The sequence below is a fragment of the Paenibacillus sp. P2(2022) genome, assembly GCF_029522175.1.
Classification (GTDB): domain Bacteria; phylum Bacillota; class Bacilli; order Paenibacillales; family Paenibacillaceae; genus Paenibacillus; species Paenibacillus polymyxa.
Genome location: NZ_JAKWFI010000008.1, coordinates 1 through 57,671, shown reverse-complemented (window position 1 = coordinate 57,671; position 57,671 = coordinate 1). Strand labels below are relative to the sequence as shown.

Sequence of the window (57,671 nt, the reverse complement as noted above, 5' to 3'; positions counted from 1 at the left end):
AGCAGCAGAATATAGTCATATAAAAACCACCACTCACCATTATATGAACTGGACAGCGCTATAAAATTCCGCAAAAAATCCATTATTGAATTATGTTGAAATCTATCGGAAGTTCCAAAGAAGTATAAACCCACCGGAATAAAAAGCAAAAAAACAACCCAGTAGTTTATCATGATTTTGCTTAATCTTGTAAAGCTTTTCTGCATTAAATGCTGTGGATTCTGAACATTGCTCTTATATAAGCCATAGCCACTTAAAAATAGAAAAATAGATATTGCGATCTGGCCAAAATGCCCTAAATAGAACTCCCCTCTTTCATGAAATAAACTAAATAATGAAACATAGTCGTACTTTAGTCTGTCAGGAAAAGCAAAAAGATGATGAATCAAAAGTAGTACTACAGCAATCCCTTTCGCAATATTTGTTTCTACAAGCTTTAATTCCTTGTCATGGTGCACACAATATCCTCATTTCTAGTTGTAATGGAATAGAGATATATTAGCACAAACAAATAATATAAAATATTTATTTTTTTTAGCACCATATTACGTCCCAATTTTATACAAAAAATGCGATCTTCAAAAAGTTTGGAGCCTCGCTGTTAGCTAGATGGGCTTTCTTCCTTTGTCCGTATTTCGGTAGAGAATTGGATAGAAAAAAAAGCTTTCCATAGCCACCTTTGGGGTGATTATAAAAAGCTAATCTGCTTTGCAGCGTCTATAATGCTCGCTTAAAATTTTTCTGGAAACTGTTTGACAATTCCTTCTGTCAGGATATCCGCTAAATGAATCATATGGATCTCATTTTTATCGGTTGCGGCAATATCTGCTTTCCAGTCTCCTTTGATACAGTTAAGGACTATTTCCGTAATCAACTGAAGGTGCATATACAGCATATCTTGTAGCGTTTTGAACTGCCAGTTCGGATTCGCTTCACTTAAAAATTTAGCAATATCGTCGGCGTTTGTATGCCAATCCGCCTCTAGCTTTTTCACGTCCGCCTGATTGCCCGCTTTGGCAGCCGCTACGATTTTCCCTGCGATCAAAATATGCTCTCTCAGAAGATCAGCCAGCTTATTCCCAGCAGCTTCCCCATAATAAGGCTTAATCACGTTGCCTATATCCTGTTGGTTCCGTAAAAGTCGGTCCAATATATCCTTTTGGTCTGGACGATTAGATATGGCGCTGACAATATAGCTTCTCGTCCATATCGTATGATCGATCCATACCTTCTGCATATCGACTTTCAGTTGCACCATTTTGGGACTTAGGCAAATGTTCCCCTTATCCTCCCCCGCCTTCGCTTGCACGACAACTAGTAGATTCATGCTAAAAACGAGCGCCAAGGTTAACGACAATGCCAGTAACCATTTATTTTTCACATTCTTCTGCTCCTCTTACGTTTGGATTAAACAGGCTGTCTTATTATGGTTGAAATATCTAATTCTATACCACTCCTGCAATCATCTTACAAAAACATAATTTCGTATTTCAACACACAAAAAAGGCCTGCCGGTGCTAAGCCAGCAGAGCCTATGACTCCATGGTCCAAGTAAAAGAAGCAATTCTGATGAATAAAGCTACGTCCTGGAGTACCCGTATAATTGTTTCGAAGCTAAATCCTTTTTGGAAAATAAGCCATGCTGATGGGCATAACCTATTTTGCCCGGTGGACCGTCAGGTTGACCCGATTCGTCTCACACATAAATGTAGAGAGATGAACAGGCTCATCGTTTGCATCAAAAGCAATTTTCAATATCCGGAATAAGTTCGCCCCGATATCACATTCCAGAAATTTCGCATAATCTTTAGTCGCACCGATCACATCAATGATCTTGTCATTGCTCACGATCTCGGTGTTATAATCCTCCGCCAGAATCTTGTAAGTCGATTCTTTCATTGCGATCTTTTTTTCCAAATCTGGAAACCGGGTGAGTGAATAATGGGCTATATCATAGAAAAGCGGGCGGTCATCTACATACATCAAGCGTTCAAGCTCCAACACAGGGCTGCCTTCTTCAATAAGAAGATGTCCAGCCACCTCTTCAGATGCCGGGATTACTTCGCTTCTTAATATCCGTGAGTTTGGAATCATGCCCAGCTGGTGGCTGAACTCTGAGAAACCGCTTACGGATAACAGTTCATTATGAAATTTGTTGGAGGCTACAAAGGTGCCTCTACGAGGAATTCGCGTCAGGGTTCCTTCCCGCACGAGCTCCTCAATTGCTTTCCGTATAGTGATTCGGCTTACACTATAAGTATCACAGAGTTCTGCTTCGGTTGGAATCTGTTCATCCGGTTTGTATCGTCCGTCCTGGATATCGTTCTTCAACATTTGCCTGATCTGCATGTACAGCGGCTGCGGGGTTGAAGGATTCAAATTCATGGTAAATTCATCCTTATCCATCAATGATTATAATAAGTATTATACATTGATGATCATCTCCAGTCACCATGCACCGAAATAACCTATCGTCTTCCCAGCTGTAATTGTCCCAAGCTCCAGGCAGTCCTTCGCTGAAAGCCCTTTCAATCGGCCGTAAAGGAACCCGGCAATGAAGGAATCCCCAGCTCCCATCGTATCCACGACGTTCACCTTACCCACGCCGTGCGGAAAGAATTGTTCCCCATCGTAAGCAAGCGAACCGTTCTCCCCCAAGGTAGCTACAGCAATCTGCGCTCCTCTTTGCTTGACCTCTACCAAAAGTTGGCGGATATAATCATCATCCTGAGTGTACGAAAAGAATGGATAGTCTACGTAGGGCGTTAATGTCTGTACCCGATCATCCTGCAACTGATCCGAGAAATCAAAGGAAGTGATCAGGCCCTTTTCCTTAAAGAGAGGAAAGTACGGATCGGCATGGCCCCATATCCCTGAGTGGACAAGCTGATAATTGCCAGCAAAATCGATCTCTTCTGCTGTAAGGAAAAACTGTGCCATAACTCCCTCGTCGTATTCGCCGAACCTCCGGTCATTCTCCACCATCTCCACGTGGGTTACCGCTGTTTTTCCGTCCTTTTTTAAAATTCGGGAAGTATCCACACCCTTGTCCTGAATAGCCTGGATCATGATCTCCCCATAAATGTCGGTGCCCACCCAGCCCAAATAGGCCGTCTTTGCACCCATTTCAGTTAAATAGACGGCCACATTCACCGGATTGCCTCCAGGATAGGCTTTGCCGCTTGCTTGATAGACATCCATGCAGTTGTCCCCGACTGTAATGATTCTCATCTTGCTCCCGCCTTCCCTGCTATTAAAGAATGAGCACTACGAAGTAGTGCTCAAATCAAATGCATCAATATAGAATGAACTAAAGACTGCGTATCTTAATATTCCATTTGGCGATAGTATCTTCTAAGTGTTAATGGATGATTTCTCTCACGCTCCAGATAGGCGCTGATACGGCTTAGTACAGACCAGTTGATACTTACGGCAAAATGCTTTCTGAACTCCTCGCTAATGCCTTCCATGGCAAAGTCTTTGGTATCAATAATGGTCAGCTTCTTCGTAATCTTCTCAGCGAATCTTTCCACCCGATCCATCAGAGGTCTTGTCTCATCTTCGCCTTTCAGCAGAATAACACTGGTATCTTCAACCACAAGCTCAAGCGTGCCATGGAAGAATTCCGCCGCATGAATCGACTTCGCATGAATCCACTGCATTTCTTCCAGGATACACATCGCGTAGGAGTACGTGTTCCCCCACAGGTTGCCGGAGCCAACCATCATATGATAGTCAGTATCTTTATGTTCTTTTGCAAAAGCTTCCGCTTTTGGGTCAAAGGTTTTGACTGCGTCCAGAATCGCACGCGGCAATAAGGCAACTTCCTTCGTGAACTGTTCATATTGAGGGAACTCATTGTTGTTATACATGAACCGGAACACAACCATGTACAGGAGCATGAAGAATGTATCGAAGGAATGTTTCTCCGAGCCGGTTGTGATGCAGTGATCTACAATTTTGGTTAATGGAGTGTCCCTTTCTGCCACAAGTGCAATCGTAGTCGCTCCCCGTTCCTTACAGAACTCGGCTGCCGCAACAGTCTCCTGCGTGGTTCCCGACACAGATGTAAAAATACATACGGAATCCTTACTGAAATGTCTGTTGTTCATCACCATAAACTCAGCGGCAATCTCAGCATGCACATCAATGGTTGAGTTTGATTTCAGAATATACTCATAAGGATACATCATCGCAATTGTGCCACCCGCACCAATCAGAAAAATATTGCTGTACCCTTTCTTGGCAATCCCGTCTACAATCTCTTCAATTTGTCCTCTAAAGGCCAGGCCCTCTTGTTCCACAAGCTTAAGGAATAACTGTTCGTCAAAATTCAACATTTACGTTCCCTCCCTATACTGGATCGGTTCCTCTCCAATATCATCCATTTTTATTTATTATATATAGTATCATAACCAGACAGTACAATTAAAACAACTATTTTTGTAAAATCTGAAGGAAATCAGCGAGTCAGCATCGGCCCCCTTCAGTTCATCCGGACTAAGTCACTATATTACTACTGTCATGACTGCTTTTAGATCCATACTTCTTCTCCCAGTAGTAATACACAGGCAACCCCGTTGCGATGACTATCGCCGCGGCAATCATGCCCTGCACTGGAGCCCACGTAAAGGTTCCCCAAGCCAGCCATCCTGCCCCAAGGATAGCCAGGATAGTAGTTGCTCTCCACATTGGCATGCGGTAAATCGGGTTATAATCCTCTCTCTTACGGCATTTATAGACCGCGGCAAAGTCCAGAATGTTAATGACCAGCTGAATCAGCGTGAAATAACCCAGCAGTTCGGTTAAATTGCTGAAGAACACAAGAATACAGGCCAACGTAACCTGAGCAATAATCGAAAAGCTTGGTGTTTCGAATTTGGGATGAACTTTCGCAAAACGCTGAAAGAACAGCCCATCCTTCGCCATGGCATACTCCAGGCGAGGCTGAAACATAATGCAAGAACTCAAGGAACCCAGGATAACAATAATCGCGGTAACAGCTACAAAGGATGAGGCCATGCCGGATAATCCGGGAATGTACTTGACGGCGTCGGACACAGCGGAGCTGGAACCCATCAGTTTATCGAACGGCATTAGGCCGGTGACACATACCGCAAGCAGCGTATATAAACCCAATACAATCAGTACCGAACTAATTAAGGCCCGAGGGAGAACTTTCCCTGGATTTTTGAATTCTCCAGCCATAAAACAAATGGCGGCCATTCCCGTGTAAGCCCACGTCGTGGCAGATACGCCACCAATTAAGCTTGAACTTGTCGCTCCTGCGACGGGCGTGTAAGCAAAGTTGTCAAAGTTCATATACATGAGGCCCAGCACAATGACAATCAGGAAAGGGATGATTTTGATAGCCGTAATAATGACCTGAAAACTACCGCCTGCCTTAACACTACGGTAATGGATGGACGTGATGATCAGAATGATCGCTACTCCTAGCAGTTTACCGGTAATTCCAACGAAGAAAGGGAAGAAGCTCGCCAGGTATGCAACAATGGCCAGAGCCATAATTGAAATGGACGGAGGATCGAGGGCCCAGAAGGTTGCCCATCCGTATAGAAAGGCCAAGGGCCTCCATCCTGCTTTATTCAAGTATACGTAACCGCTTCCATTTTGCGGGTAGGCAGTCGCCAATTCGGCCAGCACCATGACCTGCGGAATCGCAATAACTCCACCAATAATCCAGGCTAGAATTGAGATCGAAGGCATACCCGCAGCTTTTGCGACATCACCGGAAGAGACGAAGATTCCGGAACCTACCGTAGTACCAACAGCGATGGCTAGGGCCGACCAAAAGCCCAGTTTTCGTGTAAGAGAGTCATTACTCATAACGAGTTCCTCCAAATCAAGGTGATAAGACTTCCATTCCCCTTATTTTCCTGACTGATTCCCTAAGTGCTTCCTGTGGATTCTGATAATAATTGAACCCCATAATCTCTAGTGTACAAGCTCCCTCGTAATGATGGCTCTGAAGACTGGTTAGATATTCCCGCCAATTCAGCACCCCATCATCCAGAGCGAGATGCGCATCAGACGTGCCGTCACCGTCGATCAGGTGGAAATGGACCATCTCCGGGAGTAGGGAGTAATAATCTTCGGGTGTCTCGCTAGCGAGCTGCATCGCAACGGTGTCGATCATCCCTTTTAATGACGGAGAACGGATCTCCTCCAGCATCCTCTTGATTCCCTTAGCATCGATAATTAGATTCGATTCGAATCGGGTCAGAGGTTCCAACGCTAAAGTCACCCCTTCCTTCTCCGCCAACCTGGATATCTGATAGATGGAGTCGCTTGCATATTTCCATGATTCCAATTGTGATACAGCGAAGTCCCCTATTCCTGAAGTCACAAGCATCATGTTGGTCTCCAGCTCCAGAGCCGCGTACAGATTATCTATGAAGTATACGATACTCTTCTGCCGCAGTTGGGAATCGGAAGCAGCAATATTGAAGGGATAGACACACTGTTCCGGCGTATAACAGACGACCTTCATGTCTCGGGATTTCAGTTGCTGCCTTATGTGCCTCAAGTTGCCAAGAACATTCCGGTAGACGTATAAATGAGGCTCGCCCGCCCACAACTCGATGTGCTCGATCCCGAGTTCAGTCACGTGATCCAGGAAGTGCTCGAAAGGAAAATGCCTATACGTAATATTCATTCCCGCAATCTTCATTTGCTTCACCCCCTCTCATGTAAGCGCTTTAATTTGTTATGTCTTGTATTATAACTAAGGGTTACAAAGATTTCAATGCCTTTTTAAAAATAAATAAAAGCCATTCAGCCGGTTCTTAATGTGGGTTGCTCAGCTCCTATAGGGGCAAAAAAAAGCAAGCCTCGACGAGTACATTTGCTCGTTTGGCTTACTTATCATCCCCCTTATACCTTACAGTTGAGATGTGGGGCGAATTACGATCTCGTTCACATCAACGTCAACCGGCTGCTCGATCGCGTACGCAATGGCACGGGCAATCGCCTCCGGTGGTAATGCGAACTGGTCACGAGACTCTTCGAGCCTGGCCTTCACCTCCAGATTCGTCACTCCTTCAGCGAAATTCGTCCGAACCAAACCGGGTGAAATGATCGTTACCCGCACCTTATCACCGGCTTCCTGTCGCAAACCCTCGGAGATGGCGCGGACAGCGAATTTCGTGGCAGAATACACAGACTGGTTCGGTACAGTTTTATGTCCCGCTGTAGAAGCAATATTGACGAAATGTCCGGAACCCAGCTTGCGAAAGACAGGCAGTGCTGCGGCGATGCCGTACAAAACACCTTTAATGTTGACGTCGATCATGTTCTCCCAATCCTCTACACGCAAGTCATCAAGGGGGGAAATCGGCATCACGCCGGCATTGTTCACGAGAACGTCAATCGTGCCGAATCGCTCACATGCCAAATGGATGAGCTTGTTTACGTCCTCCCGCCGTCTGACGTCTGTGCTAGCATACACGACTTCACCCCCAGCCTCCGCGATACGGGCCGCAAGAGCTTCAAGGCGATCAGGTCGTCGTGCCCCAAGTACGACTTTTGCCCCATGCTTAGCCAGTAAAAGCGTAGTCGCTTCACCAATCCCACTGCTTGCACCCGTAATAACAACAACTTTATCTTTGATTCCGGACAAGGTTGTATTCTGGATTAATCTCATAGCCGAATCCTTCTTTCATCTGGAAATTGTCTTTCGCCTTGAATTATAAGAAATATCAAAATAAAGCAGGTAGACGATTCATACGCGTTCCTTGCCTAATCCTGTCCGGTTTGAGTTACAATATTCATATCAGCTTAAATGAAAAAGGATTGGTGAATAAGTTTGAACCAACTCATTACGGAGTTAGCTAAGCAAATTGCACGGCATACGTCTACGGACGGTTTACACCAAACTGCGATTCCAGAGCTTTGTTTCAGGCGCACATCCGCGGAAACGGAACCGACGCATACCCTCAACATGCCCTCTCTTTACGTAATTGCCCAAGGCTCTAAAACCGTCACATTTGTTGGGGAAAGCTTCATATGCGATTCGTCCAGTTATATGGTCGCATCCGTACATCTACCAGTGATTGGGAAAATTACTCATGCTTCTCCGCAGTTGCCGTACCTAAGTTTACAATTAACACTTAGCCCTGATGTCATTATAGATATAAGCAAGAAATCTAGTTCACAGAAAAAGGGAGACACAGGAAGGGGCATTTTGGTTAATCCGTCCACTTCCTTTCTGTTAGATGCGATTCTACGCCTCGTCAATCTTCTAGATTCACCCACGGATATCGAGATACTAGCCCCACTCTACATCCGGGAGATATTTTATCGTGTGCTGGAGGGAGAGCAAGGAGCGTTACTCAGGCAGTTCGTTGTGATCGGAAGCTATGCACAAGGTATTTCAAATGCAATACATATAATCAATCGTGACTATTCTGAACAGCTAGTCATTGAAGAGTTAGCAAAAAAAGTGAACATGAACCCAACAACCTTTCACAAGCATTTTAAAAGAGTAACGGGTATGAGCCCACTTCAGTATCAAAAGATCATTCGATTGCAGAGCGCACGTCGGCTGATGCTCAAGGAAGGCTACGATGCTGCTACGGCAGGATTTCGCGTCGGTTACGAAAGCCCTTCCCAGTTCAACCGAGAATACGCCCGCTTATTCGGACGCCCACCGATGAGAGATATCAGTCACCTGCGTGACATAGAATTCAATATTGGTTCTGCCTTAAATAATAAATAGCCCATCGCCCTGTAATTTGGAAGTAAAGTACACCGTTAAACTAACCGGCAGTAATCCGTAACGGGTATCCTAGACCTCGGATTATAGGGTCTGTCCCGTAGATAATTCCCTAACTTGTCCTCTCTCAATTCTTACCCCGTTCCCCGTTCTTTGCCATAAACACAGGGACCAACAAACGGCGCCTACGAACCCAGGCGAACTAAAATTCTCCGTAACGTAAGCAATTTCTTTAATTAAAAAGCTCTGCTAACCATAAGGTTAGCAGAGCTCTCTATCTAATTTAATTTCGGGCAAATCTCGAAAGAAACTTGATGAATGCGGGATGTATACAGTCTTTTCAAAAAGTCACACCCAACATGATTTAAGGATGATAACCAAAAGGATATAGAGCACCAAGATTGCTGTTGTAGAAGTCCACGTACCGCAAACAGCTGGACCTGCGCATCCACTCATAACTTTAGCCCTCCTTTATTTGTCGTCAACTTAATATATGTGTGAATACACACTGTGACTGGGCATGCAGGTAATTAGAAAGAAAATATCCCGCCACCAGTTAAGGTTAGCGAGGAGTTACTCTGCTTATGTTTAAGCTCCTCCAATGGTAACTTCGCTCCGTCACTCTCTAGCCACATCTGTTTTGCCTTGTCCCGCTCAGGACTCCGTTCTCTCGCCATGTTACACAATCACCACCCCCACGAATGTAAATGCAAATATTTTAATTTATTTAATAATATGATGTGACCTTTGGGCAAAACAAAGAAAGCCCCGAACCAGAAAAGGTTGGAGCTTTCTTCCTTTGTTTGATAGCTTGGTTTAATTAAAGTTCATCTGGGGCACGGCAATAGCGGAAGTCCGCAAAAATGCCAAGCGAGGCGGGCCGCTATTCAGCCGGAGGATACGCCGATAATCAGGGGGACGTTACAGTATAGCGGCCGCAGCTTCACCATATTTGGGCATTACTTCAACAATTGTTTGCTGGTTCGTACCTGCCTCTACTACAGGAGCTAAATATACACTCATTTCATCAATAGGTCCTTGCAGGTAAAATTCTAGTGCTTTCTAAATTGAAACTCCCATCCAAATTGCTATCTAAGCGTCAGCACCTTGGAACAAGTAAAGACGAGCCTGTTGAAGCTCGTCATTTTTACTATTCATACCGCCTAACGAACTCGGATCAGTCCCACTATTTGTATGGGGTTGAGTTTCAAATTGATTAATGTCGATATTCTTTCTCATCTCCAGTATTTCCACTGTACCTGTGGGCATGAGGAATTCTACCGTTTACTGTTGTATACCCTTCAAAATGATGGTAATGCCCACCACCAGTCAAGGGAATGGCTGGTCCTGTAGTTCCTCTAATTAAATGCGTATGTTGATCGTTAAATGATGTTTCTGCATAATAATTATGAACATGCGGAACACCACTTGGAGCTGGTTCTGTTACCCCAGCGTAATGGTGGTAGTGTCCCACATCAAGTGATGTATTCCCTTTAAAAGGATGTACGTGAACATTAACTGGTCTACCATCCCACGAACTAATAAAAAGCTTATGCGAATGGTTAGAGCCGGAATCACCGGAATGAACAACAAAACCTGTTATTGGTATTTCCATCAGTAGCCTCCTCTCTTTATCAACTGCCATATACTATGAAAGAGGTAGTGTAAATGTTCAAAAGGCTATTGGAGTTGATTTCCACTATTCGAGTGGGTGGCTAATAGGCTGTCAGAGCGTGTGCATGCCCTCTCTCTGTTCTCTTCTGCACTCCTTCCGGCATTCCCATGTAACGGAAAGAGCACTCAAAATGGCTTACATCCTGTCGAATAAATGCAAAAGAAAAAGCACTCCGTTTAGAGTGCTCACTTTATTTTACATACAAATCGAACCGGCCAATCCTATTTGTGAAATGTTAGCTGCATTATTTGATATCATATAGAACTTCCCATTTTGGAAAACTAGATAAGTGAAGTCTCCATAAGTTGAGTTTTGAGGGTTAGTCTCGGGTGATACAGAATGTATAAAGACTCTACAAACTCTTTGCCCACTATTAAGTGTAAAGTCAACAGTTTGATTTATAAACGAGGCCACTTGATTTGGATTTAGTAGATACGTCGGTCCTCCTAACCCACGTTTCCCACTTTGTCTATTTTGATTTGCATTCTTCATTTTACCCACTCCCTCAGGAATTTTTTCGTTACGGTGTATGCTATTCAATTTTCCCTTAGGCGTTAATGCATAGTTAATATTTGTGTTTTAGCCCAGTTTTGGAATCCTTATCTGGCCGCTGCTCAAGCCGATGCTTATCTGCATCCATGTCTTTACTTCATCGCGACACCGTCGTCATGTTGTTGTTCTTCTTGCTGACCGTTTACTGGCTCCCCATCTTTCGGCGGTACCGTATTGACTTTGCTTTTGCGCTATTCATTCCACTTGGCAGCCATTGGGGCAACCCGCTTTCGGTATTCATCCACCATAAGAGAATGTTAGAAAAATGCTCGCTCCAACAAAAAAGCGCGACCTCCAAAAAGCCTGGAAGCCGCGCTGTACTTGAATTTTATAAGATGCTGGTGAAGGGAATTGAACCCCCGGCCTACGCATTACGAGTGCGTTCCGGTACAGTTCCCATTAGTACCCACATACACCCAAAGTCTGTAATTATTGAATTACGTTCGCCCTAATGCTCTCCAAAGTCCCCTTCTCGTCTCCTGCGAGCATGGTGATCTTTTGATTGTAATCCCAGCCCTCCAGATGACGATATCCCGTAGTAAAGTTATCTGCCCCCATAAACCTAACTATTATGTCCTCTGTACGCTTCCGCTTCTTTATCTCCAGCTCCTTAATAGATGGCATCTTACGGCTGTCTGCTGAAAGCTTGTAGTCTGAACGACGACGTTAAGCTAACGGGCCTCTCCACAATATAAACATAGTTGCAATGGATTGGTATGCGACCATCTTTTGACAAGAACAGTACATATAAACTGTGGAATAGCAGCATATTACAGTTGACCGATATCTAGAAGGGAACTATATGGCATGGTTGACAAGTTAAAAAAATGGCTGTTTAAACAGCCTTCACGATCTAAAAATGGCATGAACTCTGAACCAGTTAATGACGAAAAATCGACTAAAATATCCAAAGAGCTGAGTGGCACGCTTAAGGAAAATGTGACCATACTGAACCAGGAAATAGGGCATAGCGGGGATTTCATTCTTCGTTGTTTGAATGATAAGCAGGGCAATCCGGTTCTCGCTATAGGTTTTCTTCAAGGCCTGATTGATCAGCAAATTTTAACGACACTGCTAGAGGAACTCACTGCAGGTATTCGTAATGGAGATGTCTCTGATCATAATGTCGAAAGTTGGTTGATGGATCGTATTCCTATTGGGGGTATAACTTGTCTTGACAATGAGCAATCGCTTATCCATGCCGTTCTTTATGGACAGGTGGCTCTCCTCGTCGAAGGCAGCACCAAGGCCTTTGCTGCTTCTATCAGTGGAGGGGCTAAAAGAGCAGTTGAGGAGCCAACATCACAGACAGTAGTTCGCGGCCCTAAAGAGGGGTTTACGGAGGATATTTCCACAAATATTGCGCTTCTCCGGAGAAGGATCAAATCAACTGAACTCCACTTTGATTCTCGAATTATCGGATCATACACACAGACGAAGGTATCGGTAGCATATGTTCGAGGCATTGCAGATCCAGAGGTGGTTAAGGAAATCTCCAGACGGTTAGACTCCATCAACACTGATAGTATACTCGAAAGTGGATATATCGAGGAATTTATTCAAGATGGGGTATGGACACCTTTTCCAACCATGTATAACACTGAGCGTCCAGATACTGTAGCAGGTAGCCTGCTTGAAGGGCTGGTAGCGATATTAGTTGATGGGACTCCATTTGTGCTGATTGCTCCCGTAACCTTTTTTCGATTTATAGCATCCAGTGAGGACTACTACCAGCGTTATGATCTGGCATCTTTTCTTCGGATCGTTCGGACATCATCCTTTTTCTTGGCATTGCTATTACCTTCGTTCTACATTGCAACAACTACGTTTCACCAGGAAATGCTGCCTACAACACTGCTTATCACTCTGGCTGCACAGAGAGAAAATACACCATTGCCAGCCCTGCTTGAGGCGATGTTAATGGAGCTGACCTTCGAGGTTATCCGCGAAGCAGGTGTACGAATGCCGCGCGCCGTAGGGCCTGCAATCTCTATCGTTGGGGCATTGGTTCTTGGACAAGCTGCTGTACAGGCGGGATTGGTTTCCGCAGCTATGGTCATTGTGGTATCATTCACAGCTATCTGCAACTTTGTGCTACCTGCCATCAATATGGCGGGGTCTGTTCGTTTGCTCAGATTTGGACTCATGCTGGTGGCAGGTTTATTTGGGTTATACGGCGTTTTGGCGGGAATGGTCCCCATCCTCATTCGATTAGTAGCTTTAAATTCGTTCGGTGTTCCTTATATGGTACCGATCGCACCTTTCTATAAGAGCAATATGAAAGACATGTTAGTGCGTGTACCTTGGTGGAAAATGAAGAACCGGCCGGAAATGATTGGGGATGTCAATCCAGTAAGACAGGCAACGGAACAGGAATCATATGCAGAACAAGCGGGGGAACACGGAAGAGATCCCATGGCGTAAGGAGGAACCGATATGTCCCAATTAGGCAGGTTTATTTTGGCCTTGATCATATTATTCATTTTGGCAGGTTGCTGGAACCGAGTCGAACTGAATGAGCTGTGGGTAACTGCGGCTACAGGAGTAGATATGATGGACGACGGAAAGTGGATGATGTCCTATCAGATTATTGTTCCCTCCGCCCTTGCAAGTGGTATCGGAGGAGGAACGGGAGGGTCTTCTCAACCGGCATCCCATGTATTCTCAGTAAAGTCGAAAACCTATAACCAGGCCTTATCTTACAGCAATTTGAAAACATCAAGACAAATTTACTTAGCACATAATCGTGTTGTATTTATCGGTAAAAGAGCGGCTGAGAAAGGAATGGACCGTTTAATCGATTTTTATCTTCGTAATACAGAAGCGAGGGAGATGGTAAATATGATTGTAACGGATGGACTAGCATCCGATCTATTAAAGAAATTGTTGCCGCCTGATAAACTTCAAGGCGCCGCCATGGCTGAATTGGTCGATAAGGAGAGCGATATTTTATCGGTGTTTCCAAAGGTTAGGGTTTATGATTTCGTATTAAGCATGGACTCGGATTCCAAATCTATTGGAGTACCTGTCGCCGAGATGATCGGAGAAAGGGACTATCAGGATGAGAAGGAAGCAGAGAGTCTGGATGTCTTCAAAAAAACCTCGGCCCCGCTCAAGCTGGCATTAACTAAATTGGCGATATTCCAAAACGGAAAGCTCAAAGGGTTTCTCGGCAAGGAAGAGAGTCTGGGTGTATCTTACCTGTCTCAAAAGGTTAACAACACCGAAATTTCGTTCCCATGCAGCGAACAACCAGGTAGGGAAATGTACTCTTCCATACTAGTAAACTCTGCTAATGTAAAGCTTACACCCAGAAAAACGAGTTCTCATTACACTATGCAGGTTAGAGTGAAAATTAACGGGACTTTAAATGAAACTACATGCACTAAGGATATGTCCAAGACGCAGACCATGCATGATCTGGAAGAAGAGATTGCTAAAGAAGTGACCAGTACGATAAATGAGGGTTGGGCTAAACTTCAGGAACTTGGTGTAGACGCAACTGGTTTTGCTGATCGAATTCACCGGAAGTTCCCAGGGGAGTGGGAGACTGTGAAAAGCAACTGGGATCAGGAGTTTAAGAAGATAGAACTGGACATTCGAGTGGAAGCACGGATTCAACGTCCTGGACTCCTACAGAAGCATATCGGAAGTCAATCCTAACCCATTTGTATAAAGGGGCTTAAACAGTATGAATAAAACCGTCACCAAGGTATCCGGGTTAGCTATCGCCTTTTCCTTGTTTCAGGTAGGCAGTACAACGTTATTCCTATTGGGGGGTAAAGCCAAGCAGGATGCATGGCTAGCCATGTTGATCGGTGCACTTGCAGGCTTCGTACTGCTTATGATGTACTTATACATGCATAAGCTTGACCCACACCGGGATTTGTATGAGCTTCTATGCCATTATTGGGGAAAATGGGTTGGTAGTCTGGGTGGGCTTTTGTTCATCAGTTACTTTGCTTATGAAGCTTCCAGGAGTGTCAGGGACATTGGTGAGCTCGGTGCATTGACATTGCTGAACAAAACCCCTACTGAAGTCATTACGCTTATAGCGTTAATTGTCTGTGCTGATGGGGTACGGTTTGGACCGAGAGTCTGGTTCCTTGCAAGTCATATATTTCTGCTTCTGTTGGCTTTGGGTTACGGCATTCTACTATTGCTTACTCCTTTTACAGGACTTATTCACTTTGAATTTTTGTTTCCTGCACTGGAGAACGGTTTAACTCCCGTAGTGAAGGCTGCCATTCCCGAGATCGTGTCCTTTCCCTTCGGGCAGACGGTTCTTTTTCTTGTGCTGTTCAAGCTTGTCACGGATAAACGTAAATTACAGCGGTCGATCGTCATTGCTTACTGGATCACTGCTGTGTTCCTTATTGTAATGAATGAACTAACAATCCTGGTTCTAGGTCCGGAATGGGCAGCCTCAAGCACTTATCCCTTATTTGAGGTTACTCAACTAATTCATCTTCCCAAGATCGTTGAGAGAGCTGATGTCCTGTTTTCGATGGTTCTATTTATTGGAATCGGAGTCAAAACAGCTGGATTTATGTATGGGGCCGTCATTGGACTTCAAACGATAACCCCCTTTAGATATAAGCCTGCGTTACTGTTGCTAAGCATCATCATATATGCTCTTACGTTTCTCTCCCCAAGGTTAACTGAATTTTTGTGGTTCGGTCTCCATGTAGCTTTGATTCAGATCTGGCCTATCTTTCAGATTGCACTGCCTGTCCTCCTTTTCCTGACCATGCTAATCCGGAAGAAGAAGAAAAGGGCTTATAATTAGCAGCTGCTGTAGTCACGAACATGTTGATTTGCCGCAACGGTTGAAGTGGTCAGTAGAAATAGAAACATGCATGCCTATACCAGAGGTCAAGCATATCAGTGCACTAAAGACCAGACTTCGAGAAGTTGCCTATTTTTCCCTTTGGTTAATAAGCGGGGTTAATAACCATCAACTATTGGGCTTGCGGGAAACGATGCTCAATAAGCACAAGGAGACAGCAGCGATAATTGTAGCTGTTTCTGTTCTAAAATAAAACTAAAAGACCTTCATATCATTGAAGTGCACCAGACAGCTTATTTTGTATTATTTGTAAGGCAGCATTGCTTTTAATTACACATAAATTTTTCACTTCTGGGAATCATAAATTTGTACAAGGGGTACTGTACAACATACTGTCCTTAGATTGTTCAACAAAAATCCCCGCCGACCAGTTCAGGTTAGCGGGGATTTGCTTTGCTTACGTTTAAACTCCTCCAACGGTAACTTGAGGCTGGATACGATGGTGGTGGTTAAAGGCCTGATTAGGCACAGTTACAATAAACAACAAAAAGCTAGCCGCGATAATCATAAAGGCTGTTCAGAAAACGAATTAATCTCCGCTTCAAATCGAGGAGTATATCTTCTACATCTATGCTACATTGGTTTACGGCAATTATAACATTGAGCAGATTTGATATCTTCTCGTTTTCGTTAGTCGCTGATGTCGCTACAATATATTCTAGTGTTTTTTCTAAATGGGCATATTTATATAATTAGTACTAAGTACTATTATCAAGTGTTATAATCAAGCCATAAATTTTAAATGGAGTCCACCCAGCACATAATCTCAGCAAAGGAGTACATTTATGAAATTTAATGATTTTTTTGTCGGACAAACATTTAAAACCAAGTCCATAAAGATAACTAAAGAGAATATCAAGAGATTTGCAGCTGAGTTCGACCCGCAATACATGCACTTGGACGAAGATAAAGCAATGCGGGGAAGATTTAATGGAATCATCGCCTCAGGAATCCAAACGCTAGCAGTTTCTTTTAAGCTTTGGGTTGAAACAGGTATTTATGGTGACGATGTCATTGCGGGAACTGCTTTTAACAATATCAGATTTATAAAACCCGTGTACCCGGAAGATGAATTACATACAATTGTGGAGGTGACTGAGCTTAGGGAAAAACGAAGTGAAACAGGAATAGTTACTGTTTTGCTGACCACTTTTAATGACAAAGAAGAGAAAGTCTTTGAAGGTGAATTGTCTGCTTTAGTTAATAAATAAAATGAAAGGCTGTTCTATCCTTTGTTGAGGAGACACTTGATAAAGGAATCACTGCTGAACCTTCCGGATTAGATAAAAACGGTTTGGAAGAGCCACAAATTCAAAAAGTTTTAAAGTATTTTGAAAAGGTGCTTCTCATTAAAAGGGGAACACCTTTCTTACTAAATTAATATATAAAAGAATAAGGTACCAGATAATATCTATCTGGTACCTTTAAATCAATTAGAGGTAATAAATAGGGTCTATCTATACATGTTTGATGCTGGTGAAGGAAATTGAACCCCCGGCCTACGCATTACGAGTGCGTCGAAATAGAGTTTTGATGGGTTTTACAAAGCTCCTATAGCCTACCCAACAATAAATAGGGTTCCGTCAGGTATTACAGATATCCGTATTTCGGTAGAAGATTTGGTAGAAGAAAATAATTGAGCCAACAAGTACAAGGCAGATGCCTTAATGGTCTCAAGTCCCTCCGTCTCATCTCCAGATCCTTCATAGCAGCATCCTACGGTCGCCTGCTGAAAACTGTAGGCTGAACCGCGACGTTAAGCTATACCAGCTAATAGCTTGTCAAGATTACCAGTAAAGTGATTCTAAATCATGTGGTATAGTTAAAATGAGCATGCCAAATAACCCTCCAATTTCCGTTGTGCCTTGGAAGGTTATGCCAATGATAATCTTTTAAATTGGACGAAATTCCTTTTTGTTTTTCAAGATTGCATAAAGCCAATGGATGAGCTTATTTGCACATGCGATTAGAGCTACTTTATGTGGTTTTCCTTCTGCTCTCTTGCGATCATAGAACGCTTTGAGTCGCATATTTCGGGAGCGTATAAGCCCACACTGGACAGCCATTACCAGTGCGTAACGCAACTGCCTGGAACCACGTTTCGTGATTCGGTTTCGAGTTGCTGTAAATTTACCGGAAGCAAAGACACTCGGGTCAATGCCTGCAAAAGCCACTAGCTTTTTAGGATGATCAAATCGGTCGATCTCTCCAATTTCAGATAAAATTGTTGCAGCAATTTTATGCCCAATACCGGGAATCGACTGAATTAATTCATACTCTTCAATTTCTTCAGCCAGAGCATCTATGTTCTGTTCCAGTTCAGCAAGATGCTCTTGGTACTGAAGAATAAGGGTGATAAGAACTTTCAAATTGATTAAGTGGCTTGCATACATGGTTTGCTGAAATGGGTTTTGCTTTGCCGCGTCTAGCAGTCGCTGAACCCGTTGGTTAATCCAGCCCTCTGAACGCCCCCGTTTCGAAGAAAGTAGTTCTTTCATCTTAGCTTTGAGTGTAATTTCATCCGTCTGCAAAACTGAATATGAGGTTGGAAATTTACTTGAAAACCATAGTGAAATACGGGAATACATAGCTCCAAAGACGCCTTTGTAAGCTGGGAAAACCTGATCTAAAACGGCTTGGAATTGCAGCTTCGTCTGTACACACATCTTTGAAAGGGACTCATACTGTCTTGTAAGATAGCGCAGATTGAGAAGTTGCACACCTCTTTTTTTAAAAGGTTCAAACTCTTCCTTGTAGTACAACTCTCCCAATAGGTAAGCGTCCGCAGCATCCGTCTTTACTTTACGAAGTTGAGACTTTCTAAGCCGATTTGAGATGAGCGGATTAATGATAATGCAAATGTAGTGATGTTCTTCTAGGAACTGAACAACGGGACTTTGGTAATGGCCGGTTGCTTCTAGAATAAGCAGAGGACGTAGTTTGGATGCAGTCTCAACATCCTTCAAAACTTGATGTAAATTTGCTAGGCCATCACGAGTGTGCTCGAAGTGGAATTTCCCTCTGAAGGGCTTTCCGCGCGCTAAAAAGGCTTGTCCATGACTTTCTTCTTTTGAAATATCTAGACCGACAACTGGATTCATTTCATCTCTCCCTGTAAGTTTAGGTTCCCCGGCATCCCTAAGGTTCTTCTTGTCGCTCCATAGCATCGCTTGTTATACGGGATCTTACGTCCCAACCAGCCTCAATCATGGTCATGACAAGTAGGGCGAACACTATAGCGCTCGGGATCAAGTCCCACGGGCAGGTACGTTCGACCAGGCTACCTTAATCCTCTATGCAAATGAAAAAAGGATCAACCAGAAAGAACTGGTTGATCTCATAATACGAACGGGCAGGATAGTTCAAATACATGGTATCATGTGGTGAGTAATTAATGGAGCTCACTTCCATCTGTTAGGCTGTAAAAACAAACGCTTGTGCCGCCTCAATTATCACTTTTTGGTGACTATATCACAAAAAAGTGGGTACTATTTTTCTTGTAACTTTTCCCCCATACTATCGTTCATAGGAGGTTCATGAAACAGACAGAGCATTCTATACCATATAAATCATTATAAAGGAGTGTAATAGAATGGGGAAATTTGACGGGAAGGTAGCAGTTGTAACCGGAGGTACAAGCGGCATCGGTCTCGCGTCGGCACAACAGTTCGTAAAAGAAGGGGCTTACGTTTTTATCACGGGACGCAGACAACGTGAACTGGATGAAGCAGTAAAGCAGATCGGAAAGAATGTTACAGGTGTCCGAGGTGACATATCTAAATCGGAAGATCTAGATATATTATTCGAAACAGTTAAGCGAGAAAAGGGACACTTGGACATTCTCTTTGCAAATGCCGGACTAGGGTCATTTCTTCCATTAGGAGAAATTACAGAAGCACAATACTACAAGACTTTCGATGTCAACGTGAAAGGAACCATCTTTACAGTACAAAAGGCATTAGCTTTGTTTCCAAATAAAAGAGGTTCGATTATTCTAACGGGATCCACTGCTGGCTCGACGGGGATGCCAGCGTTTAGTATCTATGGTGCATCCAAGGCAGCGATCAGACAGCTCGTCCGCAGCTGGATTCTTGATATGAGAGGGACCGAAATTCGTATAAACATCCTTAGTCCGGGAACAATCGTAACGCCGGCGTACGATGAGTTATTTGGCTCTGAACTAGATCATTTACTGGAACAGGCAAAAAATGATATCCCGCTCGGCAGAGTGGGGCAGGTTGAAGAGATCTCCAATGCTGTCATGTTCCTAGCCTCTAATGAAAGCAGCTATATGAACGGCGTTGAATTATTCGTAGATGGCGGAGTAGCTCAAGTTTAACCAGGACATAATAATTTTCAAACGACAAAGATTTTTAAATCAACTTAAATGCGATTGTATTATCCCCTCCATGTAACGTTCAATTTTTCCTTCAGTGATCCTTGAAGGATCAAGCGATACATGAAGGGGATATTCTTAGATCGGGAGATGGTGCATTGATATGAAAACATTTTTCTGTGAACTGGAAGTTACACTAGAGGTTATCGGAGGAAAGTGGAAGGGGCTTGTTCTGTACTATTTAATAAAAGGACCTAAACGGACGGGAGAGCTTAAGCGACTCGTTCATAATATATCGCAAAAGATGCTGATTCAAACTCTTCGGGAACTGGAAACAGACGGATTAATTCGCAGAAAGATGTACAATCAGGTACCGCCTAAGGTGGAATATTCAACGACGGAACTGGGTCAATCACTTGAACCCATTTTGAGATCGCTTTGTGATTGGGGGGGGAATTACGCAGAGCAATCCTTCGCTCCGGGCGAGATTGAGATTTTGTATCTGGATTAACTGTCGGGGGACAAGAGCATAGTCCCATTTGAAGTCGCTATTTTAGCGGCTTTTTTGTTTTATCGTTTTACGTTGATGTTTTCGAGTGATGAGCAATATTCTAGTACAGGTTACTTCGTAATTAACAAGGTGCACTACAAAACTAAGGACACAAAACTTGTCTCAGAGATTAATAAGTACGTCTTGGATTATGGCAAAAGCATCATGCCCCAGCTGTTGCCAGGAGTCTGAGCAAACAGGTAAGCGGTTGAGGCTAATGACAATGAACCCATTACGCTAACGGGAAACGTTAGTTCAATGAAACAGATGAAGCAGCGACAGTCTAGGGCATATTTTCTCGTCCTAGCCTACCGTTGTTTCTTTTATTGTAGTTATCAAAACTTTATTTTCAACATACATTTAAAGTTGATTCATATCAGTTCCGCCTTAAATGTCCGTCTGTAAGCAATTTTTCAACTAAAAAGCTCTGCCGACCTTAAGGTTAGCAGAGCTTTTTAATGACGTTTAAGAACCTCCAACCTGTACAAGAATCTGGATACCAGGTACAGTCATGAAAGCTAAAAAGCTACTCGCAACAATTAACAGTCCTATTTTTCTCAACATTACCTACCCACACCTTTTCAATTAGATTGGAGAACTCTGTTTTGATTTCAGGAGTCGCATAGACTTGGAAACGCATAAACAAGCCAATACAATTTATAAAGTAAGTCTCATTATTTATTATATGTGACTTTACCATTGCAAATAACAATTGTTTAAAACCATCACTGTACCTTTCTCTGTTTAAATAATAGTAGGCCAGTTCGTAACCAAACCATGCAATGTAGTCGGGTACTACTTGTTGGCTGTACATATCAGTAGATGTCAGGAGTTGAGTAAAGGCATCAATGTCTTTTTTAAACCTTGAAAGTACATCATCAACATCCAAATTATATTGATTAGCAGCTATCATAACGTTTAACAGCTTTGAAAGTTTCTCACCTTCCATGGTATCTGCTGTTTCGGCTATGTATTCGACATAATCTGAGAGCACGCTGACATCTCCAGACAAGAGCTTATTTACATAAATATTGCATCGTGCCCAATCTTGATACATTTCTACCCAATAGATGGTATCATCATCAGTCTCTCTAACCCAATCCAAGTCCGCATAGGCGTATGTATATTGTAGAGCTTGTTGATTGTCCAAAATCACAAAAAAGCGCAGCCTCCAAAAAGCTTGGAAGCCGCGCTGTGCTTGAGTTTTATAAGATGCTGGTGAAGGGAATTGAACCCCCGGCCTACGCATTACGAGTGCGTTGCTCTACCCCTGAGCTACACCAGCAGGTCAGTGTGACTGACAACAAAAACTATTATACTCTTAGTTACATAAAAATCAATCACTTACATCAACTTTATCAACTAAGATTTGGATTTAATTCTGTAACATTCCCTGCCGTGGTTCCGGATAGCTTATCTGCGACGGATCGCAGCTTTTGGCGACTGGAGGAAGGCTTGTCACGGCGATCATCAATTTTGACTGAGGTGGAAACGCGTTTGGCTCCTGCTAGGAATGGCGCTTCGTGTAGCGCAGCAATAGCAGTGAACACATCGTCCAACGAACCTTCAATAATCGTACTCATAGAGGTAAGTTCATAGGTAATTCCCTTTTGCGTCTTCAACACTTTTTGCATTTGAGCAACGTAGTCGCTCAGGCTCGTACTCCCCGTTCCAATCGGGATTACTGTCACTTCTGCAATGGCCATCACCAAGTTCCTCCTTTAAATTGAAAAAATCATCTTTTTTAAAATTCTAAAAACTCAGTCGATAAAGCAACCTTGTTCTTCAAAAAAGTTCCATATGTATACGGCTTATTTTAGTAGGAAACATCTTTATCATTTATTGTACCGTTCACTCCGTCTCAATTCAAATACAGCCCGCGACTTCTCTGCATATTTTGATTTTCCATTCCTTTTCCTTTACGTATGGCTTCGAATGTTGCTATAATACTCCTTGCACTTATTTGAAATTTTAAGTTTATATACACAATATGTTGGGTTAAATATTCATAACACCTCTAAATATAGTGATGTAGCCGATGATTCCTACGGAAACCATCTTTTTTCCCTTCATTGGCAGGCGCATCGCTATTTCTATGTTATTGGATTACATACAGCCCCAAAATGCTGTCTGACCATCGCTTTTTTCACCAGTTTCTTTTCTCAGATCATTTTCATGCCTATTCCCTAAGTATGATTCCAAATCAAGAAAGCGAGGAATTAATCCTATGCCACAACTCGTAACCAAACCAAACAATCGCCAGTTGGCTTTTGATGAAATACGTATATCCGTATATGCTGACCGTGTACTCAGCGGGCTGGACAAGCTGGATAAAGATCGACTCATTCGCGGTGTAACTAGTAAGCTCCGCCGGGACGAAGTCACTGGAGATGAGATTAGCAACGCATTTGCAATGGCTGCTCTAGAACTGGTTAGTAAGGAAGAACCGGACTGGAAATTTGCCGCTGCACGCGCTTTGCTCACTTCCCTATATAAAAAAGCAGCTACTCACCGCCGTTACAAATCCTATGCAGACGAACCTTACGGCGCTTTTTATCCACTGATCACCGATCTAGTGCAAAAAGGAATCTACCGTCAGGAACTGCTTGACTGTTACACCAAGGAGCAGATTGATGAGCTCGGCGATTCCATAATGCCGCAGAATGACCTGCTGTTCGACTATATTGGACTGTTGACGCTGTCTGAGCGCTATTTGGCCAATGATTTTGACGGACGCGTAATGGAGCTTCCACAAGAACGCTACATGATTATCGCAATGTACCTGATGCATCAAGAGCCGGCCGACAAGCGTATGGAGCTGGTCAAGGAAGCATACTGGGCGATGAGCAACATGTACATGACGGCAGCTACACCAACCATGTCCAATGCCGGAAAAAAGGTGGCCGGACAGCTCTCCAGCTGCTTTATCGACACCGTAGACGACTCATTGGAAGGTATTTTCGATTCCAATACCGATGTAGCCCGTCTTAGCAAAATGGGCGGCGGCATCGGCGTATATCTCGGTAAAGTACGGGCGCGCGGCTCCGATATCCGTGGACATAAAAATACAAGCTCTGGCGTTATCCCTTGGATTCGCCAGCTAAACAATACAGCTGTTAGCGTAGACCAGTTGGGTACACGCAAAGGTGCAATCGCCGTTTATCTGGACGTATTCCACAAGGATATTCTGGCGTTCCTGGATCTGAAGCTGAACAACGGTGATGAGCGGATGCGTGCACATGACGTGTTCCACGGCGTATGTCTGCCCGATTTGTTCATGGAGCGGGTCGAAGCACGGGGCGAATGGAATCTGTTCTGTCCGCATGAAGTGAAGAAGGTGATGGGCTGGAAGGATGACAAGGGTCGTCCCCTGGGACTGGAGGATTTTTATGATGAAGCCTTCGGTTCAGGCTCCTTCCGCGAGAAGTATGAGGAGGCGTCACAGCATCCGATTCTCTCTCGTATTACGGTCCCTGCCATTGACATCATGAAGCGTTTGATGAAATCACAGCTGGAAACAGGTACGCCGTACATGTTCTACCGTGATACAGTAAACCGTGCTAATCCGAACCGCGCCCATGGGATGGTGTATTCCTCCAACCTGTGCACGGAAATTATGCAAAATCAATCTGCAACGGTAGTGGAAAAAGAAGAACTGGTCACCAAGGACGGACAAACACGCATCGTTATCTCCAAAATTCCTGGCGACTTTGTTGTGTGCAACCTGAACTCCATCCATCTGGCTCGTGCCGTTCCAGCAGGTGTACTGGATCGTCTCGTACCGATTCAGGTACGTATGCTGGATAATGTTATTGATATCAACAACATTGAGGTGCTGCAAGCCCAATACACGAACAGCCAATATCGTGCTGTCGGCTTGGGTACATTTGGGCTGCATCATCTGCTCGCACTTGAGGGCATCCGCTGGGAGTCCGATGAAGCGGTAACCTATAATGATCATTTGTATGAAAAAATTAACTACCTGGCCGTAAAATCCAGCATGGAGCTGGCGAAAGAAAAAGGCCGTTATGCCAAATTCGAGGGTTCTGACTGGTCGACCGGGCATTATTTCACTTCCCGTGGCTATACAGACGGTACACGTGAAGGCAAATTCGTCACTACGTCCGAGTGGAGCGAGCTTGCGGAAGAAGTCCAACAAAACGGTGTCCGTAACGCATGGCTGTTCGCCATCGCGCCTAACGGCTCCACGTCCATCATCGCAGGCTCTACCGCTAGTATTGATCCACTGTATGAGTTGCTTTCCTATGAAGAGAAAACAACCTACAAGATCGCTAACCCTGCACCAGATTTGAATGAAAAAACCATCTGGTACTACAAAACAGCTTTCTTGCTGGATCAACACGCTTCAATCAACATGGCTTCTGCACGTCAGCGTCATATTGACCAAGGTCAAAGCTTTAATCTATATGTACGCCCAGATATTAAAGCTACCGAATTTTTAGCGCTGCATATTCATGCCTGGAAATCGGGTATGAAGTCGACCTATTATGTACGCAGCCGCGCACTGACGATTGAAGAATGCGAAAGCTGCGCATCCTAAACTAAAGGAGAGAGGCTCTCATGCAGTTACAAAAGATTTTTAACACGGAAGCGCCTAACCGCTCTACCCGTATTATTGAAGGCGAAAACTCCGGTATCCTGAACTGGAACGATATTCGGATGCCGCATATGTACAAACTATATAAAGTACTGCTGCTGAACCACTGGATTCCAGATGAAATTCCGATGTCCAAGGACGCGTCCCAATTCCCTATGCTGGATGCCGAAGAGCAGCGCACATTCAAAATTAATATTGGCCTGCTAGCTGTGCTGGATTCCATGCAAACCATGTTTGTCGGAGATGTAAAACGATATTTTACCGATTCCTCGCTGGAAGCTATTTCGGCCATTATCGGACAACAGGAAGTCGTGCATAACCAGTCCTACTCTTACGTGCTGTCTTCCCTGGTATCAGAGCAGGAGCAGAAGGAAATTTTTGAATACTGGAAAAATGATCCTGTCCTGCTGGAGCGTAACACATTCATCTCGGACATTTATCAAGAGTTCCGCGATGAGCAGAACCCGCAAACCTTTTTCCAAGCCATGGTAGCGGATTTGATTCTGGAAGGCATATTCTTTTACAGTACATTTGCTTTCTTTTACAATTTGGCCCGTGACCAAAAAATGATGGCCACCAGCCAGATGATCTCGTATATTCAGCGCGACGAAAATCAGCATTGCTACTTCTTTGCCGAAGTGTTCAAGCAGCTTTTGGCTGATTTCCCTGAGTTGAATACCAAGGAAAATACGGACTATGTCTATCGTATGATCAACCGCGCTGTGGAACTGGAAACGAATTGGGCGCATTACACGCTCAAAGAGGTTCGCGGCATTGACTTGAACGAGCTGAGCGATTATATCAAATACATGGCAAACATGCGCCTGAGACTTCTGGGTATGGACAAAGCATACGAAGGTGTAGATGTAAACTGTATGCCTTGGATCAAGCCATTTTCCGATGAAGCGCTGAATGCAACAAAAACGGACTTTTTTGAAGCAAAATCACGCAATTATGGCAAGGTCGGAGATGACAATGGATTTGACGATTTGTAAATCATAAGCTACAAGCCTTAACTCGGTTATTGCTGAGCTAAGGCTTTTTTCTATGGGGATGAAACTTGCGTAAATATGCAAAAAATTCATGAAACATATGAATTACTATTCATATTTTCCTAGTTAAACACGATATATAGGAAGGTGAAATAATATAGTAAGGAGCATATTATGAAAAGCAAAGTCAAAAAAAGAATGGGATTACAATCCAAACTCTACTTCATCTTGCTCATTCCTTTAGTTGTGATTGGCGTCATGATTCTGTGGACGACCAAACTATCTATTCAGAATGCTTCTCTATCAACCATGCAGCTTAACAATGAAGCGTTGGCGGTGAATACGGCCAAGCTACTGGACAAATCAGCCGTCAAAAGCTTAAACACGAATCCATCCGAGCAGAGCAATGAGTATAAAGAACTTCGGAACGAGTTAAATACGCTCAGGCTGCAAAGCGGAGTCCTGTATATGTATATGTACAATCGTGTTGGCGATGAGTGGAAGCTTACAGTGGACGGAGCTGCTTGGGACGACAAAGACTACAGTCCTTTCGGAAGTCCTGTAAGTTTTACCCGTAAAGAAACGGCAGATAGATTGAAACAAGGGGAGACGGTAACTACAGATATCACAACGGACCCTGATTGGGGAACGATGTTTTCTTCCTTTACACCCATTAAAGATACAGATGGAACCATCATAGGCTATCTGGGAATCGACAGATCCCTAGCCTCTGTAACTGAAGTATACGAGAAAACATTGCCTGAGGCCTATCGGCTAGTTATCCCTGTGGTCTCCATCATTCTGATCATTTCCATTGCGGCAATGATGCTGGTAACACGTCGAATACTACGTCAAGTGCGGTTTATTAAAGATACACTGGAGCAAGTAGCTGATGGCAATCTTACGGCTACATCGCAGCAAGTTACGTATGATCAGCTAGGTGAAATCAGCGGCTTGACGAACCGGATGGTAGAAGCCATGTCCAATATGATTGTGGACATTCAAAGCAGTTCGAGTACACTTCAGCAAGCATCCGAGAATATCGTCGTGACATCAGAAGGAACCCTTCACCAAACCGAGGAACTGTCCCGCACACTCCAACAAATTGCCGATGTATCTACAAACCAAGCAGATCAAACGATAGAGTCGGTTCAGCAATCTGACCGCTTAGGGCAAACGCTGGATGAAGTCGGAAGCCATGTACACCAATTTACGGATACGGCGCGCCATCTCAATGAGGTCCGTAATCAGGTAGCCAGTGAACATGAACTGCTATTGGAGAAGGGACGAGAAAGCGCTCTGCGAATCAAGCAAATGCAGCGTATGTCACACGCGCTAACTGAAAAGTCCCGCGAAGCAGCTAACATTGGACAGCAGGTACAGGGCATCGTAAAGCAGACGCAGATTTTATCCTTTAATGCCTCGATTGAAGCTTCGCGTGCAGGGGAAGCTGGTAAAGGTTTTTCTGTCGTAGCTCATGAAATGGGACAACTTGCCCAACAATCTGCCATATCTATTCGTGAAATTGACGAAATCTTAAGTAGTTTTGTCGAGCAAATTGAGCAAATGGGCGATCAATTTGATGAAAATATAAACACTGTCAATGAACAAGAAAAACAAATTGCATTATGTCTACAGTCTGTTGATAAAGTCACCCAGGTATCAGAGGAAGTTGAGGAACTGGCTGCACATCTGGCCCAATTGACTACAGAAATGCAGGAGGTACGTCACAGCGTAGATCAACATCTGAAGCACACAGCCAGCGCGGCGCAGCAAACTGCCGGAATGACAGAAGATGTATCCGCAAGCGCACAGAAGCAGGCCCTAGCAGTAAAAGAACTATCCGAAGTAGCCCGTAATCTGACCACACTCTCCAACAATCTACAGCGCCATGCTGATCAGTTCCGGGTGAAAAATTCCGACCAGTAATGATTTCGGTGAACTGTGACCCGTAAGATGGACACTTTCAATCAAGTGTCCATCTTACGGGTCATTTTACAGACGAAAAGGAGTACACTCAAAAGGAGCATTCGCTAACATAGCGAATGCTCCTTTTGAGGTTAGAAAGCCGAGCTGAGTACACCTTTATCCAGGTAGATGCATACATATATAACCTAAAGGTCTATATAAGCACTTAGGAGTTATAGCCGTTATGCTCACGATGGGGGAGTCGCAGCTGTTTTCTTCGGCTTCATATAAGAAGGATAGCCTCCCGTATGCTGGAGCATTTCAATTTCACGCAAAATACGCGGCAAGTCAGCGACCGAGTTCATCACGATGTGGGCCCCTGCCCTTTTCAAACCATATATACTTTGTCTGCGTCGTTCCTCGGCTACCCTATCGTCCACTTCACAGCTTGTAGTGTGGTTCGCGGCCAAAGCACTCTCGTTATGGTTCAACACACCAATCGTCCAAACGCCGGCATTCCGTCCTTCTTGCATATCGGCTGCTGTGTCTCCTACCTTCACAATATCGCTAAGCGGGAATACCTGCAGGCGATGTGCAATTTCATAGATCATCCAAGGATAAGGCCTCCCCTGCGAAACTTCACATGGGGCTACCATACAATCCAGCGTATAGGGTGACTGTGCAGGCGTGAATACATGACTTAGCATTTCCATCGGGCAGGATGCAGTAGCGCCTGACTGAATGCGGCGATCTTGAAGCTCCTGCAACGCCCTATCTATACCGACAGCAGTCTCAGCCCCTTGGATCAAAGAGCGAAGAACAGGGACAAGCTCAAGATAAATATGCTCAATATCCACTCTGCCAGGATGCGCACCAAAGCACTCCAACCATTTTCTACGAACCTCTGAAAGTCCGAGCACATTCGCAATATGATCCCGGATGGGCAGTCCCCGTCCATGAGATACCTGCTCTTCAGTTACCTGTATACCCTTCCATCTGAAGATGTCGCACATTCCCTGGATTAAGCCCCGACCTCCGGGGTCTAACAATGTACTTTCCAGATTAAAAATAACCGCCTGTATCATGCAATCCCCGCCTTTCCGTACCGCGGCTATCCGCAATCTTTATTTTGCTTAGGAACATGATACACAGCTAACGTAAACTCAAATGTCGTAAACGGTAAGCGGATTGTAATTGAGAATAAATTCCTTCAATGGTTTTGATTTACCGATTGAAATGAGGAGGGAGTCGCAATATGAGACAGCCTTGGAATGAATTTAATTCTAAAATGCCTTGGCGGATGGAGCTTGGTTGTTATGCGCTGAATAAGCTTGCCTGTGGAGGATTGGTTTTTGGTCTGTTATGGGTCTACTGCTATCTGACAGAGGAAATAACGGGATTGCCTGTGAGTATAGCAGGCAATAGCGGTGAACTTACCGCGCAGTTATGGGCCTATGGCTTTGCCCTTCCGGCGGCTCTTGCCGCTGATGCACTACGTGATCTTTTACCCTGGCTTCGCAAGCCTGAGCAGTTCACGCTATATCTTGCCGTAGGGTTCAGTGTCTTTCTTCTGCTAGGATCTTTGATGTCGCCTGCTGGAACGGGCATCTCGTTGAGCAACGGCATGGCAGGTGCAGGGATTACACTGCTCTATTATGGCGGAAGGCACTGGCTGAACCGTGAATATGGAGTACAGATCATGCTGGCCTTCCTCCTGCCACTGCTGCTATGGATTATAGGGCTTCAATGATGTCGCCAGCTACCACTGAGGCGGGATGCTGGCGATGGCGCGCGGCCGTTTCTCCAGCCGCACCATGCAGATACACGCCAAAGGCTGCTGCCTGTGAAGCGTTCAAGCCTTGGGCCAACAACCCTGCGATGATGCCTGTCAGCACATCGCCCGCACCGCCTGTCGCCATCCCGGCGTGGCCTGTGGTATTGACGTAGGTCGCTCCGTCGGGACACGCAATGACCGTGCGTGCTCCCTTGAGCACCAGCGTGACTCCATGTGTCCGGGCGTACTCCCGGGCATGGGTGATACGGTCACGCTGCACCTCCGCTGTCGATATTCCCAGCAGACGTGCCATTTCACCGGGATGCGGCGTTAACACGATTGCCGCATCTCTCGACTTCCATGCATCCAGCTCAGGCCCCGCCGAGGCGAGGATGTTCAAGGCGTCCGCGTCAAGCACGAGCGGACCGCTGTATTCCTCCCATAGGCGGCGCAGCCAGCCAGTGTCCCCTGCGAAGCGGCCGAGGCCAGGCCCGACGGCCAGCACATCGCGCGCCTGCGCGAGCTGTAGCAGCTCATCTGCGGAGTCGGCGTTCCATTCGCCGTCGCTGCCTGTTGCTGCGGCAGCGAGCATCAGCTCTGGTGCGGCGCCAATGACGCGTGGCAACAGCGCTTCTGGCACCGCCCACGTCACAAGCCCGCTGCCTATGTGCAAGGCGGCACGTGCGGCCAGCAGGCCCGCACCGCTCATGCACAGGCTTCCGCCTGCGACCAGAACGTGGCCGTAGGTGCCCTTGTGCCCGTCCGGCACACGGCTGCGGCTGACGTCCACGTCCAGCGCGTCGCGCAGCGTATCGCTGGTCAGGAGCCGCAGCTGCACGCCACGCTCACGGGCAAGGCCGGGCGGGATACCGATGTAGCGTACCACCACATCACCAGCGTTTCCGGCGCCCGGATATTGGGCGAGCCCACACTTCAAGTAGGCAAGGCATACGGTGACACGCGCATGAATGCACGGCTCGTGCAGCGCACCTGTGTCGGCGTCGAGTCCGCTAGGCACGTCTACCGACACGATCGGCGCGCCGCTGGCATTAGCCTCGTGAATCAGCGAGGCGTAAGGTTCGCGCGGTGGACCTTGCGTGCCTGTGCCCAGCAGGGCATCGACGATGCCAGAGGCACCGCGCAGGTCGAGGTTATCCCGACCATAGAGGATAACCGGGATATCCAGCGCCGCGATGATATCGCGCTGGGCAGCCGCTTCACCGCGCAGCGTTGCAGGCGGCTCGGCATACACAACGGTGACGCGCAGACCTGCATCGGTCAGATGGCGGGCTGCCACCAGTCCGTCACCGCCGTTGTTGCCTTTACCTACGAGGATATACCAGTGTGCTCGTTCACGTACGCCATATTGCCCACCGCTCGATGAATCCGTCCGTATAACGCCGCCATGTCCTGGTACATCCCCCGGTCCTGTGTGTGTGACCTCATTTATGCCATCGCTTGTTCCACGTCTCTCCGCACAAAGCTTCAGTACCTCGTCAGCTACTGCTCGCCCGGCATTTTCCATCAAGATCAGGGCCGGGATTCCCAGTTTGTTAATCGTGTACCGATCCAGTTGCCGCATTTGTTCGGCGGTCACCATATACATGCTTTTTCGCCTCCCATATAGCCATCCCTGTTGATTAATATCCGACGGTAAAGCGGGAATTGACAAATTCCCCTTCTACTAACTCATCAATCAGGGCTACCGCATAATCCTCGACAGAGATGCGACTATGACCTAATTCATCAACCACCAAATGATCCAAGCCAATACGGAACTGTCCTGTACGTTTACCTGGTTCAATAATTCCGGCAGGACTGCAATAGGTCCAGTCTACATCCGCAGCACGGTACAGCTCCAGGGCATCAGCGTGCGCAGCCGCCAGCGGCTTCACTTCCTCCGGAAACTCAGCGGTATCCATGAGACGCTCACCGGATTCTGTTTTCAGACTGCCCGCTCCGCCAACGACAAGTATGCGCTCCGCGCCGGAACGCCGTGTTCCTTCCAGTAAAGAACGAGTTGCTTCGAGCAGTTCCTCCTCAGCTCCAAACTTGGGACCATAGGCGCTAATGATAGCATCGTGCCCTTTGGCTACCTCTGTAACGGAATTCGGGTTTAGAATATCCGCCTGAACCACCGTCAAATATTCACTTTGCTCCGTCACTCGTTGCGGATCGCGCACTGCCGCCGTCACCTCATACTTACGCTTGATCGCTTCCTTTACTAACGCTTTGCCAATTGTTCCTGTCGCTCCAAAAATAATTACTTTCATATTAAGTTGCCTTCTTCCTATCTATAATTTTCTTACTGTTAATTATCCGTTTTATAACTAGCTCAAACTCGTACGGGATTTTCAGCTTACAGTCCCCCCGGCTGGCGCCAGTACATCCCTTCTGACCCCGGACTGACCAGTTGGAAGCCGAACTGCGCATATAACCGGTCGGCTGGCTTATCCGCAATCAGCGTTGCAAAGCTGCCCGCCGGAACCTCCCGTCTTAAATACTCCATAATCTCTTCCATAAGCTTACGCCCATAGCCCTTCCCCTGATGGGAAGGCTTGACTGCAATATCCGTAACCAGAAAAAACACACCGCCATCACCGCTCACCCGGCCCATCCCGATCAATTCCTGTCCAAGACGTAGCGTTACAGTAAATAGGCTGTTCGGCAGGCCCTTAGCTGCCGCTTCTTCCGTAATTTGCGATAAACCAGCCTCCTTGCGTAAAGCCCGATATTCCTCGACGGCTGGAATGGCGTAATCTACGCGAAGCAGCTCGTACGGTTGATTCGATATCTCATGATGTTCTGTTGCAAATTCAATTTTTTTATTCATGCCGAATCTTCCTTCCTGCTGTAATCTTGTCTATTTTACCAAAAAATACTTCATAGTTCTTGGTTTAGAGATATACAAGCCCTTGAAATGCCTGTGTGGTCTGTGCAATAGTGTAGAAAGAACAATGGAAGGAGGGATTGCGGGTGTCCCCGACGGACTTCGCGGCATTAGCCGCATATATCTCACCCGGTCTGATCGCCTTCCTGCTGGCGTTGTCCTTGCTGGTATGGCTGTATGTTCACAGTGCAGCCCAGCTTCGCAATTCGCGTCAGCAGCGGCTCGAGGAATTACAGGAATCACTGCGTATCTATGGCCGGTTAGCTGGTTATCTCCAAACGGCTACCCAGAACGCGATCAACAACAGTGAAAAGCAGCAGCACCAGAATGGACTAATCCATGCTCTTCAGGAGGCTAAGGCCGCCCCCTATTTGACCCCTCACCTTCAAGAGCAGGTTCAAGCATCCCTTCGGGAATGTGATCCATTCCGCCGGGAATTGCTTCTCAAATCACTGGAGCGTGAAATGAACAAACTGATCGAGGAACGACGACTTGTTCTACTGGAATCCCATGCTCCAGGCTGGGGAACAGCATTATGGAAACTATTGCGCCCAGCGGCCGGTCCGCTGGCGCTGGCGGGAATGGTCTGGTTAATCTCAAGATTGGTTATAGAACTGATAACCTACAGTCATGTCGATGTTAGTCTACCCGACACCACACAATCTGCCTCATGGCTTATAGGGTATGCATGGATAAGGTTCGTTTCTGGCTTAATCGCCTTGCTGTATGTCTATCGTCTGATGACCCTGCGTAAACAAAATGATCTGGACGTGACGGCATCCCATTTCCCAACAAGCCTGTTGTGTATGGTCATCGCCGTTGTCGCCCTGTTTCAGTGGCTCGGGCCAGAAGCATCTCCCTACATACTGGCTGCACAGCTTGTGCTGTTCTTGATTGGCTTCCGACTTACCCGAGGTCGCTCGCGAAGTGATCGTCCTTATGTGGGTCATCCCGGCTTGATGAAGTCCGATGGTTCGCAGCACCAGGAATTACACACAACTGACAAAGATACAACCGCTGATACTTCTGTGGCTGATGAACATATGCGGTCCTAAACACCAGGTGCGCCTGAAATAGATCCCGTATACATCCCGCAAATCACATACCATCACAGGACATCCCAACACACAAAGAAAGAGTTCATGGGGTGTCCTGTTTTTTGAACAATTTTTGGCTTTTTGCCGGGTTAGGCTTGTGCCAGCGATCAAGGAAAGGGTATATTGTTTATATAAATGTAAATCATATCGTTTTATATGTATGAATATTGAAAAAAATCCATATATGTTAAACTACCATCAATTTATGATGTGCGTTAGAATTGGAGGAATTATGCAACTGGACATTTCTGAAAAATCACTTCCCGTTTATGAAGCGCTGGCCAGTGAGGTTCGGCTGAATATGATTGTTCTGCTTGCGGAGAAACCGATGAATATACGTGAGCTAGCGGAAGCGCTGGGACTCAGTAGTGCGATTATGACAATGCATGTTAAGAAACTGGAAAGGGCATCCATTATTTCGACTAAAATGCTGCCCGGACGAGGCGGGGTTCAGAAAGTATGCTCATTGGCTACGGACAAAATTGAAATCGCCATGCCACGCTATCAGCAGGATGTACGGCAATTTCATCAGACGGAGATTTCCGTCGGACACTTTACAGATTTTGAGATTCAGTCCACCTGCGGTCTAGCCACCGTCGAAAAGATTATCGGAGAATTTGATGAGCCTCGTTCATTCTTGGACCCTGAGCGCTTCAATTCCAAAATTCTGTGGTTTAGCCAAGGGTATATGGATTATAAAGTGCCGAATTTCCTATTGTCCAGTCAAAAAGCTGAGGAACTGGAAATTTCAATGGAATTATCATCAGAAGCCCCATTTACCAATGATAATTGGCCTTCAGACATCACATTTTTCCTAAATGATGTGAATTTGGGCACTTGGACCAGTCCAGGGGATTTTGGGGATAATCGTGGTAAATATACACCTTCATGGTGGCCTGATTTTATCAATCAGTATGGCCTACTTAAGAGACTTCGCGTTACGTCTGAAGGCACCTTTATGGATGGCAAGCAGATATCCGATGTGACTCTAAGCGACGTGCTGATTGACCAGAAGCAATGGAAATTCCGTATCGCTATTTTGGATGATGCCCAGCATATTGGAGGGGTAACCCTGTTCGGTACCGGATTCGGTAACTATAACCAGGATATCCTGTTCCGTTTGTACTACAAACCTGCGGAAAACCATACCAAAACAGCAACGGTAGAAGCTGGCGAGAGCAGCAAGTAATCATTAGACCCCTTCAAAACCTGAACACGGCGTTTTGCCCATGCCTTTCTTGGGAGACAAAGCGCCGTGTTTTACTTTATCCTCTTTTACTGGTCCTTCGACCCTTTTTTGCCATGCGCTGTGTAATTAACGTACAGGTTCAATACATACCGGTGAAGGAACCTCCAATACATATCCCGTTCGGGTCAGCCGTCCATCATCCTCATGGATAGCAAAGGATACAATGTTGTTTCCCTCCTGATTCGCCACTAGCAAATAACCAGACAAGATGTTGAAGTTACGCGGCGTACTGCCGAAACTCTCGACCCATTCAATCGTCTTCAGCTTCCCGCTGTCTAGATCGACATGGTAGAGTACGATGCTGTCATGTCCTCGATTGGATACATACAGAAAACGTCCACAGGGAGTAATCCGAATATCCGCTGCTGTATTTTCTACATCGATAATGCCTTCTGGCAGTGTGGACAGACTTTGCAGCAAGGTAAGCTTACCATTACGTTCGTTATAACCAAACACAGCGACGGTATTATTCAATTCATTGGCGACAAAGGCATATCGACCCGAGGGATGAAAAACCAGATGACGTGGGCCGGAACCAGGTGGCAAATCTGTCTCACGGTGGGTTACCAATTTCCCATCCTCTGTCAAACGATAACCTATAATCTGATCCAGCCCCAGATCACATACCATAGCATACTGTCCTGAAGGATCAGGAATAATCGAGTGTGGATGTGGCGCATCCTGACGGTCCTGGCGAATCCCTGACCCCGTATGCTGAACCTGCCCCGACATGTCTCCCAGTCCTCCTGCTTCTGTCGCAGGGAATACAACGGCATTGCCCCCAGAATAGTTAGAAGCCAGCACATAGCGTCCATCTGTTGTTACGGATACATAGCAAGTATGTGCTCCCTCCGTTCCTTTTCGATCCAAAGGATGCAATTCCCTCGTCTGGGTGTTCACCTGATATGTGTACAGTTCGCCTTGGTCTGTCTCACTGGCAGCATACAACTTCGCCCCATTCGGATGCAGTGCCAGAAAAGAAGGTCTCTCGATTCCTTCCACACCTCCAACCATACGCAAATCACCTTTGTCCATATGCAAAGCGCCTATATAAATTCCTCTTTCTTCACGAGACGCATAAGTTCCTATATAAAACAACTGCTCATTCCGCTCTTCCATCCGATCTCAGCTCCTTTTAGCGTATTACTTACATGTTATCCGACTTTTAAGTTCTACTTTTTATCTGGTTATAAACTTATCATGCATTATTACCCAAGATTCTGCCGTTTCATTAACAAGTGGCTATGTATGCAAAAAAATAGCCTCTTCCGCTGCAACCTGTGGTTCATAAGAACGTCACAGTTCACACCAAAAGAGACTATGTTTACAGAGAAAATAACGTTAAACCGCTGTGGATTGCGTATCTCTACTTTTCCATTTTACAGCCAGCCCCAAACTAAGCATGAGAATGACCGCCCCAAAAATGTACGGCAAATTGATATGCACCTCAAACAATGTACCCGCAAGCGCAGGTCCCAGAATATTACCAATACTCATATAAGCATTGTTCATCCCGGCTGCAACTCCCTGCTCATCTCCTGCCATTTTGGATAAGGCCGTATTAATGGCTGGTCGCAGCAACGATGTAGCGGTAAAGAAGATAAGTGATACTCCGAGTACATAATAAAAGTTCCCTGAGAGCAGCATAAGCACAAGGGAAATCGCGGAAAACAGAAAAGAACCGATAATCACACCTTTTTCACCAAAACGGTTCAACATCGGACTAATGACCGCAGCTTGAATCACGGTCCCGACCAATGCACCTACCGTAATAATGATAGCAATATCACGTTCATTGTAATGAAACTTGCCTGTTACAAAGAACGGAAACATCGTTTCAAAATGCGTCAGGCCAAAAGTTAACGTGAATATCATAATCAGCAACATAAAGTACGGCTTGCGGAAAGACAGCGCAAACTGTTTAATCACATTGTCTCTTTTCACCTTAACATTTCGAAACTTCAACTGCTTCTCCAACGACAGGGTTTCGGGCAGTAAAATCAATGAAATCAGTGCCGCTAAACCGGATACCGCCGCCGAAACGTATAAGGGTGTACGAAGCGAGATATCTGCCAGCAAACCGCCTACACCAGGACCTATCACAAAACCAAGCGACATAGCGGCCCCCAACAGCCCCATTCCTCTGCCTCGGTTATGGACGGTTGTGATGTCGGCAATATAAGCCATCATTGGAGGAATCATAAATGCCGCTCCTGCGCCTCCGAGCAAACGGGAAATATACAGCATCGTCAACGAGTTGCCAATCGCAAACAATACAGAAGATACCGTCATGATGACCAAACCGATAATAATCATTTTTTTACGTCCGTATTTATCGGACCATTCCCCAGCTAACGGCGAAAACATAAACTGGGTCAAGCCAAACACGGCAACCAGATAGCCTCCCGTTTCACCACTGCCTCCCAAGGAACCCATGAACTTGGGGAGGATCGGAATAATGAGTCCAATCCCCAGCATGGCAATAAACATATTAATCATCAAAATGACGAGCGGCCCCATTTTCAACTGTTGTGAATCCGACATGTTGCGTTTTGTCCTCCTCAGGTTCTTTATTTCGTATACGAATTTCTTATTTTGCAACTATTTCAGCAAAACTCTTCATTATATTAATAGAGCGGGAGGCAAATAACAATCATAAAATACTTCCGATAACCCTGAATGTTACCTTTGACAAGGTAGCAAAAAGGAACAACCACTAAATAATGAGGTTGTCCCTCTTATAACGTTTCACCATCCTTTATTTTTGTACAATAGCGATCGCAATATCATAATCAAATTTCTGAATTTCTGCGGATGGAATATCAAAAGGGTTCACCGGCTTCAGCCGATTCGACTCGATCCAATATACCCCCTCTGTCGTATTACGCTCATAGCCATTACGATCCAACCAAGCAAATAGGTCATCATAGATCGTATTTAATCGTTCCCGATCTCCCTGAAAACGGGTCACCGCATACTCTCCTTCAGGCACCTCAATGCGTTCAAGACTATCCGGCACTTCATTCCACGAGAACACTTTAACACCCACCTTGACTGCCGTACTTCCATTCTCTTCAACAACTGTCCATTGGGGAGTTAACACATAGCCTATATCTGCGTCCAAACGACCTGAGTGGTTCTCTGGAACGTTCTGTTGCACTTGTTGCCACTGTCTGCGTACCTCATCACCCAATTCTGCAAAAGGGGCTTGCGCAGTCAGCGCTGCTACCTTGAAAGCCGATATCCGCTGAATAACTACATCGAGATTTGAACTCATACGGTTTCCTCCTCATCAAGTGGATACTACCAAACTTCCTATATCCTTATGGTGAATCTTCGAATAGCTCCTGCAACAACTTTTCCTTGTTATTCAGAAATTGTTTGGTGATGATGTAATGATCGGTTTCCTCTAGCGTCCGTGTGTCGATCCCTTCATGTGTCAGATGATACAGGACCGAATCTGGATAAGACATCAAGATGGGGGAATGTGTAGAAATGATAAACTGCGATCCCTGCTGTACAAGCTCATGAATCCGTGCAAGCATGGCCATCTGGCGTAAGGGCGAGAGTGCTGCCTCTGGCTCATCCAAAATATACAATCCTTGTCCTCCAAACCGATGCACAAATGCAGCAAAAAAAGACTCGCCATGCGACTGCTCATGTAGCGACTTCCCCCCATACGAATCTCGAATGGGTCGCCCTCCTCCTTCTCGATCCAGTTCGTCGATATGAGTCGCCACATTATAGTAGCTCTCCGCCCGGAAAAAGAAGCCGTCTCTCGGCTTTTCGATCCCTCTCACCAGCCGGATATGCTCATGCAGCGCGGAATGCGTGGCTTGTGTAGAAAAGTTAAAATTTTTAGTGCCACCCTCTGGATTAAATCCCCACGCGACCGCGATTGCCTCCATAAGCGTCGATTTACCTACACCGTTTTCTCCAACAATATAGGTAACGGAAGGATGGAATTTGAGTTCATTCCACTGTTGAAGAGCCTTTAAGTTAAAAGGGTATTGGCTCCTGTCAGCATCTGGAGGCCATAATAGCTCCAATCGACGTATAAAAAGATTACGATCCCATATACTCATATCCAGTCAGCTCCAATGCCAAGCAATTCACTAGGTATTCCATCATTATATTGGAATTATTTACAGCAATCAATCTGAACTCCCATTTCGTAACCCTTCTGTTGTTATTCAAGCTATTATTACAGGTATAATATAACGAAGCCTTTTATTTGGGCAGGAAATTTTTCGCGCATTATCAGTCTCAATCTTATCCTTTTTCAAGCAGGTGAATCTATGAAGTCAAATCACAAACCGATCCAATCCTTTAAAATCGTACAGTATATGATGACCATCTATAGGCAGCGATTGACGCGTATTTTGCTACCGCTGGCTGTACTGGCTTTTATTATATGGGAGGCTGGACGAGAGCTAAAAGACTTTAATCTGGCACGGATGCTTCATGAGCTGCGGCGAATGGATGCCACGTTTCTCATCGAAATTGGCTTGTTCTCCCTGGCAGCCGTGGCAGCTATGAGTGCTTACGATTATGTAATCAGGCATCATTTTAAGCTTCAAGTCAAGCCTGGAACGACATTCCGGTACGCCTGGATCTCCAATACCTTCAATAATGTCTTCGGCTTCGCCGGCTTTACAGGAGCTGGACTGCGCACTGTGCTGTATAAAAAGAGCGGTGTGCCATTGGGTGTTATCACCTCGGCGGTCGTATTTCTTTCGCCTGTCGTTATTACCGGACTATCTTTGCTGGCTTGGGGTGCTATTGTCCATCTGTATCCGGTGCAGCTTGTGCTGGATGCTCACCCATGGCTTCATTGGGCACTGTGGGGTATGGCACTATACCTGCCTCTATTTCTGATCATGCAGCGCTCCAAAAAGTATGCCACATGGTTCAACAAGGGAGAAGGACAGCTCTCCTGGTTCACCATCTCTGCCTCCATTGGCGCCTCTCTACTGGAATGGCTGCTGGCTGGTCTTACCTTTGCATGGATTGGCTCGCACTTGCTCCATGAGCTGCCGCTCCATGCTGTGTTCGGTATCTATGTGATAGCCGCAATTGCAGGGTTAATCAGTCTTGCACCCGGAGGCGTCGGCGCATTCGATATTATTGCCCTGCTTGGGCTGCAAATGGCAGGAGCCAACTCGGACCGGGCGCTGGCTGTGCTGCTGGTCTTTCGCGTCTTTTATTTCATCATTCCGTGGCTCATCGGCCTGGTATTAGCCGCGCTGGAAATGATCCCGCGTAACGAGCGCCTGAGCCAGCTCGCTGAGACAGGCTGGGATTACTCCCTGAATGCCTGGCAGAAGGTATGGGGCTGGCCTGGTCAATTTCGGTTTTTAGCCGACCTGGGGGTGTGGGCGCTTGGCAAGCTGGTACTCATCTCCGGCGTAGTGCTTCTGTTGTCGGCCGCTACGCCTGGTCTACTGTATCGGCTCCGTTTTGCTGAACATTTGCTCACTCTACCCGTTATGCGCTTATCGCATGAAATCTCGGTCATCATCGGAATTATGCTTGTCGTTTTGTCCCACGGAATTTCTCTGCGTATTCGCAGAGCATTGCGGCTAACATTGATACTGCTGCTGACAGGAGCCATTTTCACCTTCACGAAAGGTCTGGATTTTGAAGAAGCCTTATTTTTGCTGTTCGTAGCGTTAATGCTGTGGATTTCGCGTTCACGATTTTATCGGGTCAGTGCGCCGCTGAATCGGCACAACATTTTAATATGGGGCGGATTATCTCTACTCGTAACTGGTGCTTATTTTATAATCGGGGCAGGCTCCAATACTCCATTTATGCGTCATTTGCATGCCAAGGTCCACCTGGACTTTTTTATGAACCGCAGCGATTACGGAGTTACAGCCGTATTTAGTTTGATTTTGGCATGGGTATTCTTGACGGTGTATTTCTTTCTTCGTCCTCAACGTAGCATCAGCAATCTACCCGACGCACAGGAACTGGTTAAGCTAAAAGAATTTTTGGAACGACAGGGTGGTAATCTCGTTTCTCATATGCTTTTTCTCGGCGATAAATATCTGTATTGGACCAAGGACGAACAGGTAGTTCTCCCCTATGCTCGCAGTCGGGACAAACTGATTGTATTAGGTGACCCCCTCGGTCCAAAGGAACGTGTGAGTGAAGCCATTCAGGAATTCCAACGGTTCGCGGATCGCTATGCTTTGACGGCTGTATTTTATCAAGCATCACCGGAATATTTGTCCATCTATCACGAGAACGGCTATCGCTTTTTTAAATTGGGCGAGGAAGCGCTCGTGCCGCTGGAGTCCTTTACACTAACGGGCAAAAGCAATCAGGCGCTGCGAAGCGCCAAAAATCGCTTTGACCGCGAAGGCTATTCATTCGAAATGATCCAGCCTCCTCTAGAGGCGTCATTGATTGAGGAGATGCGTCATATTTCGGATATTTGGCTGGACGGGCGCAAGGAGAAGGGATATTCACTCGGCTGGTTCAAAGAACCTTACCTTCAGTTGGCTCCAATTGCATTGCTGAAAGACTCTGAAGGGAAGGTTATTGCTTTCGCCACGATGGCCCCTGCCTATGATCATGGGCAGACGGTCTCTATCGATCTGATGCGTCACCTGCCTGACACACCCAATGGAACGATGGATTACTTATTCACACGGGTCATTGAGTGGGCCAAGGAGAGTGGATATACGACATTTAATCTGGGCATGGCACCGCTGTCCCAGGTAGGACAAAGCGAAAAGGCACTGCGCGAGGAAAAGCTGGCTCGACTTGTTTTTCAATACGGGGGACATTTTTACGGCTTCCAGGGGCTCCGACGCTTCAAGGATAAGTTCAAGCCGCAGTGGGAGCCGCGCTATCTAGCCTATCCAGCTTCTGTTTTTCTACCGATCCTGACGCTGGAACTGGTGTATCTCGTGTCCAAACGCTCAGACTAAACGAGGTACGAAATAAAAGGATTTTGACAGTTCAAAACGACGTAAAAAAGGGTGTTCCTCGCCACAATGGTTGCAGGAACACCCTTTTATATTCACTATTCGTCTTAGAAGCTGCCTTTTACAACAACGTCAGACAGTGGGAAACGTCCTGATGGACGTGCTGGTACTTGTGCTTTACCTACACTAATAAGCATGGTTGGCAGGTAACGTGCCGGAATATTGAATTGCTCGATCAATTGTGCTGGAATAAATCCACCCATTGCGCAAGTATCGTAGCCCAAAGATTTAGCAGCCAGCATAATGTTTTGTGCTGCAAGAGCAGAGTTCAGAATCGCTGCATCGCGAGCTACCTGCGGGTTTTGGTACGCGCCATTGATTTGTCCTACCAATGCGTCACGGATTTCCGCTGGCAATGCTCCTGCTTCTACCGCTTGATCATAAATGACAGCATTACGGTTCGCTTCCAGATCACCCAGTACGGCAATCGTAACAGAGCTCTCTGCTACTTGACCTTGGTTGTAGGCGATAGGCAACAATTTTTGTTTGTCTGCTTCGCTTTCGATAACGAGGAATTTCCAATGTTGAAGGTTCCATGCGGAAGGAGCTTCTACCGCGGCAGTCAAGATTGCTTCCAGATCTTCCTCTGGCATTTTAAAATCCTTTACATAGCTTTTTACCGCGTGTCTTTCACTAATAACAGATAAGGTTTCATTTTTCCGGCTGCTCGACATTCTGGGCACACTCCTAATTTCTTAATATATATCTTGAATCTTCATTAACTTCCCAAACTACTGCAATTATAAAAATGATAGTGAATGATGTCAATATGTTTAAGTATGACCCCGCACTCAAAATACAGTACAATACGGATAAAGACATGCATATCGGCAAATGCCTGCCGATGGGACAAGACACGATGAGTTCATACTGTTCTCATTTGAATTTAAAAAGGAGCGTTACTATGATCGGATCGTTTAAAAAAACGGATATTGCTTTATTTGCCGCCTGGGTAGTAGCTTGTGTGGCGACATTGGGCAGTCTGTATCTCAGCGAGATCTTGGGATATGAACCTTGTAAACTGTGCTGGTTTCAGCGTATTCTGATGTATCCCCTGACCCTTCTACTCGGAATCGCATATTTTCGAGGTGACACAAAAATACGGATTTACGTTATGCCGTTAGCTATCATTGGAGGTGCGATTTCGGCCTATCATTTTATCATTCAGCGTATCCATGCAGCCGCCAAAGCAGCCACGCAAACTTCGACGGCTTGCGGTAGAGTATCCTGCGAACAGGATTATCTGAACTGGCTGGATTTCATCACCATTCCTTTGCTTGCACTCATTGCTTTTATCCTTATTATTGTAGCGATGGGTTATGTCATGCGCCAAGAGAAAAAATCTGCTGCTGGAGAGGTACAAGCACAAGAACTCGCATAAGATGAAAGAGACCCGATTATAGGGCCGGTTACCACCAAGAGGCGTATAATCCGCTTGCCGGAGGAAAGACTGTAACTAAATATATCCATTGCATATGTGCTATAATGTAGAAGGTTTGCAGTCTGTCCAATAACGCTTATATTCCTTATAGAGGGGGCCAGTCCATGTTTCATATCAGCACCCCATTGCTGCAATATGGCGCAACTTTCGGTATGATCTTAATCGCTATATCGGCTATTTTCATCCGTATGAAGACAGGTCATCGCCCGATTAATGCCAAAAAAATCATCATTCCTCCGCTCGGCATGAGCACCGGTTTTATGATGTTTGTGGTACCGGAAGTACGGGTTCCCTGGCTTTGGGCGCTGGGCGCTTTTCTGGTCGGCTGGTTTATTTTTTCCTACCCGTTGATCCGCAGCACTAAATTTGAGTTGCAAGAAGGGCTGGTTTTCGTGCAACGCTCACGCACCTTCTTTTTTATCCTGATCAGCCTACTGATCGTCCGATTGCTGCTGCATGAATTTATTCAGCATTACATTACCATTCCGCAAACAGCAGGGCTATTTTTCATCCTAGCCTTCGGGACCTTGTTACACTGGCGGCTTCGTATGTATTTTCAATATCGTCAGTTCGTTCCGGACGAGACGGAAGTCCGCATCTGACCAACGGATATTTAACGTGCACACTCGCATGTTGCTGTATAGACCAAAAAGACACGTTCTCCCCACAGGAACCGTGTCTTTTTGGTCTTTTTAGTCTATCGAGGGCTGTCGGTTCTCTCTTTATACATTTGATTGTTTTCTCCTGAATGATTAATATAATGGACGATGTTATGAACCTGCCGTATTAAAATTAGAGATGAGGATTACGATGAATAAAGCAAAGATTCTTATTACTGAAAATGATGCTCCGATTACCGACTTGCTTTTGTACGGACCACGGGATGCATTACTACCGTCCTCGGAGCCGGATACAAATTTTAAAAAATGGGTGGTTAAGCATGATACGTAAAATCAGCATCAAATTTCTGATCGGTTTTTTTCTGATTTTCTCGCTTTCTTTTGTCGTGCTTAATCAGACAGTCAAGGAATTTATCCGGACAAGCAATCAGAATCTGGTTACCTCCGAACTCGTCGGACTGAAAAATAATAGCAATGTGTATGTACGCCAGGCTTTCCTGATTAACCATTTCAGCAGCAATGAGCTGTATTTTGGAGAAATCGCCAGGGAGATAGCCACTAATCTGAACCATACCACGGACAGCAGTATTGGCGTGTATACGGTGGAAGGCAAATTGCTTTATGCCCCAGACAGCTCCATATTTCAGCAGCAAATGCAAAGCGATCTGCAGCAAGCGATTGACGGCAATACAGCGTACAGCATTACTTATGATCGTAATAAGACGACTGTTCTTTTCTCCTATCCGGTTGTTATAGACGGTTCAAAGGTGGGCATCCTGCGTTTTTACAAAGATTTCAGCTCACTTTACGAACAAACTGGACAGATTCGACAGATTACCCTCTATATTGCCCTAGCGATTTTTGCGGCAGCCTTTCTGTTTTCCTATATTCTTTCCAGGCATATTACCATCCCGCTGACCAGACTGACGCAGGCCTCCAACGAGGTAAAAAACGGAAATCTAGATATCCGCCTACATTTTAAACGCAGGGATGAAATTGGCCGACTGGCTGAGAATTTTAACGATATGATTGGTCAAATTAGCAGACAAATTCATATTATTGAGAAGGATCGGGACCATTTAAAGCAGCTTCACCAGCAGGAAAAGCGCTTTTTTGACAATATTACTCACGAACTGAAAACGCCGTTAACCTCCATTTTGGGATATGCGGAGCTGATCAGGCTTAACGGTGAGAAAGACCGTGCTTTTTTTGATAAAGGAATGAATCATATTATCGAGGAGAGCAGGCGCCTGCATGCGATGGTGCTAAAACTACTGGAAGTTTCACGCAAAAATATCATGCTCCAAGAGCTTGAACGGGTGGATATCGGGCTGATCCTGCAGGATGTGTGTGAATCAATGATGATCCGCTCTCAGCGCTATAAAAAAACCATTGAATATGAGATTAATGAGGAATTGATCATGTTGGCCGATCGGGACAGAATCAGACAGATGTTCATCAATTTGATAGATAATGCGATTAAATACAGTTTGCCTTTTTCGGCAGTATCGGTAAAAGCGGTGCGGGCAGAAGAAAAGATTCGCTTGATCTTCAGCAATCCAAGCGATCCAATTGAAGCAGAACATCTGTCACGCCTATTACAGCCGTTTTATCCGGCTCATTCCGACAGCGCCGAAGAAGGCAGTGTAGGATTGGGACTCAGCATTGTGAAATCTATCGTTGAAGAACTTGCGGGTTCCATCTTAATTACAAATGAGCATAATGAAACTATCGTTACGGTAGAATTTAAAGCGCTGGAAACCGCGGGGAACGGAGAATGAATAATGGGCAATAAATATAAATATGTTGTAATGCCGCTGGTCGTATCTCTCGTGATATTACTGCTGTCAGGATGCGGTTCAGAACCAAAAACAGAGACTGTCGTCATCGCCGACAGCAATGAAGTTTCCAGTACCGATCAAAGCTCTCGTCCGTTTCAGGTCCAAAAAATATATCGGCTTCCGGATCGTTTTGCAAATCGGGGCCAGCTGCTGGGCTGGTCGTCTGGAGATGCCATCATCGCATCGTTCGGGGCCATGACCATACTGAAGCGAGGCACGCTGGAACGTTTAACTTATCCGTATGAGCAAAGCAAGGTCATATCCGAAATCGACAAGGTAACTTCCAATACAATACTTTCCCCCGATGGGAAATATATTTGCGAAGTTTCCCCTTCTTCCTCGGAGACAACCTTAAAGCTTATTTCCTTGCAGGATGGCAAGGAAAAGGAAATAGACAGGATCAGCACCAGGAACGAATCTTATGTACAATATGTTTCCTGGTCGTCCAACAGTTCGTATATCAGCTACCTGGTAGAAAACCTGGTTGATCATGGAGCTGATAGCCTATACATCTACGATGTTGGGTCTCAAACTTCCAGCAAATATCAGTTAAAAGGGATCCTAAAGGAAGACACACTTTTGAGTGTTAACCTTGCAAATGATGGCCGCAGCGTACTGCTACAGTTATTTGGTGCAAAACAAGGCCAGAAAAAGGTGCTAACCCTTGGGAAGGTTTCGGGAAAGAATATTGAATTTCAATACGAGCGTCAGATTGGTGGAGATTCAGTAGCCTGGATGAATAACGACCAGTTTGTGTTTCTCGGAACGGATAATTCATTGTACGAATATGATCAGCGAAACGGCGAGCTCTCTGTCATTTTGGAAAAAGTGCTTGATTTTGAATTTTCGCCTGACAGGAAAAATATCGCATACACCGTGTATGATCAAAATGTCACTTACGTAGCCAAGGTGCAGGGAAGAAATATACTGTACAACGAACCGGTGTATCGCGGAATTGTGCCAACGCATATGTATTGGAATCCGAACAATAAAAGTGTACTACTTCAAGGACAAAAACAGTTGGATTCCTCGCAGACTGCGCCAACGGATTCTCCTAGTAAGGAGTCATTGATCATTGAGTTGAAATAGCGATTAGGATTTCTATATTTGTGGATGTCAAAAACCTTACTTCGGTTGTTCAGCCGGAATAAGGTTTTTCTTTTTGCAACCGTTGTGACAATTTGTTTACATGTTGATCAAACTTTCGCGACATCTTTTTTCTATAGTAAATGAAGCAAGATCATTAGCCTATAAGGACAAGGAATGGACCATAGTGAATGAAAATCCGAATCTGCACCTAAATCAACCCATAAAACGTTATATGACCGGTCTGGATGGGCTAAGGGCCATCTCTGTGCTTGCTGTTATTGCTTATCATCTTCATCTTAGATGGGCAGAGGGTGGGCTGCTAGGAGTGGAGATTTTCTTCGTCCTGTCAGGCTATCTGATTACGGATCAGATCCTTTATGAATGGAGGACACGCAACGGTTTTTCCATTGTGCGGTTCTGGATCAGACGAATGCGCAGACTACTGCCGGCAATGCTCTTTATGCTGACTGCAGTGGCATTGTGGCTTTTAATTACCGATTTTTCCAGACTGCAAGCATTAGAAGGCCATTTTGTATCCTCGCTTTTTTACGTAAACAACTGGTATCTCATTTTTCATCATGTTTCATATTTTGAGAGCTTTGGTCCGGCTTCACCTATCGGGCACCTCTGGTCGCTTTCCATTGAGGAACAGTTTTACGTCATCTGGCCGCTCGTTCTACTGATTGGTCTGTGCCTTGCACCGCGACGAGGCAGACTTATGTTATACATTCTGGGTTGCGCCTTCGTATCCGCCATAGCCATGGCCGTTATATACGAACCCGGAACAGACCCGAGCAGGGTGTATTACGGGACGGACACGCGCGCGTCTGCTATTTTGATCGGAGCGGCTCTGGCGGTTGTCTGGCCCAGTTGGAGACTGAGCAACAATGTATCTTCTTCATCCCGCACCATGCTGGATATGACTGGCGTGCTGGGCATTGTAATGCTGTTTATCCTGATTGCTCAGACCAACGAGTATGATGATTCGCTGTATCGCGGCGGTTTTCTTTATTTATCACTCATTACTGCGGTTGTTATCGCTGTACTGGTTCATCCAGCCAACCGACTGGAACGATTACTCGGCTGCCGGCCTCTAAGCTGGATCGGTAAGCGATCTTACAGTCTGTATATATGGCATTATCCAATCATTATTTTATCAAGTCCCGTGGTAAATACCGATGATGCCAGCTATATGCGCATGGCTCTGCAGGTAACGGCCAGTTTCATAATGGCGGGTCTTTCCTACAGATACATCGAAGAGCCCATCCGCCGTGGGACCTTTTGGACTGGCCTGCAATCACTCCGCAGGTCAGGCGCTGGCAGCCAGCTAGGCCTTGTCGTCATTGTTATCGCCATCATTCTCGTCTTGGCATCATGGAAGACGGATTCACCAGCTCCAGATCCTGTACCTGATGCACCAGCGGCCGTAAGCCGGGACCCCGTCCAGACAGAACAACTGCAATGCAGCTGTTCCGATGAAAATCATCCCGCTGAAAATACAAGCCACTCCGCAGAAGGAGCGGGGATCACTGCGATCGGAGATTCGGTTATTCTGGATGCTGCCCCGTTTCTGGAAAAGCAGCTCCCCGGTATGATCATTGATGGCAAGGTGGGCCGGCAAATGTCACAGGCAGGTGATGTGCTTGATGGCCTGCAGGAACAGGGTAAACTTGGCCATAAAATTATTATTGAACTCGGCACCAACGGCGTTTTTAACCAGAGTCAACTGAAGTCCTTACTGGCTTCACTGCAGGACTCCCGGCAAATTTATCTGATAACAACCAGAGTGCCGAGAGGGTGGCAGAATACCGTAAATGACAATCTGCGTGAAATTGCTGGTGAATTTCAAAATGTCCAGCTTATCGACTGGTATTCAGCCAGCGAAAACCGGGACGATCTATTTTATGGTGATGGTGTCCACCTGAAACCAGAAGGCGCTCAGTATTATGCCTCGTTGTTAATTGATGCTATCAAACAAGATAAAACCTACTAGCATGTTAAAGGAAAGGATGAACTAGCTATGAACAAAAAAAATGGATGGATGGTAAGCGGATTATGGGGATTTATGATTATCCTTATCTTTTTAGGTGCCATAGTTCTCCATATGCACGCAAAGCAAAATTCAGATGATCACGAATCCCGCAGCAAGGACTCTTCTCTATACAATCTTGATAAGATGCAGACTGCTGCACAAAAGCGTGCGGCTTCTAGCACCAGCGGGGAACAAGCTCAATCATCTGCTTCCTTAAACGGCGAGGGCGTCACGATGATTGGAGATTCGGTTACGGTCGGAATTGAGCCTTATTTAAAAGAGCAGCTTCCGAAGATGACGGTTGACGGTAAGGTTGGCCGGCAGATGTCTCAAGCTGTAAAAGTCATTAATGAATTGGCCGCCCAAGGCAAACTGGGAGACCAGGTCATTATCGAACTCGGCACCAATGGTCCGTTTAGCAAAAACCAACTGCACGACGTACTGCAATCCCTTTCCGGAGCCAGACAGGTAATCTTGGTCACCACCCGGGTTCCGAAAGGATGGCAAAACACGGTGAATGACACGATTGCACAGGTCGCCGATGAGTTTAGCAACGTCAATGTGGTGGACTGGTATTCGGCCAGTGTAGGCAAAGACGAATACTTTTATAAAGATGGTGTCCATTTAAAACCAGATGGTAGCCGATATTACACTTCACTCCTCGTAGCAGCCTTGCAAAAATCTTAATACAGAAAGGGGCCTGCGCGTCTATAAATCTGGAAAGGAAGAATGACATGACACAGAGGAAAAAGAGGATATTGATTGTAACGTTGTTACTTGGGGTCGCTGCTGTAAGCTTTATCTTTTATTATTTCTTTTCCATTTACAAAGGGTTAGAAGGACTTAGTAAAACCCCGGAAAACTCCCCATTTGTTAAAGTGAGCACTGATAAAGTCGAAGCACTAAAAGCACCGGAATGGGAGGGAACCGAACCTGTAAATATTTTGCTGATGGGCGTGGATACTCGCGAGAACAACAAGGGCAGTGTACCCCGATCCGATAGCATGATGGTCGTTTCGTTGAATCCTACCGATAAGCGTATTCATGTGTTTTCGATTCTTCGAGACACTTATACGGATATTCCTGGGCACGGCAAAAATCGAATTAATACCGCTGTTACGCATGGACCCGATACGGCGATGAAAGCAGTCAGCGTATTGCTGGGGGTGCCAGTTCATTTTTATGTATACACGGATTTCCAGGGGTTTATTAAACTCGTAGATGCTGTAGGCGGACTCGATTTTTATGTTGAAAAGGATATGTACTATGAAAGCAAGGCCGATTTGCATGAGTATGATATTAATTTAAAGCAGGGACAGCAGCATTTCGACGGCAAAACGGCGCTTCAATATGTCCGTTTTCGTCATGATGCCATGTCCGATTATTCCAGAACAAAAAGACAACGGCAATTTATTACGGCATTAGCCGAGAAGGTAAAAACAACGACTTCCATTATGAAATTCCCTTCTATTCTTGAGGAAATCAGTCCGTATATCGATACCAATTTGTCAGTCTCTGATATGTGGAATTTGGCTTCAGTAGGGTACCAAAGTACATTAAACGGAAATGAACAAATACCGCCAATGAAGCTATTAAAAGAAACTTATGTGGGCAAGGCGGCTGTTCTGGATGTAAAAAGTCGAACGGATTTGAAGCAATTTGTGCAAAGTATCATAAACTCCGACGCCTCAAATTCGATTACAGATAATTCTTCGGGGCAGGAGCAGAAAACAGATTTTGAATAGGGTTAGACAATATATTAGATCGTATTTGCCGGACAATAGTCTGTTAAATGCTCTTTGTGAATAAAGAAGAGCATAACATGATCTTCCGGTTATCCATAGGGGGAAAAAGAATGGGTACAAAACAGATCGTAAGGTTCTGCTTGGCATTAACTATATCCGCCGCCATGCTTCTGGAGATCACTGCTCCGCACATGGCTATGGCTGATGCTGCGCAACGTGCAATAAGCACGTTGTTGAACGATAAGAGCCAACCAACAAAAACAATTTCAACGCAGGTTGAAAATACCTGGACACTGAAATTGGATAGCCATGTGGCATCCATGACGAAGAAAAGAACCATTAAGGCTAGATTTAAGCTTCCGAAGGGTACCGATATAAAGAAAATAAGCTGGACCTATGGTGGCAAGCCATTATCGGAATGGAAATCGTACAAGAATCGCGGTTATAATGGCGCCCCCTTTATCACCGTTACTCAGGTCAAAGCCGAACACGCAGAAGTCACTGCCAATATCAATTTCGGTCTTACTTACGGTACGGAGAATCTTGCCGAGCCGAGTCTGCAGCGTCCACTGTACGCATCATTGATGGGAACCTATGAACTGGCTGCAGTAGTCAACGGCAAAACCGTTGCCCAAGCACCTATTAAGTTGGTCCCGTACGACAGCTTCCGTACCTATGATGAACTGAAGCCGGAGATTGATGCGATTACGGCACAGGCAGCTCAAAAAAACGACAGATACATTAAAACGTTGTCGATCGGCAAATCCGTTGAAGGCCGCGATATTTTTATGACTATGGTTGCCAAAGATCAAGCAACGATTGACAAATATCAGAATGTAACTCACCCTGCCATGCTGAATGATCCTGCAAAGCTGGAGAACGATATTCAATCTGGTGCATTCGGAGATTATCAAGTGCCCATCTGGATCAACAATATTCATCCGAATGAAGCGCCAGGCTTTGATGCGATTATCAATTATTTTAAGACTATGGCACTCGATAAAAATGTTACGTACAAGACCACCTTGTCCAATGGAAAATCGAGTACGGTAACTCTCAATATGGATGATGCGCTTGAACATGTGTTTTTCCTGTTCCTGTATACAGAAAATCCAGATGGAAGGGTTCATACCGAACGTTATAATGCTGAATATTTTGACTTAAATCGGGATAATTCATATCAAACCCAGCCTGAAACACGCAGTATCACAGAGCAAATCGCCAAGTGGTCGCCGATTTCTTTCTTAGATCTGCATGGGTTTGATAAGAATTTTCTGATCGAGCCTACCACACCGCCTCACGATCCGAATATTGAGTACGATCTACTTATGGATAACATGGTAGAACAGGCCAAAGCGATGGGTGAAGCAGGTATAGCAAACACGAAGTATGATTACTACCATATTCCTTATGAAGAACATCGTAAAACAGTTGAAAATCCTAAATATGTTTCCAAGGGGACTTCTTCAGGATGGGACGATGCGTCTCCAGCCTATACAGCTGTCTTCGCCATGCACCATGGTGCAATGGGACATACGCTGGAAACACCTGAATCGAATGAAGAGTCGACCAAAGCATTGTATTATAGTGTCGCTGCAGCAACTGATTTTGTTATGCAAAAGAAAGAAAAGTTATTTTTGAACCAGCTAAAAGTATATGAACGTGGAATCAATAATATCGATGATCGATCCGTAGATCGGTATCTAGTCAATGCAAAAAATCAAGTCATTGGTCGCCCCCGTCACGGTAATGAGAATTTTTTTCCTGAGTATTACGTTTTGCCGATCGATAAAAGTCTTCAAAAAAATCCGCTGGAAGCCTATCGGATGATTGAGTATCTTATCCGCAATGGAGTAACGGTTGAACGCTCGACAGAGGCTGTAAGTACTGCTGGCAAGACCTACCCCGCGGGTTCATTTATCATAAATATGCATCAGGCTAAACACGGCATCGCAAACATGGTTTTATATGACGGTATTAACGTCTCAGATTATGCTTCCGTAGCTGGCGAGATTGTGCAAGACTTTCCCGTCATGCGAGGATTTGAACGTGATGTAATTAGAGAAGCCGGCGTGTTTGCGGGCAAAACGACTCCGGTGACTTCCGTATCGATTCCGGCCACATCATTGCCGAATGATTCTGCCTATGTTTTAATCCGAAACACCAATAACGATGCCATCAAAACGGTCAATGAATTACTTAAATCCGGCAAAGTGGTTACGATGCTATCCAAAAGCGGAACAGGATATGAAGCGGGTGACTTTGCAGTGGCCTATGATGATCTGCATCCGCTGGTGTCAAAATACTATCTTGATGTCACGGCATTCGGCAATAACAAACCCGTTGGCAAAGTTCTTAAACCTTCTACGGTAGCCGCTCTCGGCGAACCAGCTTATGTGCTCAAAAATCTCGGCTTTAAAGTGACCGATGATCAGCAGCTTGCCGATGTGCTCGTGAATACATTCGATTCCGACAAACTTGTTGAGAAAGGAAAGCCATACATTGCTTATGGGAATATGGGGATGGGTAACGTGAAAAACTGGATTCCTCAATTTGCGTTTGCTGGACCGACATGGGAAAGATACGAAGGGGTCTTCCTGGCGAATGTCCAACAGGATCATGTGATTACAGCCCCTTACGATAACGAAGAATATTTCTACACCGTTACAGGTTCTCACATTACGAAGCTACCTAAAGCCGCAAAAGTTCTTGCAACCATTAGCAATAAAGAAAACTTCTTCAAAGCAGGTTGGTGGCCAGGTCACGATGCTGCAAGAGGAAAGATTATGGCCTTCACCTATATGGAAAACAAAAAGAATATCACAGTTTTCTCCAACGATCTAACCAATGGCGCTCATCCGCAGCATCAATTCCGACTACTGGCCAATTCGATTTTCAATGCCGTTCCCAGCAAACCCTGAATGATTTTGCAAACAACCTTATTCCGGTGATCAGCCGTGAGTAAGGTTGTTTTTGTGATAAGGGTTATTGTCCTCTGTGACATTTTGTTTACAACTTGATCAAATTTTAGCGACATCTGAAGGCTATATTTGGATTAGAACGTGAAATGAATCCTGTTCACAACAGGGATTTATGGAATGTATGAATTCAATATTTTAGGGAGGAATGTAATTTGCTAAGTAGCATCAAACTGACAAGCAGATCTGTCAGAAAATATGAGGGGGACACAAAGATTGAAGATCCGGTTGCTAATAACATGGATAATAAAGCAGTGGACACATCAGGGACCACCTCATCTCACGACAGTACAGAAACCGATAATCTCCCCCAAAGCTCTGTGACAGAGCCACGGAGAAAGACACACAGCATCAAAGGACGTCTCGTTGCGCTTGATGCTGCGCGCGGACTGGCCGTGCTGGGAATGTATTTGCAGCATTTCGGATCAAATCCAAGCGTTTCTGCAATTGTTTCCGGAAATACCACCCTATTATTTGTGTTGTGCGGCGGTATCTCCTATTCTATTATGGGACAGCGTATGATGGATCGGGGAGCAGAGGCGACCGCTTTTCGTGCACGAATGCTGGCCCGTGCGGTGTTTGTTGATATTATTGGTTATTTGCTTATTATGCTGAACACTTCATACGGCATCATTTTGCCTGCCTATGCAGCTATGTTTGTGTTGGCCCTCATGTTATTTCGTCGTTCGACCCGCACCATTGTCACAACAGCAGTAGTTTTGCTCGTAACGGCCCCGCCGCTAATGATTCTTGGATCAAGCATTTTCTCAAAAGCTTATCTTCTTGGTGATATCGCGGGAGGTCCGATGTCTGCCCTCGCCTTGACTCCTGCATTTGTTGCTGGTATGGCCATTGGCCGCGTTGACCTCACCAGATTACGTACAGCCCTCTCACTCGCAGGCAGCGGTATCGTTATGCTTGTTATTGGCAAAGTAATGGCCGCTTTTGTGCTTCCGAATTGGAATCTTCACTTTGAACAATGGCTTATAAGTGTGCAAGGAGCTGCTCCTGTACAGCCGGATGAATACGCAATTTGGCCTCTTAATACGGAATCACCGATGTGGCAGCTCCTTTTGGGAACGGCTCCGCACACCGCTTCGACATTCCAGACGATGATAGGATTAGGAATTTCATTTCTGGTAATGGGAGTTACGTGCCTCGTATCCAAAAAAACTTCCGCTGTATTAATGCCTTTCGCAGCAGTCGGACGTGTCGCCCTGACCATGTATGCCTTTCAGTTTGTAGTGGTGTGGATTCTCGATCTGACAAAGATTGGGCATAGTCTGGATGGAGTTCCGTTCGGCAACGTAATGATCGCAGTTGCAACACTACTGCTGGGATTATTGATTGCTCAGCGTGCTGTTGGTCCGCTTGAAGGATTGATGCGCCGCTTTGACCGATTGTTCAGCTCTACCCAACCAGTCTCACAAACTGTAAAGTAGATAGCCTTCTTGATACTCTATATAACGGACTAATCAAAAAAGATACCAGATAAAAAGTTCGCTATCTATATAGGAAGCCTACAGAAGGTGTCTAGATTAACTAGGGCAATAAGATGATCATTGAACAGAGTTATAAGGAAAGACTAATTCCTTGCTATTTTCCCCCGGATTATCCGGGGGACTTATCCCCCGCCGTTTTAGCAACACCCAGTATCGAAACTGGGATTCCTTTGACTGTTCACCAAATTATGCTTGTCCTGCTGATTTTTCTAAACTGCTATATAGTCTTTGTTTTCTTATCCATCCAATACGCTCCTATCGGACACTCCTGACTGCTCCAGATGCTGAACAAAGATATCGTACATTGGACTCATTTTATGACCCTTATTTTTCGCATAAGACCATGAAGCCACCTACTACACGTATGTATTATGAAAATTCACATTTTTTGCCGCCATTGAGCTACATAAAAGTGCCAACCGTAATTGCATTATTCCTAGCAGATATATTGTTAACGCCTAAAGAATGGGCTGTGTGCAACTTAAATGTAACTCGCTGGACTTCAATCGCTCGCGGCGGGCATTTTACTGCCATGGAAGAGCCTGAGCTTTTAGCTCAGGACATTCGTGCCTTCTACAAACCTTTTAGAGCAAAAAATAAATATTAACCAAGGTCCGCCCCGTGCATTAACTGGATTAATAAGAAGAGCTATTATAAGCGGTCGTAATCTAACGGGAAACGATAGCTTAATAAATACAAAAAGAAGAGATGGCATAAGCCATCTCTTCTTTCATCTATATAAAGCGGGTGATGGGAATCGAACCCACGCTACCAGCTTGGAAGGCTGGAGTTCTACCATTGAACTACACCCGCAAAAAAAGTGGTCGGGATGACACGATTTGAACATGCGACCCCCTGGTCCCAAACCAGGTGCTCTACCAAGCTGAGCTACATCCCGAAATAGATGCCGGTGAGAGGACTCGAACCTCCACGGTTTCCCTCACGATTTTGAGTCGCGCGCGTCTGCCAATTCCGCCACACCGGCTTATGAAATTAATGGCGCGCCCTGAGAGATTCGAACTCCCGGCCTTTTGATTCGTAGTCAAACGCTCTATCCAGCTGAGCTAAGGGCGCAAATATGGAGCGGACGACGGGAATCGAACCCGCGACCCTCGCCTTGGCAAGGCGATGCTCTACCGCTGAGCCACGTCCGCAAAAACAGGTATGCGCGTGGAGGGACTTGAACCCCCACGTCAAAGACGCTAGATCCTAAGTCTAGTGCGTCTGCCAATTCCGCCACACGCGCATACAATGATAATGGTGAGCCATGAAGGACTCGAACCTTCGACACCCTGATTAAAAGTCAGGTGCTCTACCAACTGAGCTAATGGCTCTTAATGGCTGGGGATATAGGATTTGAACCTATGCATGACGGAGTCAAAGTCCGTTGCCTTACCGCTTGGCTAATCCCCATTATGTATTCAACAGGGCGATTGATGGGACTTGCACCCACAAATGCCATAGCCACAATTCAGTACGTTAACCCATTCGTCACGACCACCATGGCAATAAAACTGGTGGAGGATGATGGATTCGAACCACCGAACCCGTAAGGGAGCAGATTTACAGTCTGATGCGTTTGGCCACTTCGCTAATCCTCCAAGATGGTGCCGGCGAGAGGACTTGAACCCCCAACCTACTGATTACAAGTCAGTTGCTCTACCAGTTGAGCTACACCGGCATATTAAATTAAATGGCGGAACTGACGGGATTCGAACCCGCGATCTCCTGCGTGACAGGCAGGCATGTTAGGCCTCTACACCACAGTTCCAGAGGCATTTCCAACAGGAAATTAATTGCGGGGGCAGGATTTGAACCTACGACCTTCGGGTTATGAGCCCGACGAGCTACCGAACTGCTCCACCCCGCGACATCAAAGATATTTCTTAATACTATTAATGGTGGAGGCTGAGGGGATCGAACCCCCGACCCTCTGCTTGTAAGGCAGATGCTCTCCCAGCTGAGCTAAGCCTCCATACTACTATGACCCGTAGGGGATTCGAACCCCTGTTACCTCCGTGAAAGGGAGGTGTCTTAACCCCTTGACCAACGGGCCACATATCTATTATAAGAGCTGGCGGAGAGAGAGGGATTCGAACCCTCGAGACGCTTTTGGCGCCTACACGATTTCCAATCGTGCTCCTTCGGCCAACTCGGACACCTCTCCATATGGCTCCCCGAACAGGACTCGAACCTGTGAC

General features: G+C 45.5%; 48 protein-coding genes, 17 tRNA genes and 1 pseudogene (1 of these 66 running past the window's edge). 25 read left to right on the top strand and 41 right to left on the bottom strand.

The window, feature by feature from the left end:
* From MMB75_RS21070 to MMB75_RS21035, 8 genes are all read right to left on the bottom strand, one after another.
* On the bottom strand, window positions 1-458 hold the start of the coding sequence (locus MMB75_RS21070) for an acyltransferase family protein (protein ID WP_019685998.1). The gene continues 598 nt to the left of window position 1, outside the view; only the first 458 of its 1,056 coding nucleotides appear in the window; the start codon lies at window positions 456-458; its stop codon lies off the left edge, out of view.
* Between the two features lie 272 nt (window positions 459-730).
* Window positions 731-1,381, bottom strand: a complete 651-nt coding sequence (locus MMB75_RS21065) for a glycosyl transferase (protein WP_019685997.1) — start codon at window positions 1,379-1,381, stop codon at window positions 731-733.
* 275 nt (window positions 1,382-1,656) lie between these two features.
* Window positions 1,657-2,385, bottom strand: coding sequence for a GntR family transcriptional regulator (locus MMB75_RS21060; protein WP_016819462.1), 729 nt, complete (start codon window positions 2,383-2,385; stop codon window positions 1,657-1,659).
* 63 nt (window positions 2,386-2,448) lie between these two features.
* On the bottom strand, window positions 2,449-3,231 hold the full coding sequence (gene frlD / locus MMB75_RS21055) for a fructoselysine 6-kinase (RefSeq protein ID WP_045245076.1): 783 nt from the start codon (window positions 3,229-3,231) through the stop codon (window positions 2,449-2,451).
* A gap of 95 nt (window positions 3,232-3,326) precedes the next feature.
* Window positions 3,327-4,340 (bottom strand): SIS domain-containing protein, encoded by a 1,014-nt coding sequence (locus tag MMB75_RS21050; RefSeq protein WP_031462745.1) that lies wholly within the window; start codon window positions 4,338-4,340, stop codon window positions 3,327-3,329.
* A 160-nt stretch (window positions 4,341-4,500) separates the two neighbouring features.
* Entirely contained in the window at window positions 4,501-5,847 is a 1,347-nt protein-coding gene (locus MMB75_RS21045) for an amino acid permease (RefSeq protein WP_045245077.1), read from the bottom strand.
* 16 nt (window positions 5,848-5,863) lie between these two features.
* On the bottom strand, window positions 5,864-6,691 hold the full coding sequence (locus MMB75_RS21040; protein WP_045245078.1) for a TIM barrel protein: 828 nt from the start codon (window positions 6,689-6,691) through the stop codon (window positions 5,864-5,866).
* Between the two features lie 210 nt (window positions 6,692-6,901).
* A complete protein-coding gene (locus tag MMB75_RS21035) occupies window positions 6,902-7,663 on the bottom strand; it encodes an SDR family oxidoreductase (RefSeq protein WP_045245079.1) in 762 nt (253 codons plus the stop codon).
* Between the two features lie 162 nt (window positions 7,664-7,825).
* Between MMB75_RS21035 and MMB75_RS21030 the strand changes: the two genes are divergently transcribed.
* Window positions 7,826-8,737 (top strand): AraC family transcriptional regulator, encoded by a 912-nt coding sequence (locus MMB75_RS21030; protein ID WP_045245080.1) that lies wholly within the window; start codon window positions 7,826-7,828, stop codon window positions 8,735-8,737.
* A 345-nt stretch (window positions 8,738-9,082) separates the two neighbouring features.
* Here MMB75_RS21030 and MMB75_RS21025 read toward each other — a convergent pair whose 3' ends face one another.
* The 5 genes from MMB75_RS21025 to MMB75_RS21005 form a co-directional block, all read right to left on the bottom strand.
* Window positions 9,083-9,190, bottom strand: coding sequence for a hypothetical protein (locus tag MMB75_RS21025; RefSeq protein ID WP_016819455.1), 108 nt, complete (start codon window positions 9,188-9,190; stop codon window positions 9,083-9,085).
* A gap of 74 nt (window positions 9,191-9,264) precedes the next feature.
* Window positions 9,265-9,411, bottom strand: a complete 147-nt coding sequence (locus MMB75_RS21020; protein ID WP_016819454.1) for a phage terminase small subunit-related protein — start codon at window positions 9,409-9,411, stop codon at window positions 9,265-9,267.
* A 539-nt stretch (window positions 9,412-9,950) separates the two neighbouring features.
* Window positions 9,951-10,349 (bottom strand): YmaF family protein, encoded by a 399-nt coding sequence (locus MMB75_RS21015; protein ID WP_016819453.1) that lies wholly within the window; start codon window positions 10,347-10,349, stop codon window positions 9,951-9,953.
* Between the two features lie 951 nt (window positions 10,350-11,300).
* Window positions 11,301-11,378 (bottom strand) — tRNA-OTHER (locus MMB75_RS21010).
* Window positions 11,379-11,390: 12 nt separating this feature from the next.
* Complete coding sequence (locus tag MMB75_RS21005; RefSeq protein WP_045245081.1) at window positions 11,391-11,585, bottom strand: hypothetical protein; 195 nt, start codon at window positions 11,583-11,585, stop codon at window positions 11,391-11,393.
* A gap of 183 nt (window positions 11,586-11,768) precedes the next feature.
* On the opposite strand from MMB75_RS21005, the gene MMB75_RS21000 reads away from it, so the two are divergent.
* The 4 genes from MMB75_RS21000 (at window position 11,769) to MMB75_RS20985 (ending at window position 17,021) form a co-directional block, all read left to right on the top strand.
* Entirely contained in the window at window positions 11,769-13,385 is a 1,617-nt protein-coding gene (locus MMB75_RS21000; protein WP_052679239.1) for a spore germination protein, read from the top strand.
* Between the two features lie 12 nt (window positions 13,386-13,397).
* Complete coding sequence (locus MMB75_RS20995) at window positions 13,398-14,624, top strand: Ger(x)C family spore germination protein (RefSeq protein WP_045245082.1); 1,227 nt, start codon at window positions 13,398-13,400, stop codon at window positions 14,622-14,624.
* Between the two features lie 28 nt (window positions 14,625-14,652).
* Entirely contained in the window at window positions 14,653-15,750 is a 1,098-nt protein-coding gene (locus tag MMB75_RS20990) for a GerAB/ArcD/ProY family transporter (RefSeq protein ID WP_045245083.1), read from the top strand.
* 845 nt (window positions 15,751-16,595) lie between these two features.
* A complete protein-coding gene (locus tag MMB75_RS20985; protein WP_044787103.1) occupies window positions 16,596-17,021 on the top strand; it encodes a MaoC family dehydratase in 426 nt (141 codons plus the stop codon).
* 681 nt (window positions 17,022-17,702) lie between these two features.
* Here the strand turns inward: MMB75_RS20985 and MMB75_RS20980 are convergent.
* Window positions 17,703-18,911 carry an IS110 family RNA-guided transposase gene (locus tag MMB75_RS20980; RefSeq protein WP_045245084.1) on the bottom strand — a complete coding sequence of 403 codons (1,209 nt, stop codon included), beginning with the start codon at window positions 18,909-18,911 and terminating at the stop codon, window positions 17,703-17,705.
* 491 nt (window positions 18,912-19,402) lie between these two features.
* Between MMB75_RS20980 and MMB75_RS20975 the strand changes: the two genes are divergently transcribed.
* Both MMB75_RS20975 and MMB75_RS20970 read left to right on the top strand, forming a co-directional pair.
* A complete protein-coding gene (locus MMB75_RS20975; RefSeq protein ID WP_013369142.1) occupies window positions 19,403-20,149 on the top strand; it encodes an SDR family NAD(P)-dependent oxidoreductase in 747 nt (248 codons plus the stop codon).
* A 160-nt stretch (window positions 20,150-20,309) separates the two neighbouring features.
* Window positions 20,310-20,657, top strand: a complete 348-nt coding sequence (locus MMB75_RS20970) for a winged helix-turn-helix transcriptional regulator (RefSeq protein ID WP_019685981.1) — start codon at window positions 20,310-20,312, stop codon at window positions 20,655-20,657.
* Window positions 20,658-21,222: 565 nt separating this feature from the next.
* Here MMB75_RS20970 and MMB75_RS20965 read toward each other — a convergent pair.
* The 3 genes and pseudogenes from MMB75_RS20965 to MMB75_RS20955 all read right to left on the bottom strand — a co-directional run.
* Window positions 21,223-21,843 (bottom strand): annotated as a pseudogene (locus tag MMB75_RS20965) (transcriptional regulator); the annotation flags it as partial.
* A 66-nt stretch (window positions 21,844-21,909) separates the two neighbouring features.
* Window positions 21,910-21,981 (bottom strand) — tRNA-Thr (locus MMB75_RS20960).
* 73 nt (window positions 21,982-22,054) lie between these two features.
* Complete coding sequence (locus MMB75_RS20955; RefSeq protein WP_016819451.1) at window positions 22,055-22,402, bottom strand: MTH1187 family thiamine-binding protein; 348 nt, start codon at window positions 22,400-22,402, stop codon at window positions 22,055-22,057.
* Window positions 22,403-22,923: 521 nt separating this feature from the next.
* Between MMB75_RS20955 and MMB75_RS20950 the strand changes: the two genes are divergently transcribed.
* The 3 genes from MMB75_RS20950 (at window position 22,924) to MMB75_RS20940 (ending at window position 28,235) form a co-directional block, all read left to right on the top strand.
* On the top strand, window positions 22,924-25,257 hold the full coding sequence (locus MMB75_RS20950) for a ribonucleoside-diphosphate reductase subunit alpha (protein ID WP_016819450.1): 2,334 nt from the start codon (window positions 22,924-22,926) through the stop codon (window positions 25,255-25,257).
* A gap of 20 nt (window positions 25,258-25,277) precedes the next feature.
* Complete coding sequence (locus MMB75_RS20945; protein ID WP_016819449.1) at window positions 25,278-26,309, top strand: ribonucleotide-diphosphate reductase subunit beta; 1,032 nt, start codon at window positions 25,278-25,280, stop codon at window positions 26,307-26,309.
* 171 nt (window positions 26,310-26,480) lie between these two features.
* The gene (locus MMB75_RS20940; protein ID WP_045245085.1) at window positions 26,481-28,235 is read left to right on the top strand and encodes a methyl-accepting chemotaxis protein; all 1,755 of its coding nucleotides are present in this window, start codon (window positions 26,481-26,483) and stop codon (window positions 28,233-28,235) included.
* Window positions 28,236-28,462: 227 nt separating this feature from the next.
* Here the strand turns inward: MMB75_RS20940 and MMB75_RS20935 are convergent, their stop codons facing one another.
* Complete coding sequence (locus MMB75_RS20935) at window positions 28,463-29,299, bottom strand: HAD hydrolase-like protein (RefSeq protein ID WP_045245086.1); 837 nt, start codon at window positions 29,297-29,299, stop codon at window positions 28,463-28,465.
* A gap of 170 nt (window positions 29,300-29,469) precedes the next feature.
* Here MMB75_RS20935 and MMB75_RS20930 point away from each other — a divergent pair, with 170 nt between their 5' ends.
* Complete coding sequence (locus tag MMB75_RS20930) at window positions 29,470-29,964, top strand: hypothetical protein (protein WP_045245087.1); 495 nt, start codon at window positions 29,470-29,472, stop codon at window positions 29,962-29,964.
* Here MMB75_RS20930 and MMB75_RS20925 read toward each other — a convergent pair.
* The 3 genes from MMB75_RS20925 to MMB75_RS20915 form a co-directional block, all read right to left on the bottom strand.
* Window positions 29,948-31,594 carry an NAD(P)H-hydrate dehydratase gene (locus MMB75_RS20925; protein ID WP_045245088.1) on the bottom strand — a complete coding sequence of 549 codons (1,647 nt, stop codon included), beginning with the start codon at window positions 31,592-31,594 and terminating at the stop codon, window positions 29,948-29,950. The genes MMB75_RS20930 and MMB75_RS20925 overlap by 17 nt on opposite strands.
* Before the next feature lie 34 nt (window positions 31,595-31,628).
* Complete coding sequence (locus tag MMB75_RS20920; RefSeq protein WP_016819444.1) at window positions 31,629-32,261, bottom strand: NAD(P)-dependent oxidoreductase; 633 nt, start codon at window positions 32,259-32,261, stop codon at window positions 31,629-31,631.
* Window positions 32,262-32,347: 86 nt separating this feature from the next.
* Window positions 32,348-32,821, bottom strand: a complete 474-nt coding sequence (locus MMB75_RS20915) for a GNAT family N-acetyltransferase (RefSeq protein WP_045245089.1) — start codon at window positions 32,819-32,821, stop codon at window positions 32,348-32,350.
* A gap of 143 nt (window positions 32,822-32,964) precedes the next feature.
* Between MMB75_RS20915 and MMB75_RS20910 the strand changes: the two genes are divergently transcribed.
* On the top strand, window positions 32,965-33,933 hold the full coding sequence (locus MMB75_RS20910) for a hypothetical protein (protein WP_045245090.1): 969 nt from the start codon (window positions 32,965-32,967) through the stop codon (window positions 33,931-33,933).
* Window positions 33,934-34,207: 274 nt separating this feature from the next.
* Window positions 34,208-35,164, top strand: a complete 957-nt coding sequence (locus MMB75_RS20905; RefSeq protein ID WP_016819441.1) for an ArsR/SmtB family transcription factor — start codon at window positions 34,208-34,210, stop codon at window positions 35,162-35,164.
* 126 nt (window positions 35,165-35,290) lie between these two features.
* On the opposite strand, the gene MMB75_RS20900 is transcribed toward MMB75_RS20905, so the two are convergent.
* From MMB75_RS20900 to MMB75_RS20885, 4 genes are all read right to left on the bottom strand, one after another.
* Window positions 35,291-36,343 carry a lactonase family protein gene (locus MMB75_RS20900; protein ID WP_025363856.1) on the bottom strand — a complete coding sequence of 351 codons (1,053 nt, stop codon included), beginning with the start codon at window positions 36,341-36,343 and terminating at the stop codon, window positions 35,291-35,293.
* A 222-nt stretch (window positions 36,344-36,565) separates the two neighbouring features.
* Window positions 36,566-37,768 (bottom strand): MFS transporter, encoded by a 1,203-nt coding sequence (locus MMB75_RS20895; RefSeq protein ID WP_016819439.1) that lies wholly within the window; start codon window positions 37,766-37,768, stop codon window positions 36,566-36,568.
* Between the two features lie 214 nt (window positions 37,769-37,982).
* Window positions 37,983-38,501, bottom strand: coding sequence for a GyrI-like domain-containing protein (locus MMB75_RS20890; protein WP_016819438.1), 519 nt, complete (start codon window positions 38,499-38,501; stop codon window positions 37,983-37,985).
* A gap of 46 nt (window positions 38,502-38,547) precedes the next feature.
* A complete protein-coding gene (locus tag MMB75_RS20885) occupies window positions 38,548-39,309 on the bottom strand; it encodes an AAA family ATPase (protein WP_017428075.1) in 762 nt (253 codons plus the stop codon).
* A 213-nt stretch (window positions 39,310-39,522) separates the two neighbouring features.
* Between MMB75_RS20885 and mprF the strand changes: the two genes are divergently transcribed.
* Window positions 39,523-42,165, top strand: coding sequence for a bifunctional lysylphosphatidylglycerol flippase/synthetase MprF (mprF, locus tag MMB75_RS20880; protein WP_045245091.1), 2,643 nt, complete (start codon window positions 39,523-39,525; stop codon window positions 42,163-42,165).
* A gap of 104 nt (window positions 42,166-42,269) precedes the next feature.
* Here mprF and MMB75_RS20875 read toward each other — a convergent pair whose 3' ends face one another.
* Entirely contained in the window at window positions 42,270-42,896 is a 627-nt protein-coding gene (locus tag MMB75_RS20875) for a nitroreductase family protein (RefSeq protein ID WP_013369121.1), read from the bottom strand.
* Between the two features lie 230 nt (window positions 42,897-43,126).
* Here MMB75_RS20875 and MMB75_RS20870 point away from each other — a divergent pair, with 230 nt between their 5' ends.
* From MMB75_RS20870 to MMB75_RS20820, 11 genes are all read left to right on the top strand, one after another.
* Window positions 43,127-43,603 (top strand): disulfide oxidoreductase, encoded by a 477-nt coding sequence (locus tag MMB75_RS20870; RefSeq protein ID WP_045245092.1) that lies wholly within the window; start codon window positions 43,127-43,129, stop codon window positions 43,601-43,603.
* Between the two features lie 164 nt (window positions 43,604-43,767).
* Complete coding sequence (locus MMB75_RS20865; RefSeq protein ID WP_016819434.1) at window positions 43,768-44,265, top strand: CcdC family protein; 498 nt, start codon at window positions 43,768-43,770, stop codon at window positions 44,263-44,265.
* Window positions 44,266-44,473: 208 nt separating this feature from the next.
* The gene (locus MMB75_RS20860; RefSeq protein WP_162835289.1) at window positions 44,474-44,614 is read left to right on the top strand and encodes a hypothetical protein; all 141 of its coding nucleotides are present in this window, start codon (window positions 44,474-44,476) and stop codon (window positions 44,612-44,614) included.
* The gene (locus MMB75_RS20855; protein WP_031462722.1) at window positions 44,604-46,064 is read left to right on the top strand and encodes a sensor histidine kinase; all 1,461 of its coding nucleotides are present in this window, start codon (window positions 44,604-44,606) and stop codon (window positions 46,062-46,064) included. The genes MMB75_RS20860 and MMB75_RS20855 overlap by 11 nt, the downstream gene beginning before the upstream one ends.
* A 3-nt stretch (window positions 46,065-46,067) precedes the next feature.
* A complete protein-coding gene (locus MMB75_RS20850) occupies window positions 46,068-47,213 on the top strand; it encodes a hypothetical protein (protein ID WP_016819431.1) in 1,146 nt (381 codons plus the stop codon).
* A 184-nt stretch (window positions 47,214-47,397) separates the two neighbouring features.
* Complete coding sequence (locus MMB75_RS20845) at window positions 47,398-49,206, top strand: acyltransferase family protein (RefSeq protein ID WP_052679240.1); 1,809 nt, start codon at window positions 47,398-47,400, stop codon at window positions 49,204-49,206.
* 27 nt (window positions 49,207-49,233) lie between these two features.
* Window positions 49,234-49,932 carry an SGNH/GDSL hydrolase family protein gene (locus tag MMB75_RS20840; protein WP_045245093.1) on the top strand — a complete coding sequence of 233 codons (699 nt, stop codon included), beginning with the start codon at window positions 49,234-49,236 and terminating at the stop codon, window positions 49,930-49,932.
* A 47-nt stretch (window positions 49,933-49,979) separates the two neighbouring features.
* On the top strand, window positions 49,980-50,990 hold the full coding sequence (locus MMB75_RS20835) for an LCP family protein (protein WP_045245094.1): 1,011 nt from the start codon (window positions 49,980-49,982) through the stop codon (window positions 50,988-50,990).
* 110 nt (window positions 50,991-51,100) lie between these two features.
* Window positions 51,101-53,911 carry a M14 family metallopeptidase gene (locus tag MMB75_RS20830; protein WP_045245095.1) on the top strand — a complete coding sequence of 937 codons (2,811 nt, stop codon included), beginning with the start codon at window positions 51,101-51,103 and terminating at the stop codon, window positions 53,909-53,911.
* A gap of 212 nt (window positions 53,912-54,123) precedes the next feature.
* Window positions 54,124-55,410 (top strand): DUF418 domain-containing protein, encoded by a 1,287-nt coding sequence (locus MMB75_RS20825; protein ID WP_045245096.1) that lies wholly within the window; start codon window positions 54,124-54,126, stop codon window positions 55,408-55,410.
* 364 nt (window positions 55,411-55,774) lie between these two features.
* Window positions 55,775-56,077 (top strand): alpha/beta fold hydrolase, encoded by a 303-nt coding sequence (locus tag MMB75_RS20820; protein WP_275601521.1) that lies wholly within the window; start codon window positions 55,775-55,777, stop codon window positions 56,075-56,077.
* Window positions 56,078-56,212: 135 nt separating this feature from the next.
* Here the strand turns inward: MMB75_RS20820 and MMB75_RS20815 are convergent.
* From MMB75_RS20815 to MMB75_RS20745, 15 genes are all read right to left on the bottom strand, one after another.
* Window positions 56,213-56,283 (bottom strand) — tRNA-Gly (locus MMB75_RS20815).
* Between the two features lie 8 nt (window positions 56,284-56,291).
* Window positions 56,292-56,368, bottom strand: a tRNA-Pro gene (locus MMB75_RS20810).
* Window positions 56,369-56,375: 7 nt separating this feature from the next.
* A tRNA-Leu gene (locus tag MMB75_RS20805) sits at window positions 56,376-56,455 on the bottom strand.
* Between the two features lie 12 nt (window positions 56,456-56,467).
* Window positions 56,468-56,544 (bottom strand) — tRNA-Arg (locus MMB75_RS20800).
* A gap of 5 nt (window positions 56,545-56,549) precedes the next feature.
* A tRNA-Gly gene (locus MMB75_RS20795) sits at window positions 56,550-56,624 on the bottom strand.
* Between the two features lie 11 nt (window positions 56,625-56,635).
* Window positions 56,636-56,716: transfer RNA gene (locus MMB75_RS20790), tRNA-Leu, on the bottom strand.
* 12 nt (window positions 56,717-56,728) lie between these two features.
* Window positions 56,729-56,804 (bottom strand) — tRNA-Lys (locus MMB75_RS20785).
* A 4-nt stretch (window positions 56,805-56,808) separates the two neighbouring features.
* Window positions 56,809-56,883 (bottom strand) — tRNA-Gln (locus tag MMB75_RS20780).
* 102 nt (window positions 56,884-56,985) lie between these two features.
* A tRNA-Tyr gene (locus MMB75_RS20775) sits at window positions 56,986-57,071 on the bottom strand.
* Window positions 57,072-57,075: 4 nt separating this feature from the next.
* A tRNA-Thr gene (locus MMB75_RS20770) sits at window positions 57,076-57,151 on the bottom strand.
* A gap of 13 nt (window positions 57,152-57,164) precedes the next feature.
* A tRNA-Asp gene (locus MMB75_RS20765) sits at window positions 57,165-57,241 on the bottom strand.
* Between the two features lie 25 nt (window positions 57,242-57,266).
* Window positions 57,267-57,340, bottom strand: a tRNA-Met gene (locus MMB75_RS20760).
* Between the two features lie 29 nt (window positions 57,341-57,369).
* Window positions 57,370-57,445 (bottom strand) — tRNA-Val (locus MMB75_RS20755).
* A gap of 9 nt (window positions 57,446-57,454) precedes the next feature.
* Window positions 57,455-57,526 (bottom strand) — tRNA-Glu (locus MMB75_RS20750).
* Window positions 57,527-57,545: 19 nt separating this feature from the next.
* Window positions 57,546-57,637 (bottom strand) — tRNA-Ser (locus MMB75_RS20745).
* Window positions 57,638-57,671: the final 34 nt, after the last annotated feature.

What these genes read in the sequence shown, in the direction of transcription:
- MMB75_RS21060 (WP_016819462.1), bottom strand. Translation starts at nt 2,385, where the DNA reads ATGAATTTGAATCCTTCAACCCCGCAGCCGCTGTACATGCAGATCAGG.
- frlD (WP_045245076.1), bottom strand. Translation starts at nt 3,231, where the DNA reads ATGAGAATCATTACAGTCGGGGACAACTGCATGGATGTCTATCAAGCA.
- MMB75_RS21050 (WP_031462745.1), bottom strand. Translation starts at nt 4,340, where the DNA reads ATGTTGAATTTTGACGAACAGTTATTCCTTAAGCTTGTGGAACAAGAG.
- MMB75_RS21045 (WP_045245077.1), bottom strand. Translation starts at nt 5,847, where the DNA reads ATGAGTAATGACTCTCTTACACGAAAACTGGGCTTTTGGTCGGCCCTA.
- MMB75_RS21040 (WP_045245078.1), bottom strand. Translation starts at nt 6,691, where the DNA reads ATGAAGATTGCGGGAATGAATATTACGTATAGGCATTTTCCTTTCGAG.
- MMB75_RS21035 (WP_045245079.1), bottom strand. Translation starts at nt 7,663, where the DNA reads ATGAGATTAATCCAGAATACAACCTTGTCCGGAATCAAAGATAAAGTT.
- MMB75_RS21025 (WP_016819455.1), bottom strand. Translation starts at nt 9,190, where the DNA reads ATGAGTGGATGCGCAGGTCCAGCTGTTTGCGGTACGTGGACTTCTACA.
- MMB75_RS21020 (WP_016819454.1), bottom strand. Translation starts at nt 9,411, where the DNA reads ATGGCGAGAGAACGGAGTCCTGAGCGGGACAAGGCAAAACAGATGTGG.
- MMB75_RS21015 (WP_016819453.1), bottom strand. Translation starts at nt 10,349, where the DNA reads ATGGAAATACCAATAACAGGTTTTGTTGTTCATTCCGGTGATTCCGGC.
- MMB75_RS21005 (WP_045245081.1), bottom strand. Translation starts at nt 11,585, where the DNA reads ATGCCATCTATTAAGGAGCTGGAGATAAAGAAGCGGAAGCGTACAGAG.
- MMB75_RS21000 (WP_052679239.1), top strand. Translation starts at nt 11,769, where the DNA reads ATGGTTGACAAGTTAAAAAAATGGCTGTTTAAACAGCCTTCACGATCT.
- MMB75_RS20995 (WP_045245082.1), top strand. Translation starts at nt 13,398, where the DNA reads ATGTCCCAATTAGGCAGGTTTATTTTGGCCTTGATCATATTATTCATT.
- MMB75_RS20990 (WP_045245083.1), top strand. Translation starts at nt 14,653, where the DNA reads ATGAATAAAACCGTCACCAAGGTATCCGGGTTAGCTATCGCCTTTTCC.
- MMB75_RS20985 (WP_044787103.1), top strand. Translation starts at nt 16,596, where the DNA reads ATGAAATTTAATGATTTTTTTGTCGGACAAACATTTAAAACCAAGTCC.
- MMB75_RS20980 (WP_045245084.1), bottom strand. Translation starts at nt 18,911, where the DNA reads ATGAATCCAGTTGTCGGTCTAGATATTTCAAAAGAAGAAAGTCATGGA.
- MMB75_RS20975 (WP_013369142.1), top strand. Translation starts at nt 19,403, where the DNA reads ATGGGGAAATTTGACGGGAAGGTAGCAGTTGTAACCGGAGGTACAAGC.
- MMB75_RS20970 (WP_019685981.1), top strand. Translation starts at nt 20,310, where the DNA reads ATGAAAACATTTTTCTGTGAACTGGAAGTTACACTAGAGGTTATCGGA.
- MMB75_RS20955 (WP_016819451.1), bottom strand. Translation starts at nt 22,402, where the DNA reads ATGGCCATTGCAGAAGTGACAGTAATCCCGATTGGAACGGGGAGTACG.
- MMB75_RS20950 (WP_016819450.1), top strand. Translation starts at nt 22,924, where the DNA reads ATGCCACAACTCGTAACCAAACCAAACAATCGCCAGTTGGCTTTTGAT.
- MMB75_RS20945 (WP_016819449.1), top strand. Translation starts at nt 25,278, where the DNA reads ATGCAGTTACAAAAGATTTTTAACACGGAAGCGCCTAACCGCTCTACC.
- MMB75_RS20940 (WP_045245085.1), top strand. Translation starts at nt 26,481, where the DNA reads ATGAAAAGCAAAGTCAAAAAAAGAATGGGATTACAATCCAAACTCTAC.
- MMB75_RS20935 (WP_045245086.1), bottom strand. Translation starts at nt 29,299, where the DNA reads ATGATACAGGCGGTTATTTTTAATCTGGAAAGTACATTGTTAGACCCC.
- MMB75_RS20930 (WP_045245087.1), top strand. Translation starts at nt 29,470, where the DNA reads ATGAGACAGCCTTGGAATGAATTTAATTCTAAAATGCCTTGGCGGATG.
- MMB75_RS20925 (WP_045245088.1), bottom strand. Translation starts at nt 31,594, where the DNA reads ATGTATATGGTGACCGCCGAACAAATGCGGCAACTGGATCGGTACACG.
- MMB75_RS20920 (WP_016819444.1), bottom strand. Translation starts at nt 32,261, where the DNA reads ATGAAAGTAATTATTTTTGGAGCGACAGGAACAATTGGCAAAGCGTTA.
- MMB75_RS20915 (WP_045245089.1), bottom strand. Translation starts at nt 32,821, where the DNA reads ATGAATAAAAAAATTGAATTTGCAACAGAACATCATGAGATATCGAAT.
- MMB75_RS20905 (WP_016819441.1), top strand. Translation starts at nt 34,208, where the DNA reads ATGCAACTGGACATTTCTGAAAAATCACTTCCCGTTTATGAAGCGCTG.
- MMB75_RS20900 (WP_025363856.1), bottom strand. Translation starts at nt 36,343, where the DNA reads ATGGAAGAGCGGAATGAGCAGTTGTTTTATATAGGAACTTATGCGTCT.
- MMB75_RS20895 (WP_016819439.1), bottom strand. Translation starts at nt 37,768, where the DNA reads ATGTCGGATTCACAACAGTTGAAAATGGGGCCGCTCGTCATTTTGATG.
- MMB75_RS20890 (WP_016819438.1), bottom strand. Translation starts at nt 38,501, where the DNA reads ATGAGTTCAAATCTCGATGTAGTTATTCAGCGGATATCGGCTTTCAAG.
- MMB75_RS20885 (WP_017428075.1), bottom strand. Translation starts at nt 39,309, where the DNA reads ATGAGTATATGGGATCGTAATCTTTTTATACGTCGATTGGAGCTATTA.
- mprF (WP_045245091.1), top strand. Translation starts at nt 39,523, where the DNA reads ATGAAGTCAAATCACAAACCGATCCAATCCTTTAAAATCGTACAGTAT.
- MMB75_RS20875 (WP_013369121.1), bottom strand. Translation starts at nt 42,896, where the DNA reads ATGTCGAGCAGCCGGAAAAATGAAACCTTATCTGTTATTAGTGAAAGA.
- MMB75_RS20870 (WP_045245092.1), top strand. Translation starts at nt 43,127, where the DNA reads ATGATCGGATCGTTTAAAAAAACGGATATTGCTTTATTTGCCGCCTGG.
- MMB75_RS20865 (WP_016819434.1), top strand. Translation starts at nt 43,768, where the DNA reads ATGTTTCATATCAGCACCCCATTGCTGCAATATGGCGCAACTTTCGGT.
- MMB75_RS20860 (WP_162835289.1), top strand. Translation starts at nt 44,474, where the DNA reads ATGAATAAAGCAAAGATTCTTATTACTGAAAATGATGCTCCGATTACC.
- MMB75_RS20855 (WP_031462722.1), top strand. Translation starts at nt 44,604, where the DNA reads ATGATACGTAAAATCAGCATCAAATTTCTGATCGGTTTTTTTCTGATT.
- MMB75_RS20850 (WP_016819431.1), top strand. Translation starts at nt 46,068, where the DNA reads ATGGGCAATAAATATAAATATGTTGTAATGCCGCTGGTCGTATCTCTC.
- MMB75_RS20840 (WP_045245093.1), top strand. Translation starts at nt 49,234, where the DNA reads ATGAACAAAAAAAATGGATGGATGGTAAGCGGATTATGGGGATTTATG.
- MMB75_RS20835 (WP_045245094.1), top strand. Translation starts at nt 49,980, where the DNA reads ATGACACAGAGGAAAAAGAGGATATTGATTGTAACGTTGTTACTTGGG.
- MMB75_RS20830 (WP_045245095.1), top strand. Translation starts at nt 51,101, where the DNA reads ATGGGTACAAAACAGATCGTAAGGTTCTGCTTGGCATTAACTATATCC.